Annotated in this window: 45 protein-coding genes (2 of these 45 only partly in view); 24 read left to right on the top strand and 21 right to left on the bottom strand. The window is 73.1% G+C overall.

Annotated elements, in window-relative coordinates:
* The 4 genes from ACIRPK_RS13220 to ACIRPK_RS13235 form a co-directional block, all read right to left on the bottom strand.
* On the bottom strand, window positions 1–797 hold the 5' portion of the coding sequence (locus ACIRPK_RS13220) for a 1,4-dihydroxy-6-naphthoate synthase (RefSeq protein ID WP_403037161.1). Its footprint begins 46 nt before the window's first position; only the first 797 of its 843 coding nucleotides appear in the window; the start codon lies at window positions 795–797; its stop codon lies beyond the left edge, outside the window.
* Window positions 794–1,534, bottom strand: a complete 741-nt coding sequence (locus ACIRPK_RS13225) for a futalosine hydrolase (protein ID WP_403037164.1) — start codon at window positions 1,532–1,534, stop codon at window positions 794–796. Before ACIRPK_RS13225 ends, ACIRPK_RS13220 begins: the two co-directional genes overlap by 4 nt.
* 2 nt (window positions 1,535–1,536) lie before the next feature.
* Window positions 1,537–2,103 (bottom strand): hypothetical protein, encoded by a 567-nt coding sequence (locus tag ACIRPK_RS13230; protein ID WP_403037167.1) that lies wholly within the window; start codon window positions 2,101–2,103, stop codon window positions 1,537–1,539.
* Between the two features lie 92 nt (window positions 2,104–2,195).
* The gene (locus ACIRPK_RS13235; protein WP_403037170.1) at window positions 2,196–3,533 is read right to left on the bottom strand and encodes an MFS transporter; all 1,338 of its coding nucleotides are present in this window, start codon (window positions 3,531–3,533) and stop codon (window positions 2,196–2,198) included.
* 467 nt (window positions 3,534–4,000) lie between these two features.
* Between ACIRPK_RS13235 and ACIRPK_RS13240 the strand changes: the two genes are divergently transcribed.
* Entirely contained in the window at window positions 4,001–4,882 is an 882-nt protein-coding gene (locus tag ACIRPK_RS13240) for a DUF3027 domain-containing protein (protein ID WP_403037173.1), read from the top strand.
* A 395-nt stretch (window positions 4,883–5,277) separates the two neighbouring features.
* The gene (locus ACIRPK_RS13245; RefSeq protein ID WP_403037175.1) at window positions 5,278–8,583 is read left to right on the top strand and encodes a sacsin N-terminal ATP-binding-like domain-containing protein; all 3,306 of its coding nucleotides are present in this window, start codon (window positions 5,278–5,280) and stop codon (window positions 8,581–8,583) included.
* Between the two features lie 56 nt (window positions 8,584–8,639).
* On the opposite strand, the gene ACIRPK_RS13250 is transcribed toward ACIRPK_RS13245, so the two are convergent.
* Window positions 8,640–11,129, bottom strand: coding sequence for an HAD-IC family P-type ATPase (locus tag ACIRPK_RS13250; RefSeq protein ID WP_403037178.1), 2,490 nt, complete (start codon window positions 11,127–11,129; stop codon window positions 8,640–8,642).
* A gap of 52 nt (window positions 11,130–11,181) precedes the next feature.
* Window positions 11,182–11,481, bottom strand: a complete 300-nt coding sequence (locus ACIRPK_RS13255) for a DUF2530 domain-containing protein (protein WP_403037180.1) — start codon at window positions 11,479–11,481, stop codon at window positions 11,182–11,184.
* A gap of 243 nt (window positions 11,482–11,724) precedes the next feature.
* On the opposite strand from ACIRPK_RS13255, the gene ACIRPK_RS13260 reads away from it, so the two are divergent.
* Both ACIRPK_RS13260 and ACIRPK_RS13265 read left to right on the top strand, forming a co-directional pair.
* Window positions 11,725–13,185, top strand: coding sequence for an NCS2 family permease (locus ACIRPK_RS13260; protein ID WP_403037183.1), 1,461 nt, complete (start codon window positions 11,725–11,727; stop codon window positions 13,183–13,185).
* A gap of 215 nt (window positions 13,186–13,400) precedes the next feature.
* Window positions 13,401–15,098: an enoyl-CoA hydratase-related protein gene (locus ACIRPK_RS13265; protein ID WP_403037186.1), complete on the top strand. Its 1,698-nt coding sequence runs from the start codon at window positions 13,401–13,403 to the stop codon at window positions 15,096–15,098.
* A 61-nt stretch (window positions 15,099–15,159) separates the two neighbouring features.
* Here the strand turns inward: ACIRPK_RS13265 and ACIRPK_RS13270 are convergent, their stop codons facing one another.
* A complete protein-coding gene (locus ACIRPK_RS13270) occupies window positions 15,160–15,939 on the bottom strand; it encodes an MHYT domain-containing protein (RefSeq protein WP_403037189.1) in 780 nt (259 codons plus the stop codon).
* 243 nt (window positions 15,940–16,182) lie between these two features.
* On the opposite strand from ACIRPK_RS13270, the gene ACIRPK_RS13275 reads away from it, so the two are divergent.
* The 4 genes from ACIRPK_RS13275 to ACIRPK_RS13290 all read left to right on the top strand — a co-directional run bounded on the left by ACIRPK_RS13275 (window position 16,183) and on the right by ACIRPK_RS13290 (window position 20,022).
* Window positions 16,183–16,617, top strand: coding sequence for a MarR family winged helix-turn-helix transcriptional regulator (locus ACIRPK_RS13275; RefSeq protein WP_403037192.1), 435 nt, complete (start codon window positions 16,183–16,185; stop codon window positions 16,615–16,617).
* A 143-nt stretch (window positions 16,618–16,760) separates the two neighbouring features.
* Window positions 16,761–18,278, top strand: a complete 1,518-nt coding sequence (locus ACIRPK_RS13280) for an MFS transporter (protein WP_403037195.1) — start codon at window positions 16,761–16,763, stop codon at window positions 18,276–18,278.
* A 114-nt stretch (window positions 18,279–18,392) separates the two neighbouring features.
* Window positions 18,393–18,983, top strand: coding sequence for an RNA 2',3'-cyclic phosphodiesterase (gene thpR / locus ACIRPK_RS13285; RefSeq protein ID WP_403037198.1), 591 nt, complete (start codon window positions 18,393–18,395; stop codon window positions 18,981–18,983).
* A gap of 100 nt (window positions 18,984–19,083) precedes the next feature.
* On the top strand, window positions 19,084–20,022 hold the full coding sequence (locus ACIRPK_RS13290) for a LysR family transcriptional regulator (protein WP_403037201.1): 939 nt from the start codon (window positions 19,084–19,086) through the stop codon (window positions 20,020–20,022).
* A 36-nt stretch (window positions 20,023–20,058) separates the two neighbouring features.
* Here the strand turns inward: ACIRPK_RS13290 and fxsT are convergent, their stop codons facing one another.
* From fxsT to pdxH, 6 genes are all read right to left on the bottom strand, one after another.
* Entirely contained in the window at window positions 20,059–24,063 is a 4,005-nt protein-coding gene (gene fxsT / locus ACIRPK_RS13295) for an FxSxx-COOH system tetratricopeptide repeat protein (RefSeq protein ID WP_403037204.1), read from the bottom strand.
* Window positions 24,060–25,472, bottom strand: a complete 1,413-nt coding sequence (locus tag ACIRPK_RS13300) for a TIR-like protein FxsC (RefSeq protein WP_403037207.1) — start codon at window positions 25,470–25,472, stop codon at window positions 24,060–24,062. Before ACIRPK_RS13300 ends, fxsT begins: the two co-directional genes overlap by 4 nt.
* Window positions 25,473–25,589: 117 nt before the next feature.
* Window positions 25,590–26,378 carry an aminoglycoside N(3)-acetyltransferase gene (locus ACIRPK_RS13305; RefSeq protein WP_403037210.1) on the bottom strand — a complete coding sequence of 263 codons (789 nt, stop codon included), beginning with the start codon at window positions 26,376–26,378 and terminating at the stop codon, window positions 25,590–25,592.
* A 163-nt stretch (window positions 26,379–26,541) separates the two neighbouring features.
* Window positions 26,542–28,998, bottom strand: coding sequence for an FxsB family cyclophane-forming radical SAM/SPASM peptide maturase (locus ACIRPK_RS13310; RefSeq protein ID WP_403037213.1), 2,457 nt, complete (start codon window positions 28,996–28,998; stop codon window positions 26,542–26,544).
* Between the two features lie 27 nt (window positions 28,999–29,025).
* The gene (gene fxsA / locus ACIRPK_RS13315; RefSeq protein WP_184915438.1) at window positions 29,026–29,208 is read right to left on the bottom strand and encodes an FxSxx-COOH cyclophane-containing RiPP peptide; all 183 of its coding nucleotides are present in this window, start codon (window positions 29,206–29,208) and stop codon (window positions 29,026–29,028) included.
* Window positions 29,209–29,421: 213 nt separating this feature from the next.
* On the bottom strand, window positions 29,422–30,120 hold the full coding sequence (gene pdxH, locus ACIRPK_RS13320) for a pyridoxamine 5'-phosphate oxidase (RefSeq protein ID WP_403037216.1): 699 nt from the start codon (window positions 30,118–30,120) through the stop codon (window positions 29,422–29,424).
* A gap of 330 nt (window positions 30,121–30,450) precedes the next feature.
* Between pdxH and ACIRPK_RS13325 the strand changes: the two genes are divergently transcribed.
* Together ACIRPK_RS13325 and serC are read left to right on the top strand one after the other, a co-directional pair.
* Window positions 30,451–31,551, top strand: a complete 1,101-nt coding sequence (locus ACIRPK_RS13325; protein ID WP_403037218.1) for a citrate synthase 2 — start codon at window positions 30,451–30,453, stop codon at window positions 31,549–31,551.
* 136 nt (window positions 31,552–31,687) lie between these two features.
* Window positions 31,688–32,806 (top strand): phosphoserine transaminase, encoded by a 1,119-nt coding sequence (serC, locus tag ACIRPK_RS13330; RefSeq protein ID WP_403037221.1) that lies wholly within the window; start codon window positions 31,688–31,690, stop codon window positions 32,804–32,806.
* Between the two features lie 454 nt (window positions 32,807–33,260).
* Here the strand turns inward: serC and ACIRPK_RS13335 are convergent, their stop codons facing one another.
* Window positions 33,261–34,172, bottom strand: a complete 912-nt coding sequence (locus ACIRPK_RS13335; RefSeq protein ID WP_403037224.1) for an AraC family transcriptional regulator — start codon at window positions 34,170–34,172, stop codon at window positions 33,261–33,263.
* Window positions 34,173–34,257: 85 nt separating this feature from the next.
* On the opposite strand from ACIRPK_RS13335, the gene ACIRPK_RS13340 reads away from it, so the two are divergent.
* Window positions 34,258–36,015, top strand: a complete 1,758-nt coding sequence (locus tag ACIRPK_RS13340) for a beta-galactosidase (protein WP_403037227.1) — start codon at window positions 34,258–34,260, stop codon at window positions 36,013–36,015.
* A 37-nt stretch (window positions 36,016–36,052) separates the two neighbouring features.
* The gene (locus ACIRPK_RS13345) at window positions 36,053–37,006 is read left to right on the top strand and encodes a 2-hydroxyacid dehydrogenase (protein WP_403037229.1); all 954 of its coding nucleotides are present in this window, start codon (window positions 36,053–36,055) and stop codon (window positions 37,004–37,006) included.
* 6 nt (window positions 37,007–37,012) lie between these two features.
* Here the strand turns inward: ACIRPK_RS13345 and ACIRPK_RS13350 are convergent, their stop codons facing one another.
* The 3 genes from ACIRPK_RS13350 to ACIRPK_RS13360 form a co-directional block, all read right to left on the bottom strand.
* A complete protein-coding gene (locus ACIRPK_RS13350) occupies window positions 37,013–37,885 on the bottom strand; it encodes an alpha/beta fold hydrolase (protein WP_403037231.1) in 873 nt (290 codons plus the stop codon).
* 32 nt (window positions 37,886–37,917) lie between these two features.
* Window positions 37,918–38,871, bottom strand: a complete 954-nt coding sequence (locus ACIRPK_RS13355; protein ID WP_403037234.1) for a DUF4231 domain-containing protein — start codon at window positions 38,869–38,871, stop codon at window positions 37,918–37,920.
* A gap of 187 nt (window positions 38,872–39,058) precedes the next feature.
* Window positions 39,059–39,808 carry a sugar isomerase domain-containing protein gene (locus ACIRPK_RS13360; protein ID WP_403037236.1) on the bottom strand — a complete coding sequence of 250 codons (750 nt, stop codon included), beginning with the start codon at window positions 39,806–39,808 and terminating at the stop codon, window positions 39,059–39,061.
* Window positions 39,809–40,028: 220 nt separating this feature from the next.
* Here ACIRPK_RS13360 and ACIRPK_RS13365 point away from each other — a divergent pair, with 220 nt between their 5' ends.
* Window positions 40,029–40,727 (top strand): metal-dependent transcriptional regulator, encoded by a 699-nt coding sequence (locus tag ACIRPK_RS13365; RefSeq protein WP_403037238.1) that lies wholly within the window; start codon window positions 40,029–40,031, stop codon window positions 40,725–40,727.
* Window positions 40,728–41,133: 406 nt separating this feature from the next.
* Here ACIRPK_RS13365 and ACIRPK_RS13370 read toward each other — a convergent pair whose 3' ends face one another.
* A complete protein-coding gene (locus tag ACIRPK_RS13370) occupies window positions 41,134–41,829 on the bottom strand; it encodes a bifunctional DNA primase/polymerase (protein ID WP_403037241.1) in 696 nt (231 codons plus the stop codon).
* Between the two features lie 354 nt (window positions 41,830–42,183).
* Between ACIRPK_RS13370 and ACIRPK_RS13375 the strand changes: the two genes are divergently transcribed.
* Window positions 42,184–43,560, top strand: a complete 1,377-nt coding sequence (locus ACIRPK_RS13375) for a transcriptional regulator (RefSeq protein ID WP_403037243.1) — start codon at window positions 42,184–42,186, stop codon at window positions 43,558–43,560.
* 155 nt (window positions 43,561–43,715) lie between these two features.
* Window positions 43,716–44,804, top strand: coding sequence for a hypothetical protein (locus tag ACIRPK_RS13380; protein WP_403037245.1), 1,089 nt, complete (start codon window positions 43,716–43,718; stop codon window positions 44,802–44,804).
* Between the two features lie 72 nt (window positions 44,805–44,876).
* On the opposite strand, the gene ACIRPK_RS13385 is transcribed toward ACIRPK_RS13380, so the two are convergent.
* A complete protein-coding gene (locus ACIRPK_RS13385) occupies window positions 44,877–46,157 on the bottom strand; it encodes an ABC transporter substrate-binding protein (protein WP_403037247.1) in 1,281 nt (426 codons plus the stop codon).
* A 265-nt stretch (window positions 46,158–46,422) separates the two neighbouring features.
* On the opposite strand from ACIRPK_RS13385, the gene ACIRPK_RS13390 reads away from it, so the two are divergent.
* Together ACIRPK_RS13390 and purU are read left to right on the top strand one after the other, a co-directional pair.
* A complete protein-coding gene (locus ACIRPK_RS13390) occupies window positions 46,423–46,860 on the top strand; it encodes a hypothetical protein (protein WP_403037250.1) in 438 nt (145 codons plus the stop codon).
* A gap of 94 nt (window positions 46,861–46,954) precedes the next feature.
* The gene (gene purU / locus ACIRPK_RS13395) at window positions 46,955–47,821 is read left to right on the top strand and encodes a formyltetrahydrofolate deformylase (RefSeq protein ID WP_403037252.1); all 867 of its coding nucleotides are present in this window, start codon (window positions 46,955–46,957) and stop codon (window positions 47,819–47,821) included.
* Window positions 47,822–48,117: 296 nt separating this feature from the next.
* Here purU and ACIRPK_RS13400 read toward each other — a convergent pair whose 3' ends face one another.
* Together ACIRPK_RS13400 and ACIRPK_RS13405 are read right to left on the bottom strand one after the other, a co-directional pair.
* The gene (locus ACIRPK_RS13400; RefSeq protein ID WP_403037255.1) at window positions 48,118–49,251 is read right to left on the bottom strand and encodes a zf-HC2 domain-containing protein; all 1,134 of its coding nucleotides are present in this window, start codon (window positions 49,249–49,251) and stop codon (window positions 48,118–48,120) included.
* Window positions 49,248–49,766, bottom strand: coding sequence for an RNA polymerase sigma factor (locus ACIRPK_RS13405; protein ID WP_403037258.1), 519 nt, complete (start codon window positions 49,764–49,766; stop codon window positions 49,248–49,250). Before ACIRPK_RS13405 ends, ACIRPK_RS13400 begins: the two co-directional genes overlap by 4 nt.
* A gap of 427 nt (window positions 49,767–50,193) precedes the next feature.
* Here ACIRPK_RS13405 and ACIRPK_RS13410 point away from each other — a divergent pair, with 427 nt between their 5' ends.
* From ACIRPK_RS13410 to ACIRPK_RS13440, 7 genes are all read left to right on the top strand, one after another.
* Window positions 50,194–50,664, top strand: a complete 471-nt coding sequence (locus tag ACIRPK_RS13410; protein WP_403037261.1) for an ATP-binding protein — start codon at window positions 50,194–50,196, stop codon at window positions 50,662–50,664.
* Between the two features lie 348 nt (window positions 50,665–51,012).
* Window positions 51,013–52,278 (top strand): MFS transporter, encoded by a 1,266-nt coding sequence (locus tag ACIRPK_RS13415; protein WP_403037264.1) that lies wholly within the window; start codon window positions 51,013–51,015, stop codon window positions 52,276–52,278.
* Between the two features lie 285 nt (window positions 52,279–52,563).
* Window positions 52,564–53,847 (top strand): MFS transporter, encoded by a 1,284-nt coding sequence (locus ACIRPK_RS13420; RefSeq protein WP_403037267.1) that lies wholly within the window; start codon window positions 52,564–52,566, stop codon window positions 53,845–53,847.
* Between the two features lie 11 nt (window positions 53,848–53,858).
* Window positions 53,859–54,383, top strand: a complete 525-nt coding sequence (locus tag ACIRPK_RS13425; protein ID WP_403037270.1) for a GNAT family N-acetyltransferase — start codon at window positions 53,859–53,861, stop codon at window positions 54,381–54,383.
* 335 nt (window positions 54,384–54,718) lie between these two features.
* On the top strand, window positions 54,719–55,042 hold the full coding sequence (locus tag ACIRPK_RS13430) for a DUF4229 domain-containing protein (RefSeq protein ID WP_403037273.1): 324 nt from the start codon (window positions 54,719–54,721) through the stop codon (window positions 55,040–55,042).
* 14 nt (window positions 55,043–55,056) lie between these two features.
* The gene (locus ACIRPK_RS13435; RefSeq protein WP_403037276.1) at window positions 55,057–56,088 is read left to right on the top strand and encodes a LacI family DNA-binding transcriptional regulator; all 1,032 of its coding nucleotides are present in this window, start codon (window positions 55,057–55,059) and stop codon (window positions 56,086–56,088) included.
* Window positions 56,089–56,175: 87 nt separating this feature from the next.
* On the top strand, window positions 56,176–57,671 hold the beginning of the coding sequence (locus tag ACIRPK_RS13440; protein WP_403037279.1) for an SdrD B-like domain-containing protein. Its footprint extends 1,699 nt past the window's final position; only the first 1,496 of its 3,195 coding nucleotides appear in the window; the start codon lies at window positions 56,176–56,178; the stop codon falls past the right edge of the window.

Below are 57,671 nucleotides of genomic sequence, written 5' to 3' on the forward strand. Positions count from 1 at the left end.
GCGGCGGCCCGGGTGAGCAGGCCGCGCACGGCGGCGTAGCCGGCCTCGCCCAGGTCGGCGGTGAACTCGTTGACGTACAGCCCGATGTGCTGGTCCGCCACCGCCGGGTCCATCTCCTGCGCGTGCGCCAGCACGTACGGCCGGGACGCCTCCGGGTCCTCCCAGGCCAGCCGGACCGAGCTGCGGATGGTGGCGGCCAGCTCCGCCAGCCGCTCGCGGCCGAGCGACCTGCGGGCCACGATCGCGCCGAGCGGGATCGGCAGGCCGGTCTCCTGCTCCCAGGCCTCGCCCATGTCGGCGAGCCGGTGCAGGCCGTACTGCTGGTACGTGAAGCGGGCCTCGTGGATCACCAGCCCGGCGTCCACCCGGCCGTCCCGGACGGCGGGCATGATCTCGTGGAACGGCAGCACCACGATCTCGCCGAAACCGCCGGGCACCGCGGTCGCCGCCCAGAGCCGGAACAGCAGGTAGGCGGTGGAGCGCTCGCTCGGCACCGCGACCGTACGGCCTGTCAGGTCGGCCGCCGCGCCGGGCTCCCGGGTCAGCACCAGCGGGCCGCAGCCCCGGCCCAGCGCGCCGCCGCAGGGCAGCAGGGCGTACTCGTCCAGCACCCAGGGCAGCTGGCCGTAGCTGATCTTCAGCAGGTCCAGTTCGCCGCGCTCGGCGAGGCCGTTGGTGACGTCGATGTCCGCGAAGGTCACCTCGGGCGCCTCGGTGCCGGGCACCAGCCCGTGCGCCCAGGCGTGGAAGACGAAGGTGTCGTTCGGGCAGGGGGAGTAGGCGACCCGCAGGGTCATCGGGTGACCTCCTCGATCAGCTCCCGGCAGGGGAGCAGCACGAACGCCCGCTCCAGGGCGCCCAACGCCTCGCCGATCCGCCAGGCCGCCCGGTCCCGGGGGCCCACCGGGTTGGACACGGTGCGCAGCTCCAGCATCGGTACGCCGTACCGCTCGGCCGCCTGCGCCACCCCGTAGCCCTCCATCGCCTCCGCCACCGCGTGCGGGTGGCGGGCCGTCAGCTCGGCCGCCCGCTCGGCGCTGCCGGTCACGGTGGAGACCGTCAGCACGGTGCCGGTCGCGGCGTCCAGCGCGTCGGCGGCCAGCCGGACGGCGCCGGGCGGCGGGGTGTACCTGATCCGGCCGAAGCCGAGCTCGGTCACGTCCTGGAAGCCGTCCGGGGTCTGCGCGCCCAGGTCGGCCACCACCAGCTCCTCGGCCAGCACGATCGCCCCGATCGGCGCCCGGGGGACGAACCCCCCGGCGATCCCGGCCGAGATCACCAGGTCGTACGGGTACTGCGCCAGCACGGCGGCCACCGAGACGGCGGCGGCCGTCGGTCCGACCCCGGCCACCAAGACGTCCACCTCGGTGCCCGAGGCGTGCTCGCTGCGGCGCAGCTCGCCGACGTCCAGCGGCACCATCCGGGCGCCGTCCCGCAGCCCGCGCAGCACCGCCTCGGCCTCGGCGGAGACGGCAACGGCGACGAGCAGCCGGGGGGTACCCGGCTGCTCGTCGCCGTGCTGGGGGTGCGTCACCGTCACTGGGACTGCTGGGCGGCAGGCTGCTGCTCGCCGGCGGCGTCCTTGTTCTTCAGCTGGAAGTACCAGACGCCCAGGATGTCGCCGGTCTTCTCGTTCGCCTCCACCACGGTCACGGTGGTCTTCTCGGTGGCGGCCAGCAGGCCGGAGGCCGGGAGCAGGCCGGAGAAGGTCGAACCGACCCGGGTGGAGGCCAGCGTGGCGCGCTGCTGCTGCCCGCCGTCGGTGAAGGCGAACCAGCCCTTGTCGGCCACCTTCGGGTCGACGCCGACGCCGATCCGGTCGCCGACCTTCACGTCCAGGCTGGGCAGGGTGCCGGCCTCGCGGGCCTTGGCGGCGCTCTCCTGGCACTTCGTCTGGGCCGCCTCGTCCAGCGGCTTGCCGTCGTTGTAGCAGGACACGCCGAACGGGCCGGAGTGGATGGAGGAGCGGCCGACCACCAGGGTGGCCGTCGGCTCCGCCGGCTTGCCCTGGTCGCTGGCGTGCGCGATGGAGAGGCCGACCGTGCCGGCGCCGATCACGACAACGGCGCCGACGGCGGCGATGACACGGGTGCTGAGGCTCATGGGCTAGAGGCTACCGGCCCGGCCCGATCACCGAACTCCGGGGTGGCCCCGTCCGGTCGCGTGCCGGAGGGGCTTCACCCGAACGGTCACTCCTACGCGGTCCGGGGCGCCCGGTGCGGTCCCAGCCGGTGCAGCGCCCAGACCGTCCAGACCAGGGGGACCGAGAGCAGTCCGGTGGCCGTCCAGAGCCCGAGCGAGCCGTCCAGCGGCAGGGTGATCCCCAGCGCGCCGCCGGCCACCCAGCAGAGCTGGAGCAGCGTCTCGGACCGGGCGAAGGCGGAGGTCCGGACCGCCTCCGGCACGTCCCGCTGGATCAGCGCGTCCAGGGCCAGCTTCCCCAGCGAGGCGGCCGCTCCGGCCGCCGCCGCGACCAGACCCACCGTCAGCAGGCCGTACCAGAGCGCGGCCGCCGCGGCCGCCGTGGTGGCGACCAGCAACCCGGCGGTGACGATCAGCTCGGAGCTCCGGGTCCGCAGCCAGGAGCCGAGCACCGAACCGAGTGCGTTGCCGCCGCCCGCACAGGCCGCCACCACCCCGATGGTGACCGTCGGCCGCAGGCCGCCGACCGGGTCCTCCCGGAGCAGGAAGGCCAGGAACATCACCAGGAAGCCGACCAGCGCCCGCAGCGAGGCCACCGCCCGGAGCGCGAGGATCACCGAGGGGCCGACCGTCCGCAGCCGGGCCCGGTCCGGCCTGCGCCGGTGCTCCTCCCCGCTCAGGTGCTCCTCGGAGTGCAGGACGGCCCGCTGCTCGCCCTTGGCCGAGTCGACCTGGTGCGGCAGGTGAAACGCCATCAGGGTGCCCGCCACGAAGACCAGGAAGGCACCGCGCAGCGGCCAGGCCGGCCCGATCAGATGGAGCAGGCCGCCCACCCCGGCCGCCACCATGCCGGCCAGCAGCCCGGCCAGCGTCACCCGCGAGTTGGCCTTCACCAGCGAGAGCCGGGGCGGCAGCAGCCGTGGCACCACCACGCTGCGCACCACTCCGTACGCCTTGGAGGCGACCAGCACCCCGAGCGCGGCGGGGTAGAGCGCGAGGCCGCCGTCCACCACCGGGCCGGCCATCATCCAGGCCAGCATCGCCCGGGCCAGCATGGAGACCGCCACCGCGGACCGGCGGCCGTGCGGCATCCGGTCCAGCAGCGGGCCGATCACCGGGGCGAGCAGGGCGAACGGTGCCATCGTGACCAGCAGGTAGAGCGCGACCCGGCCCCGGGCCTCGCCGGTGGGCACCGAGAAGAAGACGGTGGAGGCCAGCGCGATCCCGATCAGCATGTCGCCGAAGGAGTTCAGCGCGTGCAGTTCGATCAACTTGGCCAGGCCGGATTCACCGGCACCCTCGGCGGCCGTGGCCCGGCGGATCCGGCGGCCGGTGCCGTGCACCACCCGTCCGGTCCGCAGGCCCGCCGAGGAGGCACCGCGTACCAACATGTTCCGGCGGGGCGGCGTCGGTCCACCCTCCGGCGGCGGCCCGCTGTCGCTCGCCGAGGGGACGGGTTCTGGCTGCCGCGGTACCGGCACCGGCGGGCCTGGTTGCTTTCGGCCGTCCGGGTCGGGCCGCGGCGGGATCTCGTCCGCCACGTAGCCAATCCTGCCCGAGATTTGCCCGGACAACGCGGCGGATCACCATGATCACCGGTACTCTGCCGGACCCGCCTCCAAGCCGGACTGTCCCGGGTGGCCGACCGACGGGTAGCCTGCACTACGCGCGTGCACTGCCCAGCGGGCGGCGCGGCCGGTCAGCGGACGGGCGCAGGTCGCGCAGAATGATACGAGAGACGGTGCCCACCGGACCGGAGCTCCGGACAGGACCGCGCGAGTCCAGCAGCTGACGGACCGTGGGCAAATGGGCCGCAGGCTACAGAACTTGGGAGAGAATCGACGCCGTGAGTGCTGCGATGCGAAGCCGTACCCCCGACCGGCTCTGTGCCGAGGCCGTCGAGATCGCTTGTCAGGCCGCCGTCGAGGCGGTCGGCCCGGAGGCCGTAGGGGCGCACCTCGGTGTCCGCGCCGACGGCGAACGGGTCGTCACCCACACGTTCGAGTGCCTGGACGCGGCGTACCGCGGCTGGCACTGGGCCGTGACGGTGGCCCGGGCGCCCCGGGCGAAGAACGTCACACTGGACGAGACGGTGCTGCTGCCCGGCCCCGACGCGGTGCTCGCACCGCAGTGGGTGCCGTGGAGCGAGCGTCTGCGTCCCGGTGACATGGGTCCCGGCGACCTGCTCCCCACCGACGCGGACGACCTCCGGCTGGAGCCCGGCTGGTCCGGCGAGGACGAGCCCGCCCCGAACTCGGTGGCGGCCCTCGACGAGACCGAGGACCTGGTCGTCCCCGAGGGCGACGTCCAGCCCACCCCGGTCCGGGCCCAGATCAGCGCCATCGCGGGGGAGCTCGGTCTCGGCCGCCCCCGGGTGCTGTCCCGGCTCGGCCTGCACCTGGCCGCCGACCGCTGGGAGACCGCCCACGGTTCGCAGACGCCGATGGCCCAGGCGGCCCCGGCCAACTGCGACACCTGCGGCTTCCTGATCCCGATCGGCGGCTCGCTCGGGCAGGCCTTCGGCATCTGCGGCAACGAGTTCGGTCCGGCCGACGGCCAGGTCGTCTCCTTCGCCTACGGCTGCGGCGGCCACTCCGAGGCAGCCGTCATCCCCGCCCCGCCCGCCCCCTCCGAGCTGATCCTCGACGAGCTCGAACTCGAACCGATGCAGCTCCACCCCGACCGCACCAGCGGCTCGGTCGAACCCGACGCCCCCACCGAGGAGCTCGGCCACTCCTGACGCGCGGCTCCGCCGCGTCGGCGACGCTGGCTTTTTGGCAGGTGGTCAGCCCGCTACGGAGTCAGGGGCTCGGGGAACTGCGACGCCTGCCCTTGCAAGGTGATCCGTGCGTAGGTGGTCAGGCGCTTTCGCAGTGACCCGAGCGCCAGATCTCCTCGCAGTTCCCCGAGCCCCTGGACCGTAGATGCTCGGGGGCCTGCCTACAGTGCAGCCCCGAGCCCCTGGGCCGTAGTTGCTCGGGGGCCTGCCTACAGCGCGGCCCCGAGCCCCCTGGACCGTGGACCTGGCGTGCCTGCAAAAGGTGCTGCCCCGAGCCCCTGCGCGGAGTCGTTGCTGCGGCAGGGGAGAATGCCCCGTACGGCAGGGCCAGGGTGGCGGCGGAAGGCGGCAGTGCAGTGGAGCCTCGGATCATCGGTGGCAGCAGTGACGAGCAGGTGGCCGACCCCTTCGACACGGCGGGCCTGCGGCGCCGGGTGCTGGATGCCTGGACGGCCGCCCCGGCCCGGTTCCGGGAGGATGCCAACGCGGAGGAGGAGCTCGCCCTCGGCGGCTACCGCGACCGCCTGATCGTCGAGTTGGCGCAGAACGCCGCCGACGCGGCGGCCCGCACCGGCACCGGCCCCGGCCGCCTCCGGCTGACCCTGCGGGACGGCGTGCTGGCCGCCGCCAACACCGGCGCCGCGCTGGACGAGGCGGCGGTCGAGTCGCTGGCCACCCTGCGGGCCTCCTCCAAGCGGGCCGACGAGGGCCGCACCGAGGAGACCCGCACGGTCGGCCGGTTTGGTGTCGGCTTCGCCGCCGTGCTCGCGGTCACCGACGAGCCGGCCGTGCTCTCGGCCCACGGCGGGGTGCGCTGGTCGCTGGCCGAGGCGCAGGCGCTCACCGAGGAGCGGCCCCAGCTGGTCGAGGAGCTGCGCCGCCGGGAGGGCCACGTGCCGCTGCTGCGGCTGCCGTTCCCGGCCGAGGGCGCGGCGCCGACCGGCTACGACACCGTGGTGGTGCTCCCGCTCCGGGACGCCGCCGCCGAGGATCTGACCCGCCGTCTGCTGGCCGGGATCGACGACGCGCTGCTGCTCACCCTGCCGGGCCTGGCCGAGGTCACCGTCGAGACGCCGGACGGCGTCCGGACGTTGACCCGTTCGGCTGATCCGGAGCCCGCCGAGGGGATCACCACGGTGGTCCTCACCGACGGGGACCGCAGCACCAGCTGGCAGACCGTCACACGGAGCGGCGGCACCGCACCCGAGCTGCTGGCCGACCGGCCGACCGAGGAGCGCGCCCGCCCGTACTGGTCGGTGACCTGGGCGGTGCCGGTCTCCCCGGACGGGACCCCGCAGCCGCTGCGGACCGACCCGGTGGTGCACGCGCCGACCCCGAGCGACGAACCGCTGGGCGTACCGGCGCTGTTGATCGCCGGGTACCCGCTGGACCCGACCCGCAGGCACGTCGCGCCGGGCCCGCTCACCGACTTCCTGACCGAGCGCGCGGCGGACGCGTACGCCGACCTGCTGCGGGCCAGGGGCGGCGACCTCGGGTCGCTCGGCCTGGTGCCGGGGCCGCTCGGCGAGGGCGCGTTGGACAACGCGCTGCGGTCGGCGATCCTGCACCGGCTGCCCGGTACGCCGTTCCTGCCGCATCCGGCCCCGGTGGAGGAGGGCACCCCGGCGCTCCGGCCCCGGGACGCCACGCTGCTGGAAGGCGCCGACCGGGACGTGGTGGAGGCGCTGGCGCCGATCTTCCCCGGCCTGCTGCCGGCCGGGCTGGAGCGCCGCACCGAGCTGCGGGTGCTCGCGGTCCGCCGGGTGCCGCTGGCCGAGGTGGTCGACCAACTCGGCGGCCTGGAGCGGGAGCCGGCCTGGTGGCGGAACCTGTACGCGGCGCTGGCCGGGGCCGACCCGGAGTCGCTCGGCGCACTGCCGGTGCCGCTCGCGGACGGCCGGACGGTCCGCGGCCCGCGCCGGGTGCTGCTGCCCTCGGACCCGGCCGACTGGGCAGGCTTCGAGGGCTACCCCGAGTCGCTGGCCGAGGCACTCGGCCTGCTCGACCTGCGACTGGCCCACCCGGAGGCGGCGCACCCGCTGCTGGCCAAGCTCGGCGCCGGCACCGCCACCCCCGCCGGGGTGCTGGACACCCCCGAGGTCCGGGCCGCGGTGGCCCGTTCGCTGGAGCTCGGCGAGGACGACTTCGACGCCGCCGTCGACCTGGCGGACGCGGTGCTGGCGCTGGTCAAGGCCGCCGGGGCGACCCCCGGCGAGCACCGCTGGCTGGCCCGGCTGGCGCTGCCGGACGACGAGGGCGAGCTGTCCCGGGCCGGCGAGCTGATCCTGCCCGACTCCCCGCTCTCCGCCCTGGCCCGGGAGGACGACGCCGGGTACGTGGACGACGACCTGCTGGACCGCTGGGGCCCCGAAGTGCTCTCGGCCGTCGGCGCGTTGAGCAACTTCGTGCTGGTCAGGGCCGAGGACGTGGTGCTCGACCCGGACGACCTGGAGCGGCTCGACCCGACCGCTCCCGCCGACCGGGCGGCCGGCGGCCGGCCGACCGGTCTGCTGGACGAGGCCCCGGACGGCCTGGCCGACTGGTGCGAGGACGTCCTGGAGAGCCTGCACACCGACGACAGCGGCGAGTTGGGCGTCCCGCCGGTGGCCGCAGAGCTGCTCGCGGTGCGCGACCTGGACCTGGTGGACGAGGACGCCTGGCCCGAGGCGCTGGCCCTGCTGTCCCGTCCGCCGTACCGGGAGGCGGTGGTCAACCCGGTGCGGACCCTGCTGCCGAACGGGAGTTACGTCGACCTCCCGCCGTACACCGCCTGGTGGCTGCGCGACCACCCCGTGCTGGCGGGCCGGGAGCCCGCGGGTCTGCGCGCCGCCGGGGCCGACCCGCTGCTGCGCGGCCTCTACGACGAGGCCAGGACCACTCTGGACGAGACTTTCCTGCACGCGCTGGGGGTGCGCACCACGCTGGCCGCACTGCTCGCCGAGCCGCACGGTCCGGACGAGCTGCTGGACCGGCTGACCGATCCGGCCTCAACCGTGTCGCACCGTCAACTGCACGGCATCCACAGCGCGTTGGCCGGTGTTCCGGCCGACCGGGTGGAGCCGCTGGACACCGTCAGGGCGGTTCCGCCGATGGACCCGGAGACCGGCCGCCGCCCGGACGGCACCGTCCTGGTGGACGCCACCGAGGCGGTGGTCGCGGACGCCCCCGACCTGGTCGAGCTGCTGCACCCGTACCCGCTGCTGCCGGTGGCCCCGGAGCTGGCACCCGAGCTGGCCGAGCGCCTGCACGTCTCGCTGGCCAGCGAGGTGGCCGGCGGCCGGGTGCTCTCCGAGGGGACCCTGCACCGGACCCCCGCCGTGGTGCGGGAGTTGCTGCCCGGCTGCCCCGCCGTCTACGAGGAGCACGATGAGCTGCTGGTGGTCGGCCCGGACGGCGGCGAGGCGGCGATCGGCTGGCGCTGGGACACCTCCGCCGCCGCCCCCGAGCTGCCGTACGACCCGGAGGACGCCGAAGCCGCCGACGAGGACGACGAGTTCGAGGTGCCGCCGGTGCCCGGCCTGCTGCATGCGGCCACCCCCGAGGGCCTGGCCGCCGGGCTGGCCTGGTCGGTCGGCCAGTGGCACCGCCGGTTCGAGATCCTGGCCGCGCTGGCCGAGCCGGACCGGGCCTACGAGCTGCTGGCGGCCCGGGACTTCGAGTAGTCGCCGCAGGACAGCGGCCCGCCCCCGGCGACGCGGGGGCGGGCCACTGCGGTGGCTCAGGGCTCGCCGTTGCGGCGGACGATGACCCGCCAGACCACCTCCAGCAGCACCCCCGCGACCGCGGCGATGCCCACCCCGGCCCACGGGTCCCGGGTGCCCGCCAGCGAGAGCTGGAAGAAGTCCGACAGCCAGGGCACCAGCAGCACCAGCGTGAAGGCCCCGCCCATGGTGGCGATCAGCGCGATCCGCAGCCAGTTGTACGGCCGGGCCACGATCGCCAGCACCCAGATCGCCACCAGGAACAGCGTCAGCGTCGCGACACTGGTGTCCGCCTTCAGGTCGGTCGCGTGGTCGGCCCTGGCCAGCATGTACGCCGTGAAGGTGGCGGCGCCCGCGATCGCGCCGCCGGGCACCGCGAGCCGCAGCACCCGGCGGACGAAGCCCGTCCTGGCCCGCTCGTTGTTCGGCGCCAGGGCCAGGAAGAACGCCGGGATGCCGATGGTCAGCGAGCTCAGCAGGGTGGAGTGCCGGGGCAGGAACGGGTACGGCACCTGGGTGATCACCACCAGCAGGGCGAGCAGCACCGAGTAGACCGTCTTCACCAGGAAGAGGTTGGCCACCCGCTCGATGTTGCCGATCACCCGGCGGCCCTCGGCCACCACCGAGGGCAGGGTGGCGAAGCTGTCGTTCAGCAGCACGATCTGGGCCACCGCCCGGGTCGCCTCGCTGCCGGAGCCCATCGCCACCCCGATGTCGGCGTCCTTGAGCGCGAGCACGTCGTTGACGCCGTCGCCGGTCATCGCCACGGTGTGCCCGCGGGACTGCATCGCGCCGACCAGCTCGCGCTTCTGCTGCGGCGTCACCCGTCCGAAGACGGTGGTCCGTTCGGCGACCTCGGCCAGCTCCTCGGCGTCGGTGGGCAGCGTCCGGGCGTCCAACGGGCGCTCCGCGCCGGGCAGTCCGAGGTGCGCGGCGACCGCGCCGACCGAGACCGCGCTGTCGCCGGAGATCACCTTGGCCTCGACCTGCTGGCTCTCGAAGTACCGCAGGGTGTCGGCGGCGTCCTCGCGCAGCCGCTGCTGGAGCACCAGCAGGGCCAGCGGCTGGAGGTCGGCGGCCGGGTCGGGGGCGTCCAGCGCCTGGGTGGTCCGGCCGAGCAGCAGCACCCGCAGGCCGCGCGAGCCGAGCTCGTCCACCTCGGCCAGCGCCGGGTGGCCGGCCGGCAGCAGGACGTCCGGGGCGCCGAGCAGCCAGCTGGCCTCGGTGCCGGCCGGCTCCAGCAACTGGACCCCGCTCCACTTCCGGGCCGAGGAGAACGGCGTCGCCTCCAGCACCCGCCAGCGCTCGCCGTCGCCGGCGCTGTCCCCGTAGGCGTCGATCACCGCCTGCATGCTGGGGTTGGGCCGGGAGTCCGCGCCGCCCATCGCGCCGAGTGCCTGCTGCAGCACCGTCCGGTCGGCGAGCACGTGGTTGGCCAGCGGGGCGTCCGGCCGCAGGTGGCCGTCGACCCCGCCGTCCGGCGCGGCCAGCGGGCGCAGCTCGACCAGGTCCATGCCGCCCTCGGTGAGGGTGCCGGTCTTGTCCAGGCAGACGGTGTCCACCCGGGCCAGTCCCTCGATCGCCGGCAGCTCCTGCACCAGGCACTGCTTGCGGCCGAGCCGGACCACCCCGATCGCGAACGCCACCGAGGTGAGCAGCACCAGCCCCTCGGGCACCATCGGCACGATGCCGGCCACCATCCGGCGGACCGCCTCCCGCCAGTCGTTCCGCTCCACCGCGAGCTGACTGATGATCAGGCCGATCGCGGTCGGGATCAGCAGCCAGGTGATGAACTTCAGGATCGCGTCGATACCGCTCCGCAGCTCCGACCTGACCAGGGTGAACCGGCTGGCCTCCTCGGCCAGCTGCGCGGCGTACGCCTCCCGGCCGACCTTGGTGGCGGTGAACGCCCCGCTCCCGGCGACCACGAAGCTGCCGGACATCACCTGGTCGCCGGGCTGCTTGAGCACCGGGTCCGGCTCGCCGGTGAGCAGCGACTCGTCGATCTCCAGGCCGTCCGCCTCGGTGACCAGGCCGTCCACGATCACCTTGTCGCCGATGCCGAGCAGCACGGTGTCGTCGAGCACGATGCCGGCCACCGCGACCTGCTGGGTGGCGCCGTCCCGGCGGACCTGCGGCTTGGCCTCGCCGATCACCGCCAGCCCGTCCAGGGTCTTCTTGGCGCGCAGTTCCTGGATGATGCCGATCGCCGTGTTGGCGACGATGACCAGGCCGAACAGCCCGTCCTGGAGCGGCCCGACCACCAGGATGATGCCGAACATGACGCCGATGATGGCGTTGAACCGGGTGAACACGTTGGCCCGGACGATCTCCCGGGTCGACCGGCTGGACCGGACCGGTACGTCGTTCACCTCGCCGCGGGCCACCCGTTCGGCGACCTCCGCGGCGGTCAGGCCGCCCGGGCGCTCGCGGTCCTCCTGCCGCGGACGGCGGGCGGGCGGGTCGTCGCCGGGCTCGGTCGCCGTGTGCTCCGCAGGATGAGTCATGGGACCGACTCTAGGTGGGCGATTTGCGCGGTGCGCCCTACCTTGGGCCGATTCAGTCCAACCGAGTGGCGGGGCCCTCGGTCGCGCTCTCGCCCGCGCCCTCGACCGGGCTCGTCCTGCTGCGACGGATCGCGTCCCGGCGGGCCCGGCAGTACCAGAGGCCGATCAGGCCGAGACCGGCCCCGGTCAGGCAGATCCACGGCCAGCTGCCGTGCCCGTGCTGCTCCAGGCTGCCCTTGAACGGGATCAGCACCAGGAAGCCGACGAACCAGAGCACCGTGCCGCCGCCGACGATCGCAACGTCGTTCGCTTCCAGCGGCGGGGGAGAGGGGCGCAGCGCGGTCTTGGCCATGGGGCCCAGCCTACGGGGCGGGTTGGGTGGGGCCGTAGTGGTGGGAGCGAGCTGTGATTGATTCTGACCGTAATGGGCTCTTTCTACGCGCGAAGATGGCGCGTGCACGATCGAGGAACTCATACTGAGAATCCGCTACGGCCCTGGTGCGATCCCCCGACTGCCCGGCCGTCGCCCGGTAGCCCCGGCCAGTGACGCTCGGGTCTCCGCCCTCCTCACCTCCCCCACCTGACGAGGACGCGAATGTCTCCGCTGGCCCAGCCGACCGCAACGTCGCCCGAGCCCTCCCCGGCCGCCCCGCAGCCGTCCAGCCCGCTGGACCGGTTCTTCCGGATCTCCGAGCGCGGCTCCACGCTCGCCCGTGAGGTCCGTGGCGGGGTCGCCACCTTCTTCACCATGGCGTACATCCTGGTGCTCAACCCGATCATCCTGGCCAGCGCGGCCGACATGAACGGCACCCACCTGAGCAGCGCCCAGCTGGTCACCGCGACCGCCCTGACGGCGGGTCTGACCACGCTGCTGATGGGCGTGATCGGCAACGTGCCGATCGGTCTGGCGGCCGGGCTCGGCGTCAACACGATCGTGGCGCTCCAGCTCGCCCCCCGGATGACCTGGCCGGACGCGATGGGCATGGTGGTGCTGGCCGGCTTCGCGATCATGATCCTGGTGGCCACCGGGCTGCGCGAGCGGGTGATGAACGCGGTGCCGCTCGGCCTGCGGAAGGCCATCGCGATCGGCATCGGCCTCTTCATCTGCCTGGTCGGCCTGGTGGACGCGGGCTTCGTCAGCCGCATCCCGGACGCCGCGCACACCACCGTCCCGCTCCAGCTCGGCTCGGACGGCCACCTGAACGGCTGGCCGGTGCTGATCTTCATCCTGGGCCTGCTGCTCACCCTGGTCCTGATGATCCGTAAGGTCCCCGGCGCGATCCTGATCAGCATCGCCACCATGACCGCCGTCGCGGTCCTGATCGACCAGGCCGCCAGCATCCCGGCGTCCTCCTGGGGCCTGACCGTGCCGGAGTGGCCGGGCAACCCGGTGGCCGCCCCCGACTTCGGCCTGGTCGGTCAGGTCAGCCTGTTCGGCGGCTTCGGCAAGGTCGGCCTGCTGACCGGCTGCCTGTTCGTCTTCACCGTGCTGATGTCCTGCTTCTTCGACGCGATGGGCACCATCCTCGGCGTCGCGGACGAGGCGCACCTGCTGGACGAGAAGGGCGACCTGCCCGGCATCAACAAGATCCTGATGGTGGACGGCATCGCCACCGCGGCGGGCGGCGCGACCTCCTCCTCCGCCAACACCTGCTTCGTCGAGTCCACCGCCGGTGTCGGCGAGGGAGCCCGGACCGGCTTCGCCTCGATCGTCACCGGCGCGCTGTTCCTGGTCGCGCTCTTCCTCACCCCGCTCGCCACCATGGTCCCGGCCCAGGCCGCCACCCCGGCCCTGGTCACCGTCGGCTTCCTGATCCTGGCCAACTCGATCCGGGACATCGACTGGTCCGACTACACGATCGCCGTCCCGGCCTTCCTCACCATGGTCCTGATGCCGTTCAGCTACAGCATCACCAACGGCATCGGCTTCGGCTTCATCGCCTTCTGCGTGCTGCGCCTCGCGGCCGGCCGCGGCCGCACCGTCCCGGTCGCGCTCTACGCGGTCGCCGCGGTCTTCGCCTTCTACTACCTGATGCCGGCCCTCGGCCTCGGCTGATCCGAGCGTCACCACCGAGCCCTCCCGAGTACTGCTTGGGAGGGCTCGGTGCGTTCCCGGCGGGTGTTTGGGAGGGGTGTTGTAGAGGTCCCCGGGGTGGCGGTTCGACTGGGCATGAACATGTTTGGATGAGCTCGCCCGGAGCTCGGGGGAGGGGCTGAGCAGGGCGTGAACGGGGGAGTTCGCGGTACTGCTGACCTGCCGTCGGAGGGCAAATGCGCATTCTGCTGATCGCCAGTGCTTTCAACAGCCTGACCCAGCGTGTCCATGTGGAGTTGCGGGAGCGTGGTCACACGGTGGGGGTCGAACTCGCGTTGGGGGACGAGGCGGTGCGGGCCGGGGTGGCCCGGTTCCGGCCGGATCTGATCGTGGCGCCGATGCTGACCCGGGCGGTGCCGGAGGATGTCTGGCAGCGGTATCGGGTGTTGATCGTGCATCCGGGGCCGAAGGGGGACCGGGGGCCGTCGTCGTTGGACTGGGCGATCCACCAGGGTGCGCGGGAGTGGGGTGTGACGGTGCTTCAGGCGGTGGCGGAGATGGATGCGGGGCCGGTCTGGGCGTCGGTGCCGTTCGCCGTCCGGGCGGGCGGGAAGAGCGAGGTGTACCGCAACGAGGTGGCGGACGCGGCGGTGGAGGCGGTGCTGCTGGCGGTCGAGCGGTTCGCGGGCGGCTGGTACGGGCCCGAGCCGCTGGACTACTCCCGGTGGGACGTCACCGGGCAGCTCCGGCCGTATCACGCGCAGGAGTTCCGGCGGATCGACTGGTTGGTGGACGACACCGCGACGGTGCTGCGCAAGCTGCGGGCGGCGGACAGCCAGCCCGGGGTGCTGGACACCCTGCTGGGCCGGGAGTACTTCCTGCACGGCGGTTGCGCGGAGGACGAACTGCGCGGCGGGCCCGGCGATTTGATCGCCACCAGGGACGGCGCGGTCTGCCGGGCCACCGTCGACGGCGCGGTGTGGATACCGCAGCTGCGCCCGCGCCGGGAGGCCGGCGGGCCACCCACCTTCAAACTGCCCGCCGCCCGGGTGCTGGGCCCCGCGCTGGTGCTGGCGGGCGTACCGGAGGTGCCGGTCACGCCGTCGGAGGCGGCGCGGCGGGACACCTGGTCGGAGATCCGCTACCGCGAGGAACAGGGCGTCGGGTATCTGGAGTTCGGGTTCCCCGGTGGGGCGATGAGTACGGGTCAGTGCCGGCGGTTGTCGGCGGCGTACCGGGAGGCGGTGGCGCGGCCGACGTCGGTGCTGGTGCTGGGGGCGGCGCGGGACTTCTTCTCCAACGGTATCCACCTGAACGTGATCGAGGCGGCGGCCGATCCGGCGGCGGAGTCCTGGGCGAACATCAACGCGATGGACGACCTGGTCGAGGCGGTTCTCACCAGCACCGACAAGTACGTGGTGGCGGCGCTGGCGGGGAACGCGGCGGCGGGCGGCCTGATGCTGTCGCTGGCCGCCGACGAGGTGTGGTGCCGGGCCTCCGCCGTGCTCAACCCGCACTACCGGCTGATGGGGTTGTACGGCTCCGAGTACTGGACCTACACCCTGCCCCGCCGGGTCGGCCCCGACCAGGCACGGCGCCTCACCGACGCCGCACTGCCCGTCGGCGCCAAGGAGGCACTCGCCCTCGGCCTGGTCGACCGCATCGGCGACGGCGACTCGACGGCGTTCGGGGGCTGGGTGCAGGAGCAGGCCGCACTACTGGCCGGATCGGGCGAGCTGACCACCAGGCTGACGACCAAGAAGCAGCGCCGCGCCGACGACGAGGCGCTCAAGCCGCTGGCGGCGTACCGGACCGAGGAGTTGGCCCGGATGCGGCACAACTTCCTCGACCCCGGCGAGAGCTACCACCAGCTGCGCCGGGCGTTCGTGCACAAGAGCTGCCCGCCCGAGACCCCCGCCCACCTGCGCGGCTGAACCCGGGCCGGACACAGGACGGGCCCCCGCCGGGCAGCGGCGGGGGCCCGTCTCGTCCGGGCTACCGAGCCCGGACGGTGAGGGGCGCGGCCGGGCCGAGGAAGACCGAGGAGGGCCCGTTCTGCTTGCTCGGGGCGACGGCGAACGCGAGGGCGCTGGAGAAGACGTAGGTGCCGAGACCGACGGCGAGCGGGAAGACGAACTGCAGGCCGATCACCCCGGGCGGGGTGGTGCGGACCTCCGACAGCCGGACGCTGATCGCGGCCATGCCGGTGTAGTGCATCGCGCAGACCGCGATCCCCATCACCGGCGCGGCGGACAGCACGGCCGCGGTGCCCTGGATGTTCAGCGCGGCCCAGAGGGCGGCGGTCGCCGCGAGGACCGCGATGCCGACCGAGGCCGCCACCGTGGCGGTGTCGTACGCGATGGTGCCGGAGACCCGCATCGCGGCCATCCCGAGGTAGTGCATCGCGGCGACGCCGAGCCCGGTGGCGATCCCGCCGGCCAGCAGCGAGCCGACCGGGCGGCTGCTGTAGCCGACCGTGAAGATGCCCGCGCCGACCACCAGGATGGCGACCAGCAGGCTGAGCACGGTGAGCGGGACGTTGTAGCGGATCTCGGCGCCGCGGACCGCGAAGCCGAGCATCGCGATGAAGTGCATGCTCCAGATGCCGACGCCGAGCGAGACCGAGGCGAAGGTGAGCCAGTTCCGCCTGGTCCGGCCCTCGGTGAGCAGGGCCCACCGAGTGCTGCGGAGGGCGAGCAGGGCCCCGAGGCAGGCGGCCAAGTACGAGATCGCCGGGGTGACCCAGCCGTGGACAGCGTGGTCGATGTGACCCAAGAAGACTCCCTGGACGGGGGTGGGGTGCACTGTGCCGGCGTGCTGTGTTCCTGACAATCTGGAGGCTATCGGCGGGCCGGAGGCTGGGCAACCCTGGGGGATTTGGTGAACTCCCAGGTCAGAGTGGGTTCTTCACGAGTACGCCAAGAGCTGGGCACGAAGTCCTGACGGTACGTCCAGTCTTCCTGCGACCCGACCGATATGAATTTTTATTAGCGAGAGTAATGAGATAGGCTAAGGACTATGCCCGAGATGTCCGAGGAGGACCTCGCAGCGGTCAGTCAGCTGCGTTCCTCCGCCATGCGCCTTTCCCGCCGACTGCGACACCAGCGGGTCGAGGAGTCGTTGAGCCCCACCGAGATCGGGGTGCTCGGCACCCTCGGCCGGTGCGGCAAGGCCACCCCTGGCGAGCTCGCCAGGAAGGAACACGTCCAGCCGCCGTCGATGACCCGGATCATCGCGATGCTGGAGGAGAAGGGCCTGGTGCGGCGCGAGCCGCACCCGGACGACCGCCGTCAGGTGGTGGTCAGTGCGACCGAGCAGGCGGAGGCGATCCTCGCGGAGAGCCGCCGCCGGCGGAACGCCTGGCTGGCCGAGCTGGCCCAGGGGCTGACCGAGGAGGAGTGGGCGGTACTCAAGGAGGCCGCACCCGTCCTCTACAAGTTGGCCCACCTCTAGACCACCTCTGGACCACCTCTGGACCACCGCCAGGACGTCGTCGGGACCGGAAGAAGGAGTACCGCATCACCGCACCACACCACCGATCAACCAGCAGTGCGACCACCGCCACCGCCGTGGTCGCGCTTCGAGGGGAGAGCACCGTGACACCGCCGGCCGCCGCCAGCGCCATCCGCACCGACGACTCCACATCCGAATCGGCAGCCACCACCGCTGCCCCCGCCGACAGCCTGGCGCCGACCCCCGTGGGTCTGCCGGGCAGCGGCGACGACGACCCCGACGAACGCACCGCGGCGGCACCGACCGCCGCGTCCACCCCGCTCCGGCAGGCACCGGGCGGGGACGGCCCGACGGGGGCCCGCTTCTCCCGGCCCGGCGGGATGTTCTCCTCGCTGCGGATCCGCAACTACCGCTACTACTTCGCCGGTCAGGTGGTCTCCAACACCGGCACCTGGATGCAGCGGATCGCCCAGGACTGGCTGGTGCTCAGCCTGACCGGCAGCCCGCTCGCGGTCGGCATCACCACCGCGATGCAGTTCCTCCCGATGCTGCTGCTCGGCCTCTGGGGCGGCGTGCTCGCCGACCGGCTGCCCAAGCGGCGGCTGCTGGTCGCCACCCAGGGCGCGATGGGCCTGCTGGCCGTCGGCCTCGCGGTGCTCACCATCTCCGGGACGGTCACCGCCGGGTACGTCTACGTCTTCGCGCTGCTGCTCGGCCTGGTCACGGTGGTGGACAACCCCACCCGGCAGGCCTTCGTCAGCGAGATGGTGCCCGCCAAGGACCTGGCCAACGCGGTCAGCCTGAACGCCGCCAACTTCCAGACCGCCCGGCTGATCGGTCCGGCGGTGGCCGGTCTGCTGATCGCCGCGGTCGGCAGCGGCTGGGCCTTCGCGGTCAACGCGGTCTCCTTCGCCGCCGTGATCGGCGGCCTGCTGGCGATGCGGACCGGCGAGCTGCGCCCGACCGAACGGGTGGCCCGCCAGGGCGGTCAACTCCGGGAAGGGCTCCGGTACGTGAAGGAGCGTCCGGAGCTGCTCTGGCCGATGGTGCTGGCCGGCTTCATCGGCACCTTCGGGTTCAACTTCCCGACCCTGCTGTCGGGTTTCGCCTACGACACCTTCCACGTGGGTGCCGGGCAGTACGGTCTGCTGAACACCGCGATGGCGGTCGGTTCGCTGGCCGGCGCGCTGCTCGCCGCCCGGCGCGGGGTGCCCAGGCTGCGCCGGCTGGTCGGTGCCGCGCTGGTGTTCGGCGCGCTGGAGGTGCTGGCCGCCTTCGCCCCCGGGTACTGGTCCTTCGCCCTGCTGCTCACCGTGATCGGGGTCTTCGGCCTGACCTTCAACACCTCGGTCAACTCGATGATCCAGCTGTCCACCGACCCGGAGATGCGCGGCCGGGTGAGCGGACTGCTGGTGCTGGTCTTCACCGGCGGCACGCCGATCGGTGCCCCGGTGGTCGGCTGGGTGACCGACGTGTACGGGCCCCGGCTCGGCCTGCTGGCCTGCGGCGCGGTCTCCGCGCTGGCCGCCCTGGTGGTCGGCCTGGTGCTGGCCCGGGCGGCCGACCTCAAGGTGCGGGTCGACCTGCACCGGGGCTCCCGGGTGGTGGCCTTCGTGCCGCGCGGCCCGGTCCGCACCCGCGAGCTGGCCACCGCCTGCTGACGGCGGCCCGGCGGTCCGGTCCCGGAGCCTGGTCGCCAGGACCGGCCGGGCCACCGGTACGGATCCGCACCGACATCGTTCCCCCGGACGGCCCCGGTGGACGATCATGGGGGCATGAGGCTCTTCGTGGCGGTGAACCCGCCGGTCGACGCGGTACAGGAACTGGCCGACGCGGTGGCCCCGTTGCGCGAGCTGCCGGGCGCGGAACGGCTGCGCTGGACCGAGGTGGCGGGCTGGCACCTGACGCTGGCCTTCCTGGGCGAGCTGCCGGTGACCGAGCTGCCCGCGCTGACCGGGCTGCTGGCCCGGTCGGCGGGGGAGCACGGTGCGCACCGGCTGCGGCTGGCCGGCAGCGGCTGCTTCGGCGACCGGGCGCTCTGGGCCGGGGTGGACGGGGAGGTCCGGGCGCTCCGCCGACTGGCCGAAACGGTCCGGGCCGGGGTCACCGAACTGGGCGTCGAGAGCGACCGGCTCGGCTTCCAGCCGCATCTCACCCTGGCCCGGTCGGGCGCCGCGCGGGGCAGCCGCCGGGCCGACCGGCGGACCGCCGCGGGCGGCCTGCAGGGGCTGGCCGGGGCGCTGGAGGGCTTCCGGGGCGCCGAGTGGCGGGCCGGTGAACTCTGCCTGATGCGCAGTGAGACGGGCCTCGGCGGGTCCCGCTACACGGTGCTGGAGCGGTTCCCGCTGGCCGGCCTGAGCACCTGACCCCGGTGGCCGGGTGGCCCCGGGTGGCCGGATGGTGCCAGTCGCGCTGCCGGGCGACGGCTCCCTTGTCCGGGCGAGCCGTCGCCCGTACGTTCGTCGGATGGAGCTGGAGCTGCGCCACCTGCGAACCATCCGGGCGATCGCCGAGGCGGGCAGCCTGACCAAGGCGTCGGTCTCGCTGGGCCTGGCCCAGCCTGCCCTGAGCACCCAACTCAAGCGGATCGAGCGGTTGTTGGGCGGGGACCTGTTCGAGCGCAGCCGGGAGGGCGTGCAGCCGACCCCGCTCGGCGAGCTGGTGCTGGACCGGGCCAGGGTGCTGCTGCCCGCCGCCCGGGAGCTCCAGGAGGAGGCGGCCCGGTTCGCCAACGCACTCGACGGGCCGCCCCGGTTCCGGCTCGGCGCCACCCACGGGCCGCTGCTCGGTGCCCTGGTGGACCGGCTGATGGCCGAGTACCCCGGGGCCGCCGTGACCACCGCCACCTCCTGGTCCACCCGCCAGCTGGTCGGCCAAGTGGCCTCCGGGCGGCTGGACTTCGCACTGGTCGGGGTCTGCGGGGAGAGTCGGCCGCAGGGCGACGAACAGCTGGCCTGGCGGGAGATCGGCACCGACCCGATCTTCGTGATGCTGGCGGCCGACCACCCGCTGGCCGGCGAGCAGGAACTGATCCTGCGTCAACTCGCGGCCGAGCAGTGGACCCTGGCGCCGGGGGAGGGCTGCTTCGCGGACTGCTTCGCGGCGGCCTGCAGCCGGGCCGGCTTCACCCCGCTGTCGATGTACGAGACCGACACCGCCTCCTGCGTGCACCTGGTGCAGGTCGGCCGGGCGGTCGGGCTGTGCCGGGCCACCTTCCCGCCGACCGCCGGGCTGGTCACCGTCCCGCTGGCCGGCTCCCCGCTGACCTGGCGGCACCTGCTCGGCTGGCACCCGGCCGCCGCGGCGGCCGGGACCGCCGGCGAGGTCACCGGCTACGCCCGCACCGCGCACGTCGAGGCGGCCGGGCGCAGCCCCTCGTACGCGGGCTGGCTGGCCGCCCGGTAGGCACCCGAGGGGTGTCGACCGGGCGGCGGAGCGGGATCAGACCGGCTGCGGCTCCAGATCGCGGTTGATCCGGCGCCAGCCCCGGGTGGAGACGGTGTTCGGGTGCTCCTCGCCGAACAGCCGGAGCAGCTCGGACAGGGCGTGCTCGCGGAGTTCGGCGGCCTGGGCCGGGTTGGACTTGCGCAGGGTGACCGCGAGGTTGGACTCGCAGGCGATCGCGTCCGGGTGGGCGGGGCCGTACCGGTTGCACAGCCCGGCGTAGGCAGCCCGCTCCAACTCCTCGGCCTTGGCGCGCTGTCCGCCGTCGCCGTAGGCGTTGGCCAGGTTGATCATCGCGTTCAGGGTGAACGGGTGGTCGGGGCCGAGCACCGAGCGGAGGGTCCCGACGGTGTGCGTGCCGCGCCGGATCGCCGCCTCGACGTCCCCGCTGCCGCGCAGGTAGATCCCGAGGTTGTTCTCGCAGGCCAGGGTGAACGGGTGCTCGTCGCCGAACAGCCGCTGGTGCCCCTCGTAGACGGTGGTGGCCAGGTCCCGGGCGGCCTCCTTGTCGCCGGAGGCACTGTGGTCGGCGGCCAGGTTGAGCGCGCAGGCCAGGGTGTCCGCCGCCTCCGCGCCGAACCGGTCCAGGTAGCGCTCGTAGGTCTGCATGGTGAGCTGCCTGGCCTCCCGCAGGTGGCCGTCCCGACGGAGCGACACCGCAAGGGACTTGGCGTTGCGCAGGTTCTCCGGCAGGTCGGCCTGGAGCACGTCGGCGAGCTCCTCGGTGACCTCCCTGAGCAGCTCGATCGACCCCTTGTAGTCGCCGATCTCGCGCAGGTCGCGGGCCAGGTTGGACTTGCTGGACAGGGTGTACGGGTGCCGCGGGCCGAGCACCGCGGCCCGTCGGTCGTAGGTGTCCTGGTCCAGGTCGCGGGCCGCCTCGCTGTCGCCGACCAGCCGGTAGTCGATGGCCAGGTTGTTGGCGATCGACAGGGTGCGGGCGTTCTCCTCGCCGAACAGCTCGCGGAACTGGCCGTAGGTCTCCAGGTCGAGGTCCAGCGCCTCCTGGAACCGGCCGAGCGCGCGCAGGTCGGCGCCGAGCGATCCGGCGGTCATCAGGGTGTACGGGTTGTGCTCGCCGAGCAGGGTCTTCTGCCCGGCCAGGGTGCGCTCGTCGAGCGAGCGCGCGTCCGCGAAGTTGCCCTGGGAGCGGACCACGTTGGCCAGTTGGAAGTTGAGGCTGAGCACCTGGCGCCGTAGGTGCCGGGCCTCCACCTCGTCCTGCTCGCCGCCGAGCCGGCTGGTCCAGGTGGCGTCGAGCTGCTCGGCCAGGGTGCGGGCCTTGTCCAGGTCGGTGCGCTTCCACAGGTAGCGGACCCGGTCGATCAGCAGCTCGCGGGTCTCCCGCTCGTCGCAGTCCTGCGCGCGGGAGGGAGCCAGGTGCGGCCAGATCTTCTCGAACCTCGGCCAGTTGGCCGGGTTGTCGGTGTCGCCGAGGGCCGGCCTGGCACCGACCAGGATGCGGTGCACCTCGTGCATCGCGGCCTCGCGGGCGCTGTCGTCCATCTCGGACCGGACCACGGCCTGCACCAGCCGGTGCACCTGGAAGCTGTTGCTGCCCGCGTCCACCTTGGCCAGCGCGTACCGGCCGACCGCCTGGATCACCTTGCCCAGCATGAAGACGTCGCTGAGGTCCTCGTCGTACTTCACCAGCGACTTGATCATCTGGTCGCTGTAGAACAGGTCCATCGAGATCGGCTCCGGCGCGAAGAACGCGCAGAGCTGCAACAGTCGCACGGCGGCCGGGGACTGCTCGCGCAGCCGGGCGATCGAGACGTTCCAGGTGGCGCCGACCGGGGTCGGGTAGTCGGCCGGGCGGCCGACCGCGAGGGCCCGGGTGGCCTCCTGCTGGAGCTGGCGGACGTAGGTGTCGACGGGGGTGCGGGTGGTGTCCAGCCAGGCGGCCGCCACCTCGACCGCCAGCGGCAGGTCGCCGACCGCCTCGGCCACCCGGTCGGCGTCGGCCCGGGACAGGCCCCGGGTGCGCCGGGTCAGGTGCTCCACGCTCTCGCCACGGGTGAAGACGTCCACCCCGAGCACCCCGGCCTGGCCGGACCACGCCTGGTTCCGCGAGGTGACCAGGATGTGCCCGGAGCCGCCGGGGAAGAACCGGCGGATCTCGCTGGGCTCGTCGGCGTTGTCGAAGATCAGCAGCCAGCGCGAGGTCGGGTTGCCCCGGCGGAGCGCCTCCCGGGCCGCCTCGGCGGCCTCGTTGACGCTGTCGCCGACCCGCAGCCCGAGCCGGCCGGCCAGGTCGGACAGCGCGGTGGGGATCAGGTCGGTCTGCTCGGCGTCGATCCACCAGACCAGGTCGTAGTGCGACATGTAGCGGTGCGCGTACTCCAGCGCCAGCTGCGACTTGCCGACACCGCCGAGCCCGTAGAGCGTCTGCGGGGTCGGCAGCACCACCATCGGGCCGCCGACCAGCTGCTCGCGCAGCTCCTCCAGCACCTTGGCCCGGCCGGTGAAGGACGGGTTGCGCTGCGGCACCGACCAGTACGAGGGCCGGGTGCCGGGGAACCGCGGGATCTGCACCTCGGCGTCGATGTCGGCGTCCGCCCGGCCGAGCGCGCGGAGCAGGATGGCGGCGGCCTGGCTCTCGTCCCGGCCGACCAGGTCGACCGGGTTGCGGCTGACGAACGGCGCGTTCAGCCGGACGTCGCTGACCCGGACCGGGACGATCTGGCGACGGCTGCCCGACGGGTCGAAACCGCCCATCGAGTCCCACAGCGCCCGGGCCTGAGGGGCCCTCAGGTATGCGGCGGAGAGCACCGCGACCGTCCGGTTGGCGGCGTCGATGCCGCGCTCGGTCTCCTGCCGGGTGTCCGCTCCGGCGCCGATGTCCCGGGGCACCACCCGGAAGCCGGCGCTCTCCAGCACGGCGGCGATCCAGTCCGCCCAGATCCGGTCCTCGGGCACGAAGGAGAGGTAGAGGTCGGCGGGCACGGTCGGCCGCCGCCGGGTGTACGCCTCCACCCAGTGCAGCCGGACGTCCTCGTCGAGCGGCGGCAGCGCGGTGACCCGGCCCTTGGTCAGCACCGAGGTGAGCCGCTCGCAGGCGGCCAGCATCGAGGTCGGGGTGCCGGTCTGGTCGCCGAAGGTGGCGAGGATCTCCTCGTAGGCGTAGAACGGCCGGTACGGGATCTCCACCGAGCCCCAGTAGTGGGCGAGTTCCTCCTCGACCAGGCCCTCGGGCAGCCCGGAGAACCGCAGCCGGGCCAGCGCCCGGCCGGCGTCCGCCTTCTCCTTCTCGCCCTCGTCGATCCGCATCGGCACCGGCAGGATGCGGATCGCCCGTTCCCGGTACCGGTCGTTGATGTGCTGGGCGATCTTCGAGGCGCCCTCGATGCTCTGGTCGCTCAGGGTGAAGCAGACCACCAGGTCGTCCGGCATCTGCACGGTGCAGATCTCGGCGATGTCGGACAGGCCCGTCCGGCTGTCGATCAGGATGTAGTCGTAGCGGCGGCTCATGTCCCGCTTGAGGGCGTCGAAGAACTGCCCGCCGTCGAAGCGGTCGTAGAACAGGTCCCAGTCGAGGCGGCCGACCACCTCGGAGTAGTCCCGGTTGAGCTGACCGGCCGAGAGGAAGTCCAGGCTGCCACCGGGTGGGAAGCCGGGCCAGGAGAGCGACAGCGCGTGCGGGTGCACCCGGGCGAAGTCCTGGTGCCAGCCCGGCGGGTGCTCGACCTCGCGGAGCGCCTCCTCCCGGTAGTCGGTGATCAGGTCCATCATCCCGGTGGTGCCCGCGAGGGCGCCCTGGTCGAGGAACGGCCGGAAGAACTTGGCCAGGCCCGGCGCCTCCAGGTCCCAGTCCACGGTGAGCACCCGGAAGCCGTTGGCGGCCAGGATCCAGGCGGTGTTGGCCAGCGCCATGGTGCGGCCGGTGCCGCCCTTGTAGGAGTAGAAGGTCACCACCCGGCCCTGGCGGTCCTCGCTGGCCTGCGGCTCGGTGTCCTCCACCGGATCGGCCATCCGGAGCTTCCTGGTCGGCTTGTCGGTCATAACTCTCCTCCCCCGAAGGCGATCCCCGGGGGAGAATCGTCCTCCTCGTGATAGCGCGACTGGTCGCTGTCCCGGTCGTCCCGACTCCAGGGCCGTCGTGGTGGCGGCTCCTCCCTGGCGCTCGACGGACTCTCGAAGGCCCGGCGCAGGCTCGGCCTGGCACTGCCCGGACCGCCGGTCCCGTCGGGCTGGTTGCCCTGACCGCTCGGTGGCCTCGAACTCTCCTCGAAGGCGTACTTGGCCCGCATCACCGCGCGCGGCAGCGCCGCCTCGAACTCCTCCAGCGAGCCCAGCTCGGCCGGGCTGCCGTGGAAGCTCGGCCGACTGTCGCGGTGCTGGGAGCGCAGGGTACGGGCGCTCAGCTCGGTGAGCGCCTCGCCGTCGGCGACGCAGTCCGGATCGGTGCTGTTCCACGGCTCCAGCACGCTCACCCAGGACGGGTTGCGGCGGTCGAAGTCCACCACCGCCGCCCGCCGGGTCTCGTCCCGCAGCGCCCAGCGGTCCAGCAGCAGCAGCCCGGGCGCGGTCGGCGGGCCCTCGGCGAGGATCGCCTCCGCCTCGTCCTCGTACGCGTGCACGCTCGGCTCGAAGCCCAACTGCCGGGCCACCCTGGCCGCGTGGTCGGCGAGTGGCCGGGAGGAGGCGGGTTGGTACGGGCGCCAGTCGGTCGGCTGCGGCCCGTAGTAGTCCGGGTTCCGGCCCTCCGGCACCTCGGCCTGCGGGTAGGAGAGCACCGAGATCCGTAACTGCCGGGTGCGCGGGGTCGGGAAGGCGCTCGGCTGGGCCTGGAAGTCCAGCGGCCGGCCGGGTGGGATCACGGTGCTGGCCGCCACGTCCACGATCCGCTCGGCCAGCCGGTGCACGGCCAGCTCGTAGGCTCGGCGGAAGTAGCCGAGCCGCATCAGCGCGTACAGTCCCTCGGCCTCGTAGTCGGGGCCGAACCCCCGGTGGTTGAACTGGAGTTGCCGGGCCACCTCGGGCAGCTGGTGGTCGCTCATCGGGATCCACAGCACCGGCACGATGCCGGTCGGCCGCTCGGTGCTCTGCCGCTCCGGGAAGACCGGCCGCTGGACGAAGGAGTGCCACTCCTGGCCGCAGGCCACGCTGGTGAAGTAGCGCGGCGAGTAGAGCGGTACGAACACCCGGCAGCTGGCCAGCTCCTGGGAGAGCCGCTCGGCCCACAACTGACCCTGGTGCATGGACTGGTCCATGAAACCGACCGGCGCTCCGCCGCGCAGGTCGGTCAGGTGCAGCACTTCGTCGCAGAGGTCGTTGAAGAGGCGGTTCACCCACTGGTTGGGATCACCGGCCCCGCCGGTGCGGGACCTGGGGACGTGCGCGTAGCTGAGAAAGAAGTACGGACGCTCCGCGTTCTCGTCCCACCCGCCAGGGTCGTCGTCGCCGTACACACGCGCCTCCCCCGAGACCATCCGGTGTGTTGGTGGTGCACCGTCTCAGACGTAGCCGGGGTGTCCACAGTTCCCAACCGCGTCGTTCCCTCACAGAGGGCCTTCAGTGTAGGAAGGTCAGGTTCGCGAATGGAATAGGGCGTTGTCCCGGAGGAACTTGTCGGCCACGTCCACCCCGTCCGCGATGTCCATCACGAAGCAGTCCGCCGCACCGAGCCGCCCCCGGCGCAGACTGGCCATCTCGCCGAGCACGCCGGTCATCGGTTCGAAGTGTTCGTCCCGCAGGTGCACGGCGTCGAACGACTGCCAGACACCGCTCGGCAGCACGCAGCTGTAGGTCTGGATCGGCGGATCGGGCTGCCGGTACTCGGCCAGGTGCAGCGCGGTGCAGCACCAGACCGGTACCCCGATCAGCAGCGCCCGGGCCCGCGCGGCGTACAGCCGGCCGACCGGCGAGTCCTCGCCGAGGTGGGAGTCGAGCGGGTGATCGTCCGTCAGTTCGGCGGCGCGGTGGCCGATCGCGGCGAACGAGGTCTGCGGGTGGTGGCTGCGGCGGGCCCCCGGGGTCTGCCGGAGCACCTCGGAGAAGTGGCCGAGAATGCGCGAGGTCGGGGTGGTGTCAGGGTCGAAGGGGGGGCGCGAATCCCAGTACGCCTGCTTCTGTTGCTCCGTCATCCCGTCGGTGGGGGCGAGGGAGAGGCGGGAGGTGTTCGAGTTCTCGGGAGTCGCGGTGTAGGCCAGCACCGTGCCCCGCTCGCCGAGGACGCGGCGCAGCGCCGCCAGCAGGGTGGCCGGGCCGCCGTCGATCGGGCCGACGGCACGGAGCGAGGACTGCACCAGCAGGGTCTCGCCCGGCTGGATGCCGAGGGACCGCAGGTCGTGCTCCAGTTCGTCGATGCCGATCATCTGACGCTGTCTCCTTGTGGCGCGGTCCGGGGGGATCGGGGGCTGTGCCTATGGCAGGGCGCTCAGTTGCACTACCCAGGGGCTACGGGGCTGCGCTCTAGGCAGGCGCCCGAGCATCTACGGTCAGGGGCTCGGGGAACTGCGAGGAGATCTGGCGTGCGGGTCACTGCGAAAGTGCCTGCCCATCTACGCGACGATCACCTTGTTCGAGGTCGGCGTCGCAGTTCCCCGAGCCCCTGGCGCCGTAGGCGGCTGAGCAGTTCCCCGAGCCCCTGGCGCCGTAGGCGGCTGAGCGGGGACCCGGGCCGCTGGGGGGTGTCTGGCGGAGTGCCGTGCTCGACTGCATGCCCTGTACGAAGCGGGTGCCCACGGGGGTGAGGGAACCGGAGGAGAGGAGGGTTTCGACGGCGGTGGTGGTGTGGGCGTGCCAGGTGGTGTGCTGGGTGTGGGCGTGGGCGGCGGCGGGGCTGTCGAGACCGGCGTAGGCGCGGACCCGGGTGGCCCAGAACTCGGTGACCGCGAGGTGGGCGTAGGTGCCCTGGAGCAGGCCCTCCAGCGGGCGGGGGTCGGGGCGCCAGGGGGCGTGGAAGAGGCGGTCGTCCGCCGGGTCGTGGAGGTCGTGGAAGTCCAGCACGGCGCCGAGCTTGACGTGGTTGAACTCGTGCGCGAGCAGCAGCGCCAGGATCGGTGCGGTGCCGGGCCGGGCGATGCCGACCGCGCCGAACGCCTGCCGGGCCGCCGCGCTGACGTCCCGTCCGGCGGGGCCGGGACGGAGCGGGGTCAGGGTGCCGAGCCCGGCCCGCAGGCCGGCCGCGTGCTCGGGCAGGTCGCGGCCGAGCAGCTCCCAGGCCTCCCGCAGGCCGCCCGTCCAGGCGAGCAGCTCGTCCTCGGTCAGCCGGTCGGTGACCGGCCACTGGTGGCTGTCCCGCTGCGGGTCGGTGTCCTCCAGGGCGAGCGTCCAGCCGCCGGGCAGCGCGACCCGGCGGACGGGCTGCCAGGGGCCGCCGTCCGGGTCGTCCCAGCCCACCTCGACGTCCCGGACGGTGAAGCCGTCCTTGCCACCGCGCAGCACCGCCTCGCCCGCTCCGCCGACCTCGACCCGGCCCAGCGTCGGCAGGTGCACCGCGCCGCTCCGGACCGGGACCGGCAGCTCGAACTCGCGGCCGGCCCGGAGCGCGGCGGCGGCGGCCAGCTCGGCGAAGCCGCCGAGGTCGGCCCCGGGATCACGGTCCAGGCAGCGCACCGCCCAGGCCCGGACGTACGGGTGGCCGAGGGTGGCGTCCAGCGCGTCCGGCGCGGTGCCGTCCAGCTCGGTCAGCAGCGACCAGGGCTCCGGGGCGCCGGCCGAGAGGGCGGCCAGCAGCCGTCTGGTCAGCCCGAGCTGGGCGGTGGCCAGGGCCAGGACGGTGCCGGCGCTGCCGTGCCCGGCGGCCAGCTCGGCCAACTGGGCCTCGCTGAGCGCGCCTTCGGCCGGGCCCGGCTGGGCCGGGACGGTGCTGACCGGGGCGACCCGGTCCCGGACGGTGGTGATCAGTTTCATCAGATCCCCGCAGAAGACGGAGGGGTTGTCGAAGCCGCGGCCGCTCCGGTACCGGTGCGCGTACAGACCGCCGCCGCAGGAGCGGACCACCGGGCAGGACCGGCAGTCCGCGCTCAGCCCGGCCAGCCCGGACTGACGTTCCATCATGCCCGGGTGCCCGGCCACCTGGTCCAGGGTGTGCGCGAAGACGTCGAAGCCGGTCTCGGGTGCGCCGTCGTACGCCGTCTTGAGGCTGTCCGCCTGCTCCAGGGTGCCGTCGGTCTCGATCACCACCAGGTCGGCCGGGTCCAGGCCGAGCGACTCGGTCAGGCTGGAGCGGCCGCGCAGGGTGCGGTGCACCGAGTCGAAGATCCGGACCGGCACCGGGCGGCCCTGCGCCGTCCAGCGCCGGTGGATCGTCAGCAGCCAGTCGGCGTACGGCGCGGGCCCCGCACCGGCGGGACGTTTCGGCGGATCGTCCCAGGTCGCGTGGGGGAGCAGGAAGTCGATCCGGGGCGGGGCGAGCGCGACCAGCGCGTCGTAGACGGCGACCGGGTCGTTCTCGACGTCGATGGTGCACAGCAGGCCGGCGTACAGGTGGCGGTAGGCCGGACGGCGGAGCAGCTCGACGGCGGCCAGCACCTTGGCGTGGCTGCTGCGTCCGTCGGCGTACCTGCGGTGCCGGTCGTTGGCGGCCCGGTCACCGTCCAGCGAGATGCCGACCTTGACGTCCAGCTCGGCGAACAGGTCGAGGAACCGCTCGGACAGCTGGACGCCGTTGGTGTGGATGCGCAGGTCGAGCGCGCAGCCCGGAGGGAGGGCGGCGCGCAGCAGCTCGGCGGCCCGGCGCAGCACGACGGGGCCCGCGAGCAGCGGCTCCCCGCCGTGCAGCACCACGTGGACGGCCGTCAGCCGGTGGGCCAGGGCATGCTCCGCGATGCGGTCGGCGGTCGCCGCGAGCACGCGCTCCGAGACGGTGCGCGGCTTGCCACGCCAACTGGTGTCGGCGTGCTCGTACACGTAGCAGTGATCACAGGAAAGGTCACAGCGGCTGTGCACCTTGAGGACGAACTGCGAGAACGGCGCGGGGGGACGGGACATGACGAGGCGTCGGCTGTGCGGCGACCGTCAGATGGAGGAGTTGAAGGCCGCCACGGCGACCTGGCCGCTCTCCTGGCCGGGCAGCGCCCGGTGCAGCTCGGCGGTGAGGTGGTCGGTGCCCAGAGCGGCGAGGGCGGCGAGCGAGGCCCGAGGGGCGGGCTGCTCGACGGAGTCGCGGTCAGCAGGCCGGGTGGCGAGTGCGGTGACCATTGCAGTCTCGTTTCTGCGGTTGAAGCGCGGGGAAACGGGGTAACCCAGAGTCGCTTGCTCCGGCTCCGGGCCCGCCCGACTACCGCCGAGTGTCCCGGACGCGCCTACGTACCGCCCGCCAAATGGCCATAAATCCATCAGTTCGTGCGAGGGGTCACTACTGCGATTGACGTAGGGTCAGTCGCGCGCGCCCGCGTGGCCGCACACGCCCGGCTACGGGCAGAGCCGCTCGACCCGCCAGCCGCCGTCCTCGGCCAGGTAGCGCAGCCGGTCGTGCAGCCGGTTCTCCCGGCCCTGCCAGAACTCCACGGTCTCCGGCACCACCCGGTAGCCGCCCCAGAACGGCGGCACCGGCACGCCCTCGCCCTCCGGGTAGCGCCGCTCCAGCTCCGCGTACCGCTGCTCCAGCACCTCCCGGCGGCTCACCGGGCTGGACTGCTCGCTGGCCCAGGCGCCCAGCTGGGAGCCGTGCGGGCGGGTCCGGAAGTAGGCGGCGGTCTCGTCCCGGCCGACCTTCTCGACCCGGCCGGTGACCACCACCTGGCGGGAGAGCGAGATCCACGGGAAGAGCAGCGAGGCCCAGGGATTGACGGCCAGTTCGCCGCCCTTGCGGGAGCCGTAGTTGGTGAAGAACACGAAGCCGCGCCGGTCGTAGCCCTTCAGCAGCACCGTCCGCGAACTCGGCCGGCCCTGCGCGTCGGCGGTGCTCAGCACCATCGCGTTGGCCTCGGTCACCCCGGCCTCCACCGCCTGGTGGAACCACTCGGTGAACTGGGCGACCGGCTCGGCCGTGAGCTGCTTCTCGGTCAGGCCCTCGTGCTGGTAATGCTTGCGCATCACGCTCGGGTCCGGGCTGGGCCGGGCCTCGGTGGGCGTGGCCGGAGGGGTCGGGTGACGATCCGCGGTAGGCACGGCAACATCATCCCGTACGACAAGCGTCGGATACCGCTACGTCCAGGCAAACCCGGGTGGGAGATAAGGTGTCTCGCCACCGCTCCACACCTCGCCACGCAGGGGATTGCCCGGGTTCGTCCGGTACGTCCCGCCACGGTCCGCCACTGTCGCCGGACCTGTGACTGTCCGGGCCGGGGCGGTCTTTCGGGAAACATCACCGTAGTGGTGTCTGGCGCAATGCACTCCGTGCCTGTCAGGCTGACACCGAGTGCCAACACACCATCGGTCACCGGCGTCGCCCGCCCCACCAACGGCGGCCCGCCGGATCGGATCACTGAAGGAGCCGTCATGTCCGACTTCGTACCCGGACTCGAGGGAGTCGTCGCGTTCGAGAGCGAGATCGCCGAACCCGACCGGGAAGGCGGCGCGCTCCGCTACCGCGGCGTGGACATCGACGACCTGGTCGGGCACGTCTCGTTCGGGCACGTCTGGGGCCTGCTGGTGGACGGCAAGTTCAACCCGGGCCTGCCCGCCGCCGAGCCGTTCCCGATCCCGGTGCACTCCGGTGACATCCGGGTCGACGTGCAGTCCGCGCTCGCCATGCTGGCCCCGGTCTGGGGCCTCAAGCCGCTGCTCGACATCTCCGCCGAGGAGGCCCGGGACAACCTGGCCAGGGCGGCCGTGATGGCGCTCTCCTACGTGGCGCAGTCGGCCCGTGGCCAGGGCCGCCCGATGGTCCCGCAGAGCGAGATCGACAAGGCCGAGACCGTGGTCGAGCGGTTCATGATCCGCTGGCGCGGCGAGCCGGACCCGAAGCACGTCAAGGCGATCGACGCGTACTGGACCTCGGCCGCCGAGCACGGCATGAACGCCTCCACCTTCACCGCCCGGGTGATCGCCTCCACCGGTGCCGACGTGGCCGCCGCGCTCTCCGGCGCGGTCGGCGCGATGTCCGGCCCGCTGCACGGCGGCGCCCCGTCCCGGGTGCTCGGCATGATCGAGGAGATCGAGCGGACCGGCGACGCCGCCGCGTACGTCCGCAAGGCCCTCGACAACGGCGAGCGGCTGATGGGCTTCGGCCACCGGGTCTACCGCGCCGAGGACCCGCGCGCCCGCGTGCTGCGCCGCACCGCCAAGGAGCTCGGCGCCCCGCGCTTCGAGATCGCCGAGGCGCTGGAGAAGGCCGCGCTGGAGGAGCTGCACAACCGCCGCCCCGACCGCGTGCTGGCCACCAACGTGGAGTTCTGGGCGGCCATCATGCTGGACTTCGCCGAGGTCCCGGCGCACATGTTCACCTCGATGTTCACCTGCGCCCGGACGGCCGGCTGGTCGGCCCACATCCTGGAGCAGAAGCGCACCGGCCGGCTGGTCCGCCCGGCCGCCCGCTACATCGGCCCGGCCGCGCGCGGGCCGCAGGACATCGACGGTTACGAGTCCATCGCGCGCTGACGCCGCGTCACCCTTTCGAGCGGGTCCGGGGCGGCCGTCCCGGACCCGCTGCACACCTGCGCCGAGCGGGCAAGATCACATCTCAGCGGGCGGACGGCCGTTCCGAGTTCACAATCCCGGGCAGTAGGCTGCCGCCGTGGCTAAGATCCAGATCCCCGCTGACATCAAGCCCGCAGACGGCCGTTTCGGCTGCGGTCCGTCCAAGGTGCGCCCCGAGGCACTGAGTGCCCTCGCCGCCACCGGCACCTCACTGCTGGGCACCTCGCACCGGCAGGCCCCGGTCAAGAACGTGGTGAAGCGCGTCCGTGAGGGCGTCGCCGACCTGTTCTCGCTGCCCGAGGGCTACCAGGTGGTGCTCGGCAACGGTGGCTCCACCGCGTTCTGGGACATCGCGGCCTTCGGGCTGGTGCGCGAGAAGTCCCAGCACCTCAACTTCGGTGAGTTCTCCTCCAAGTTCGCGTCCTCGGTCAAGGCCGCGCCGTGGCTGGGCGAGCCCTCGGTGATCAAGTCGGAGCCGGGCACCCACCCGCTCCCGGTCGCCGAGGCCGGCGTGGACGTCTACGCCCTCACCCACAACGAGACCTCCACCGGTGTCGCGATGCCGATCCGCCGTCCGGCGGGCGGCGACGCGGGCTCGCTGGTGCTGGTCGACGCCACCTCGGGCGCCGGCGGCCTGCCGGTCGACATCACCGAGACCGACGTCTACTACTTCGCGCCGCAGAAGTCCTTCGCCTCCGAGGGTGGCCTCTGGCTCGCGACCTTCTCGCCCGCCGCGCTGGAGCGTGCCGCCGAGATCGCCGCGTCGGGCCGGTACATCCCGCCGTTCTTCGACCTGCCGACCGCGATCGACAACTCCTCGAAGGACCAGACCTACAACACCCCGGCGATCTCCACCCTCTTCCTGCTCGCCGAGCAGCTGGAGTGGCTGAACGGCCAGGGCGGCCTGGACTGGGCCGTGGCGCGGACCGCCGACTCCTCGGCGCGGCTGTACGGCTGGGCCGAGAAGTCCTCCTACGCCCGCCCGTTCGTGGCCAGGGCCGAGGAGCGCTCGCAGGTCGTCGGCACGATCGACTTCGACGACTCGATCGACGCCGCGGAGATCGCCAAGGCGCTGCGCGCCAACGGCATCGTGGACACCGAGCCCTACCGCAAGCTCGGCCGCAACCAGCTCCGGGTCGCGATGTTCCCGGCCATCGACCCGTCCGACGTCGAGGCCCTCACGGCCTGCATCGACTACGTCGTCGAGCAGCTCTAGGCATCCTGCCCGGGCATCTACGGTCCAGGGGCTCGGAGCTGCGCTTTTGGCAGGCGCTCGGGGTCTACGGTCCAGGGGCTCGGGGCTGCGCTGTAGGCAGGTGCTCAGCGGTCTACTACCCAGGGGCTCGGGGAACTGCGAGGAGATCTGGCGTGCGGGTCACTGCGAAAGTGCCTGACCGCCTACGCACGCGTGACCTTTTCCGAGGTCGGCGTCGCAGTTCCCCGAGCCCCTGACTCTTCCGAAGCACCTGCCTAAAAGTCGGCGGCGCCCACGCGGCGGAGCCGCACGTCAGCAGAGCCCCGAGCCCCTGACCGTAGATGCTGGAGCATCTGCCAGAAGGGCAGCGGCGCTCAGCGGTGCGTCAGGGCGCTGATGATCACGACGGCCAGCAGCAGCGCCAGTGCGCCGCTCACGATTCGCATTCGGGTCTTGGGGTCCACGGTGAACGAGGTTACCCGCTGGCGCGGTGGGCCTCGTCGGAGGCCCGTTCGGGGCCGTAGAGGCCGGTGAGTTCCTCGGCCAGTTCGTCGTGGGGCACCGCGCGGAGGCGGCCGTCGCCCCGGTACTGCTGGGTGCGGAAGGCGGACGGGGCGAGGCCGACCCGGCGGGTGAAGATCCGGGTGAAGTAGGCCGGGTCCTGGTAGCCGACCCGGCGGGCCACCGCGGCGACCGGGAGCTCGCTGGCCGCCAGCAGGGTCTTGGCCTCGTTCAGCCGGACGGTCAGCAGGTACTCCTTGGGGCCGACCGCCCCCACCGAGCGGACGGCACGGCGCAGTTCCGCCACCGTCAGCCCGGCCCGGCGGGCGTGCTGGGCCACCGAGAGCGGCAGGCAGGCGTCCCGGCGGAGCACTTCGAGCACCGGCTCGCCCGCCAGGTCGAGGTCGGCCCGGTGGCGGCGCAGCTCGACCAGCAGCTCGTGCACCCCGGCCGAGGACTCCAGGTCCACCAGCGGGCCGCCCCGGCGGCAGGCGCCGGCGATCCGGGCCACCACCCGCTCGGCCGGGTCGGCGGTGGTGAGCGGGGTCACGTCCACGGCGGGCAGCAGGCCGAGCTCGGCGTAGCCCGCCGTGCCCGGGCCGGTGAAGTCGACGAAGGACTCCGCCCAGCCGCCCTGGTCCGGTGCGTAGTGGTGCGGCTCCCCGGGGCGCAGCCAGAGCACGGCGGGGGCGGTCACCGGCTGCCGCACGCCGCCCGACCCGGTGAACCAGCCGCGTCCGGTGATCACCACCACGGCGACCCAGTGGTCCAGGGTGCGCGGTCCGACGGTGGGCAGCCGACCGCGCTGCATCCCGACCCCGAGGCAGGCCAGCCCGGTGGCCAGCTGGGCCGGACCAGGCGTCAGGTAGTGCCACCAGCGCTCCACGACGTACCTCCTCCGGACCGACAATCCAACACCCGCCGGGGCTTTGTCCATGGCCCTGACCTGCCGATTGCCGCAGGCTGGGGCCATGCTCACCTACGACTCCAGCGGTTTCCGGCTCGACGGCGGCCCCCTGCGCATCCTGTCCGGTGCCGTGCACTACTTCCGCACCCGCCCCGAGCAGTGGCCCGCCCGGCTGGCCGCGCTGCGGGCGATGGGACTGAACACCGTCGAGACGTACGTCCCGTGGAACCTGCACGAACCCCGCCCCGGTGACTTCCGGCGGCTGGCGGAACTGCCCGCGTTCCTGGACGAGGCCGCCCGGCAGGGCCTGTGGGCGATCGTCCGCCCCGGCCCGTACATCTGCGCCGAGTGGGACAACGGCGGGCTGCCCGGCTGGCTGACCGCGCGGGTGGGCCGCCGGGCCCGGACCTCGGACCCGGAGTACCTGGCCGCCGTGGACGCGTTCTTCGACCGGCTGCTGCCCTCGGTGGTGGAGCGTCAGACCACCCGGGGCGGCAACGTGCTGATGGTCCAGGTGGAGAACGAGTACGGCTCCTACGGCAGCGACCGGGCGTACCTGCGGCACCTGGCGGACGGGCTGCTCCGGCGCGGGGTGGAGGTCCCGCTGTTCACCTCGGACGGTCCGGAGGACCACATGCTCACCGGCGGCACCCTGCCCGGGGTGCTGGCCACGGTGAACTTCGGCTCCGAGCCGGAGGCCGCGTTCGAGACGCTGCGCCGCCACCGGCCGGAGGACGCGCCGTTCTGCATGGAGTACTGGAACGGCTGGTTCGACCACTGGGGCAAGCCGCACCACGCCCGGGACGCGGCCGACGCCGCCGACACGCTGCGCCGGATGCTGGCGGCCGGCGGCTCGGTCAACCTCTACATGGCGCACGGCGGCAGCAACTTCGGCACCGGCGCGGGCGCCAACCACGCCGACCCGCCGTTCAACTCGACGGACTGGGAGGAGTCCCCGTACCAGCCGGTGACCACCTCCTACGACTACGACGCCCCGCTGGACGAGCGCGGCGCGGTGACCGAGAAGTACGAGCTGTTCCGGGCGGTGCTGGCCGAGTTCGCCGCCGAGCACCCCGAGCAGGCCCGTTACCTGGACGACCGGACGCCCGCACTGCCGCAGCTGCCGCCGGTACTGGCCGCCCGGTCGGTGCCGTTGACCGGATCGGCGCCGATCCCGTTCGGGCCGGAGACCGAGCACCCGGTGCCGCCCACCTTCGAGGAGCTGGGGATCGAGCACGGGGTGGTCAGCTACCGGTTCCGGGTCCCGGCCGACCGGCCGGAACTGCCGCTGACCGTCGAGGGGCTGCACGACCGGGCGGTGCTGTCGGTGGACGGCAAGCGGGTGGCCGAGCTGGCCCGGGGGGTGGCCGGTGACGCGCTCACCGTCCCCGGCGGGGTGTCGCTGGAGCTGCTGGTGGACTCGCTCGGCCGGGTCAACTACGGCCCCGGCACCGGCGATCGGAAGGGCATCAGGGGCGGGGTCCGGCACGAGCGGCAGTACCTGCACGGCTGCCGGACGGCCGTGCTCGACCTCGGCGCGGAGCTGCCGCCGCTCGACCTCGGGACCGAAGGGCCGGTGCGCCGGGGCGAGTTCACTCTGGAGGCGACCGGTGACACCTTCCTGGCGGTGGCCGGTGGGCGGCGCGGCCGGATCTGGGTGAACGGCTTCCTGCTCGGCAGCTACGACGGGCGTGGCCCGCAGGTCACGCTGTTCTGCCCGCAGCCGCTGCTCCGGGTCGGCGCGAACGAGCTGGTGGTGCTGGAGCTGGGCGACGCCACCCCGGCGGCGGTGGAGCTGCGGGAGGCGCCCGACCTGGGCTGACGCCCCGTCCGGCGGCCGGCCCGACTAGGGTCGGGGGATGGATTCGGTACTGGTGACGCGGCGGCTGGCGCCCGGTGTGGTGGAACGGCTGGCCCCGTACGTCGAGGTGACCTCGCACGACGAGGAGCGGCCGATGGCGCGGGCCGAGCTGCTCGCGGCGGTGCGCGGCAAGGCCGGGGTGATCACCACGCTGGACGACGTGGTGGACGCCGAGTTCCTGGCGGCGGCCGGGCCCGGGCTGCGGATCGTGGCCAACCACGCGGTCGGCACCCACAACATCGACCACGCCGCCTGCGCCGCCCGGGGCGTGCTGGTCAGCAACACCCCGGGGGTGCTGACCGCCGCCACCGCCGACTTCACCTGGGCGCTGCTGCTCGCCGCCACCCGCCGGCTGGGGGAGGGCGAGCGGCTGCTCCGCTCCGGTGAGCCGTGGGCCTGGGCGCCGACCTTCCTGCTCGGCATGGAGCTGACCGGTGCTCAGCTGGGCATCCTCGGAATGGGCCGGATCGGCCGGGCGGTGGCCCGGCGGGCGGTCGGCTTCGAGATGCCGGTGGCCTACCACAATCGGAACCGGCTGCCGGCGGCGGACGAGGCCGGGGCCGAGTGGCTGCCGCTGGACGACCTGCTGGCCCGCTCGCAGGTGCTGGTGGTGACCTGCCCGCTCAGCGCCGCCACCCGGCACCTGGTGGACCGGGAGCGGCTGGCCCGGCTCCCGGCCGGGGCGGTGGTGGTGAGCGTGGTCGCCGGGGTGGTGAACGAGCAGGATCTGGCCGAATCCCTCGCCTCCGGGCACCTCGCGGCCGCCGCCGTGGACAACTTCGAGCGGGAACCGGCCGTCCCGGCTGCGCTGCTGGCGCAGCCGAACGCGGTGCTGGCCCCGCACCTGGGCAGCGCGACCGTGCAGACCCGGCAGGCGATGGGCGACCTGGCGGTGGCCAACCTGCTCGCGGTGCTGACGGGTGGTCAGCCGCCTACTCTGGTCCGGCCGTAGCGCCGGTCAGTCCGCGGCGCCCGCCCAGCGCATCGCCTCGGCCATCACCTGGAGGGCGCCGAAGTGGGCCGCGCCGGGCTCCAGGTAGAGCTCCGCTCCGGGGATGTGGTCGGCCAGCCAGCGGGAGTGGTCGACCGGGGAGAACTGGTCGTCCGCGCCGTGCCAGAACCGGGTCGGGACGGCGATGTCCTCGACCTTGAAGCCCCAGTCGGTGGTGAAGGCCAGCACATCGTCGATCCAGCCGTCGGCGCTGTTCCGGAACGCCTGCCGGTAGGTGGAGATCAGCCGCTGCCTGATGCCCGAGTCGGTCACCAACGCCCGGTCGGTGGGACCGAGTTCGGGCACCAGCCCCTCGATCACGCTGGCCGGGTCGGCCCTGATCCGGCGGGACCTGGCCTGGAACGAGGCGGCGAACCGGTGCTGCCCGCGCTCGACCTCCTGGTACGCGTGCACGTTGGACGCGGTCATCCCGGAGTACCAGTCCAGGCCCTCGGCGTTCCGCGGCGCCAGGCTGACCAGCGCGGCCACCCGGCTGACCCGGTCCGGCAGCAGGGCGGCGCAGGCCAGCGCGTGCGGCCCGCCGCCGGAGCGGCCGAGCACGGCGATCTCGTCCAGCCCCAGCGCGTCCGCGATCGCCGCCACGTCGGCCGCCGCCGAGGCCACCCGGCGGCCCGGCAGCCGGGTGGAGTCCCCGTAGCCGGGCCGGTCGAAGGCGATCAGGTGCACGCCGAGCCGGTAGAGCACGGACGTCCGGGGGTAGGGGCCGACCCGGCTGCCGGGGGTGCCGTGCAGGACGAACACCGGCCGCCCGTGCGGATCGCCGAAGGTCTCGACCGCGAGCGAGCGGGAGTCCCCCACCTCGACCAGTTGCAACACCACGTGGCTACCTCCGAGAAGTGGTCCGACCGGGCCTAGAGCGGTGCGTCGGTGGTGCGCACCTCGCGTCGGGCCTGCCAGGTGGTGTGCTCCCGCGAGATGGCGTCCTCGGCGTCCCGGGCCAGCCGGGCCCAGTTCTCCTCGGCGTCCGGGGCGTCCACCGCGAGCTGGGTCAACTGGGTCTCGATCACCGCGAGTTCGGAGGAGGCGATGGAGTAGGCGGCGGCCTGCGGCCGGTACTGGCGGAGCTGGGCCCAGGCGGACACCGAGGCGGCCACCGCGGAGACCGCGCCGAGCGCGTCGAAGGTGAACTCGCCGAGTGCCCGCAGGATCGCCAGCACCAGGCCGGTGAACGGGAGCACCACGCCGAGCAGGTCGGCCCACCGGGTCGCGTTGGTGCAGTACCTGGCCTTGTTCCGGTACCACTCCCGCTGGGTCCTGACCCGCTCCCGCAGGTAGACCTCGCGCCGGACGGTCAGCGGCTGGTCGCGCAACTGCCGCATGGAGTCGGTGATCTGCGGGTGGGTCGGCGGCCGCCCGGCCAGCGGGCCGCGCCAGGACTGCAGCTCGGCCTGCACCCGGCCGAGCTGCGGGATCGCCCGGCTGGTGCCGAACTGGTTGATCACGCCGCCGAGTTGGACGTCGTAGAGCCGCTCGGCGTCCGGCAGGGTCTTCGGCGGCGGTTGGTAGGCGTCGGCCCGGACCGCGTACTTCCAGGACAGCGTCTTGACCGACTCGGCGGCGGCCCGGCCCTCGTACCAGAGGCCCTGCGGGTTCTGCCGTCCGGTGATGGTGGCCAGGCCGACCGTGAGCAGGTAGGCGAGCGCCGCCGACCAGGCCCACAGGCTGCCGTCGGCCGAGCCGGCGAAGGCCGCCAGCACCAGCAGCAGCAGCTCCCAGCGGGACAGCGCGACCGCGCGCCGCTGGCCCTGGAGCGAGGAGGAGTCCGCCGTCCAGAACAGCTCGGGCAGCAGTTCGTCCTCGCGCACCCATCCCATCGAACGCCCGCCACCGGCCGCCACCATCTGGACCCCCGCCCCTCGCCGTCCGCGTCAGCAGGTACCTACTGCCCCCGACGGAGCGGCGGTACGCTCGGTGTCCGGCCAGTATGCGTGTCAACTGGCCATGATCGCCGGGGAACTGACGATCGGTCCGGTCGGCGGGCGGGCGCCGGGGTCAGAACGTGTAGTAGATCCGTTCGGCGTTGTCCGCCATCACCTTGACGTTCCACTCGGTGCCACCGTCCACGTTCCCGGAGCGGAACAGCGGGGGAGTGACGCCCCGGTCGGCCAGCCGGCCGACCGCGGCGGCCACCACGGCCTGCATCAGCGCGCTGGTGACGATGGTGGAGACCGAGCCGAACGAGGTCCCGGCCGCGGGGTGGCTCAGCTCGCCGTCGCCGACCGCGATCTTGCTGTCCAGCACCACGTCGCAGTGGTCCTTGAGGTACGTCCCCGAGGAGTGCTGGGAGCTGACCTCGCCCGGGTACGCCAGCGAGGTGACGCCGATCACGGTCAGGCCGCGGGCCCGGGCGTGCTGGGCCAGCTCGACCGGCATGGTCTGGCGGCCGGAGAGCGAGATCACGAACAGCAGGTCGCCCGCGCCCGCCGGGGTGAGGTCCAGGGTGGTGGTGGCCAGCCCGGAGACCCGCTCCAGGGCGCTGCCGAGCGGCGCGGGCATCACGTTCACCCCGGTCATGCCGGGCACGTTCAGCAGGTTGATCACCACCAGGCCACCGGCCCGGTAGACCACGTCCTGGGCGGCCAGCGAGGAGTGCCCGGCGCCGAAGGTGAAGATCCGGCGGCCGTCCGCGACCGCCTCGGCCAGCAGCTCGGCCGCCCGTTCGATCGAGCCGGCCTCCTCGGTCCTGATCCGGTGCAGGTGCTCCACGGCGGCGTCGAAGTACCGCCCGACCAGGTCGCTCATCAGATCTCCGTACCGTGGGGGCGGTCCGGTGGTCCAGACCGCAGCTGTGGGAGAAAGCTACGGCCAGCACCGTGCGGCCTCGGGGGCACCGCTGTCAACAGTGACGAAAAAGCTCCCGAGCTGACGGAAAGGCCGGGGAAGAAGGGGTCGGGGGCCACCGGTTGCTTCCCCCGTACGTCAGAATTGGCGGTGAGGATACCGAGGAACGGAGCCAGCGGCGATGTCTGGGCTGATCGACACCACAGAGATGTACCTCCGCACCATTCTGGAGCTGGAGGAGGAGGGCATCGTCCCGATGCGTGCCCGGATCGCGGAACGGCTCGAACAGAGTGGCCCCACGGTCAGCCAGACGGTTGGCCGGATGGAGCGGGACGGCCTGCTCCAGGTGGCCGGTGACCGGCACCTGGAGCTGACCGAGGAGGGCCGGCGGCTCGCCGTCCGGGTGATGCGCAAGCACCGGATCGCGGAGTGCCTGCTGGTCGACGTGATCGGCCTGGAGTGGGAGCAGGTGCACGAGGAGGCCTGTCGCTGGGAGCACGTGATGAGCGAGACGGTCGAGCGCAAGGTGCTCGCCATGCTCGGCCACCCGACCCAGTCCCCCTACGGCAACCCGATCCCCGGCCTGGAGGAGCTCGGCGACACCCGGGCCGAGGGCGAGGGCTTCGACGCCGCGCTGACCACGCTGGACTCGGTGCGGGTCGGTACGGACGGGGTCAACGTGGTGGTCCGCCGGATCGGCGAGCCGATCCAGACCGACGAGGGCCTGATGCTCACGCTGCGCCGGGCCGGCATCCGCCCCGGCCACACCGTCCGGGTCGGCGCGGGGGTGGACGGCGGCGTGCTGGTCGGCTCCGGCGAGAGCGCGGCCGAGCTCCCGAAGGACATCGCCGCGCACCTGTTCGTGGCCGAGGTCCAGTAGCCCCGGCAGTGGTGCGGCGGAGCCCGGTGCCTCCCCTGGCACCGGGCTCCGCCGTCCCCCACCGATCCCCCTCCGGTCCCCCGCCTTCCCCCGAGAGCCCCCCCGATCCGCCTCGCTCGGCTTCCCCGTCCGAGTGCCCCTCCTGCGGTCCCTCTCGGAGCAATTCCTCCCCTCGGCAGATCTTGGCAATCCTTGAGCGCTGTCACTCGTACGAGCGGCTTCCACCCCCGCCGACCGGGTACGTCGGTGTCTTATCCGGGCAAACGTGTGACGGGCCCCGACTCCGGTGGGAGCCAGGGCCCGTCAGTCGCGCGCGTGGTCCCGCGCGGTGCGCGCCCTCACCCGATAGGCGTAGGACGGCAGTTCGAAGGGGCGGCTGAGTCGCCGTCGACTCCCCGGTCCTGGCTCAGTGCACGCCGGCCGGCTGGTTCGCCGGCGGCCGCAGCGGCGGGGCCTCCCGGCCGCAGGCGTACGCCAGCGGGCTGATCAGGTCCTCGGCGTCCGGCAGCCAGCGGTTCAGCTCGGACGGCGGCCTGGCCCACCGGGTCGGGCCGAACTGGCCGACCCGGGAGGGCGGTGCGACGATCCAGTCGCCCTCGCCGCGCGCCACCAGGTCCAGCCGGCCGGGGCCCCAGCCGAGCCGGCGGAGCATCTCCGGCAGCTTGGCCACCACCCCGGGCAGCACCAGGAAGAGCAGCCGGCGCCCGGACTGGCCGGCCGAGGCGGGGGCCGCCACCACCGGGCCCAGCTGGAGGTTCAGCCGCTCCATCCGGGCCAGCGCCAGGCAGCCCGCCACCTCCGGGACGTCCAGCACGTCGAAGAACCGACCGGTGGGCAGCAGGATCGACGCCGCCGGGTGCTCCGACCACCAGCGGCGGACCACGCCGGGACCGGCGCTGGCCTTGCCGCGCCACTCCGGGTGGGTCGGGTGCGCGCCGGGCAGCGGGCAGCGCGGCTCGCCGCAGGAGCAGCGGGCCGGGCCGTCGTCGTCGAGCAGCCAAGTCCCGGGAGCGACCTCCCAGTGGCGGTCCTCGACGTAGCTGAGGGCCGCGCTGAGCGGCTTGGGCAGGCCCGACTCGGGGGCTTCCGGGGTGTCTTCCACGTGCTGCTCAACTACCATCCGTGAGTGGGGTTACGGTCCGTGGCCCGGCGGGTTCCGGCCGACGGGCTCTGTCACCCGTACCGGTGACGGCGGCCGGCCGCGGAGGGCAACTGCCGGACGGGTTCCGGAGCATCGGCGGCGGGTAGAAGACGAAGGGGCCCAGACGGCGTAACAGGGGGCGCACAGGGGCATTTGGCAGGGCGCGTGGGGGGTGGGCCCGTCACCGTGGGTATCCCGCTGGTGTTGCTGATCGCTAACCTGAAGTCAGATGTCCCAACCGGTCGGCACGTCGGCAGTTCGAGCAGCAAATCGTCGCCCGCCGGTCAGGGCCGGGGGCGTGGGGAGGCGAAGCCCATGGCCGCAAGAGCACTCGTCGCACGGCAGCCCAACGAGCGTCTGCAGCAGCTGATCCAGGAAGCGAGCTGCTCCAACGCGGGCCTCGCCCGCCGGGTGAATCTCTGTGGCGCCGAGCACGGCCTCGACCTGCGCTACGACAAGACCTCGGTGGCCCGCTGGCTACGCGGCCAACAGCCGCGCGGCCAAGCCCCGGCGGTGATCGCCGAGGCGCTCGGCCGCAAACTCGGCCGTGGTGTCACGGTCGACGAGATCGGCATGGCGGACGGCAAGAACCTGAGCTCGGGGGTCGGCCTGCAGTTCGCCGCCACCCTCAGCGGCGCACTGGACCAGGTCTGCGAGCTGTGGCGCAGCGACGTCGGCCGCCGGGAGTTCCTGTCCGGCGCCACGGTGGCGGCCTCCGCGCTGGTCGAGCCCAGCCGGGACTGGCTGATCACCCCGCCGGATCCGGTGGTGGCCCGCACCGGCGGCCCCCGGGTCGGCCTGGCGGACGTTGCGGCGATCCGCGCCACCACCCAGATGCTGGTCGACCTGGACCACCGGTTCGGCAGCGGGCACGTCCGCCCCGTGGTGGTGCACTACCTGAACAGCGTGGTCTCCGGCCTGCTCAGTGGTGCGTACCGGGAGGAGACCGGCCGTCAACTCTTCGGCGCGGTGGCCCGGCTGACCGAGCTGGCCGGCTACATGGCGGTGGACACCGGGCAGCCCGGCCTGGCCCAGCGCTACTACATCCAGGCGCTCCGGCTGGCCCAGGCCGCCGACGACCGGGGCTACGGCGGCTACGTGCTGGCCGCCTCGATGAGCCACCTGGCGGCCGCGCTGGGCAATCCGCGCGAGATCGCCCAACTCGCCCGCGCCGCCCAGGAGGGCGCCCGCTCGGTGGCCACCCCCACGGCGATGGCGATGTTCTACGCCGCCGAGGCCCGGGGCCACGCCCTGCTCGGCGACGTCCGGTCCTGCGAGGCGGTGGCCGCCAAGGCGCTGGCCGCGATGGAGCAGCGCAACCCGGAGGACGACCCGGACTGGATCGTGCACTTCGACGAGGCTTACCTGGCCGACGAGTTGGCACACTGCCACCGGGATCTGGAGCAGGCCGTGCAGGCCGAGAAGTACGCCCGCACCGCGCTCGAACTGCACCCGCCGACCAGGGTCCGCCGCCGCGCGGTGGACTTGGTGCTGCTGGCCACCGCCCAGCTCCAGCTGCGCGACCTGGAGCGGGCCTGCGAGACCGGCACCCAGGCGGTCCGGCTGCTGAGCGGGCTGCGGTCCAACCGGGGCGTGGAGTACCTGGACGAGTTCCGCCGCCGGCTGGAGCCGTACCGCAGTCACCGGGCGGTGCGGGAGTTCCAGGCCCGGATGGAGTTGGAGGCCGCGTGACGGACTTCCAGGGCGCGTAGTCACCTTCGGGAACGACGGGGTAGGTTGGGCGTGATAGTCGGCGTCCCCTGCGTGGTAGAGGCAGCGAGCGCGCGGAAGAACCGAGGAAGGCCCCCGCGGTGCGGTCGTGGGCCGTGCACAGGTGAGGAATCGCGTTGAGCCAGCGCCGCTCGTACTCCCACTCCAACTCAGGTGACTTCAACCTGGACGACCTCTTCAGACCGGAGCCGGACGCCAACGCGCAGCCGCCGGTCCAGCAGGGGGTGCCGACCGAGCAGTTCCAGGGCGGCGGCCCGGAGTACCTGGGCGGTCAGGCGTACCCCGGGGGCCCCGGCGTGCCGCAGCAGCAGGCGGCCCCCGAGGCCGCGCCGGCCACCCAGTTCCTGCCGCCGTACCCGACCAGCGATCCGACGGGTGGTCAGCAGCCCGGCTACGGGCAGCCGCCGCAGCCCATGGGTGGTCAGCAGTCCTTCGGTGGCCAGTCGTTCGGGGACCAGCAGCAGTCGTACGGCGGCCAGGGCTTCGGCGGTCAGCAGCCCTCGTACGGGGGGCAGCAGTTCCCGCCCGCGCCCCCGGCGTACCCCGCCCCGATGTCCTCCGCCCCGGAGCCCCGGCGGGCCAACAACCGGCTGATCATCGGCGGTGTGGTGGCGGGGTGCGCGGCAGCGGGCATCCTGGTCGCGGTGCTGCTCAGCGGCGGCGGGGAGACGCCCGACCAGGGCGCCGCCCCGGTGGCCAAGTCCCCCTCGGCCGGGTCGGCCGCCGCCGGTGCCGGTACGGCGGGCACGATCAGCCCGGAGGCCAAGGCCCAGGCCCAGGCGCTCGCCACCGTGCTCGGCACCGCGAACGCCAGCCGGACGAGCGTGGTGAACGCGGTCCAGGCGGTGGGCAGGTGCGAGAAGCTGCCCGAGTCCCAGCAGGCCCTCACCGACGCGGCGGCCCAGCGCGACCAGCTGCTCGGCAGTCTGGCGGCGCTGAAGACCGACCAGCTGACCGGTGGCCCCCAGCTGGCCGAGCAGCTCAAGAAGGCGTGGGAGGCCTCGGCCAAGGCCGACCGCGAGTACGCGCTCTGGGCGGCCGACTCGGTCGCGGCCTGCGACCCGGCGAAGAAGGACAACCCGCACTACAAGCTCGGCAACACCGCCAGCGGCGATGCCACCGTGGCCAAGAAGCAGGCCAGCACCCTGTGGAACGCGATCGCCGCCCTGGCCGGCCTGCCGACCAAGGCCGACACCGACCTCTGAGTCCGGCCGATCCCCTGAACAGCCGTCAGGCCCGGCCCCCACGGGGGAGCCGGGCCTGCGCCGTCCACGGGCTCAGCCCGCCAGGACCTTCCGGACGTCCACGAAACCCGCCCGCTGCTCGACCAGCCGGCCGCCCTGCACCCGCTGGAAGGTCACCGCGGTGTTCACCAACCGGGGCGAGTCCGCGCTGGGCAGCATGTTGGTGAGGCCCCAGCTCAGCGGGGGAGTGGCGCCGGCGGTCTCGATCGGCTCGCCGCCGTCCAGTACGCCGCGGAGCGCCTTGGTGGTGATCTGCTTGCCGTTCCCGGTCCGCTCCACCGCCTGCCGGAACACCTCGTACGCGACCCAGGTGGTCTGCACCCCGGGGTCCGAGACGTCGATCGGCACCCCGCCGCCGTGCAGGCGCACGGTGGACCGCAGCACGTCCCAGACCTGGGAACTCTCCGGCGGGTACCAGCCGGTGGCGAGCGCGCCGCTGAGCGGGCCCGCGTCGCCGCCGGTGGCGTCGACCACCGACTGCTGGAAGCTGCCGATCACCGAGGCGAGCTGGGTCCGCCGCGGCTGCAGCCGCCGGTACGGGTCCAGCAGGTTGGCGGTCGGCTCGAAGCCGAGCGCCACGATCACGCAGCTGCCGACCCGGTCGTCGCCGATCGCCTTCTTGGCGATCTCGGTGTAGTCGTTCGAGCGCTCGGGGGCCTTGACGTCCTTGAGCGTGATCCCGGCGGGCTTCAGCGCCCCGGCCAGGAAGCCGAGCAGGGTGTCGCCGGCCCTGGTGTCCGGCCGGACCACCGCGACGCTCCTGCAGCCGGCCTCGACCAGCTGCTGCCCGCTGCCCGCGATCAGCGCGGGGGTGCCGCCGGAGACCGGGTAGGAGAACGGGCTGCTGAACTCGGGCGTGGAGAGGCCGTAGCCGCCGACGTAGGGGATGCCGGCCGCCTCCAGGGTGGGCATGAACGCATCGCCGTACTGGCTGTACGAGCCGACCACGGCGAGCGCGTGCGCGGCCACCGCCTGCCGGGCGCACTCGGTGGCCCCCTCGGCGGTGTTGTGCTCGTTGCAGGTGAGCACCTTGACCCGGTGGCCGGCCAGCCCGCCCCCGGCGTTCAGCTCGTGGCCGACCGCCCCGGCCAGCGCGGTCATCCCGGGCCGGTCGGCGGAGCCGGTGCCGGACGGCGCCCAGGTCATCACGGTGATCTCGTCCGGCGGGGCGGCGTCGGCGGGCCCCCCGCAGGCGGACAGCAGGGCGGGGAGCAGCAGCGCGGCGGCCACCGCTCCGGCGGTGCGGCGGCATCGGCCGGTCCGGCCCGGAGTGCCGGTCGGCTCTGCGTGCTCGGGCGATCCGCTCCGCCTCATGATGGGGTGCTCCTCCTGGGATCGAACTGCTCCGGCCTGGTCGGCCAGGGTCAGCCTTGACCTGGCGGAGTGCGCCGAGAGGGACGAAAAGCGAACGACGGGCCAACGGGGGCGGAACTCCGGGTGGGATGACCGGATGACGCGAGTAGAACGTGTGAAGTCCGGGCACGTAGCATCGCTCTCCATGTCCGCGAGTACAGATTCTTCGTATCGGTCTGCCCGAAACCCTTCTCGTAGCGGGCACCGCTCAAGCACGATGGGCGGCATGCCGCTCAACGACCTGCCCTGGTGGCGCTGGCGAGCCCGACTCCGCTCGGCGCTGCACATGCTGTCCGACCCCGCGTTCCAGCAGCGGACCTGGCTGACCGGCCAGGGCGGCTTCGGCGACGTCACCGACGCCGTCTACCGGCTGGTCGAGGACACCTGGCTGGACCGCTGGCCCGCCGAGAAGTACGTCGGCACCATCCTCCGGGACGCCGAGGAGGCGGCCCTGGTGGACGCCGCCGTGCTCCGGGTGCTCCGGGTGCTGCACGAGATCGGTGCGGACGCCCCGGCCGCCGCCTACCTGGGCCACCCCGGCTGGCCCGAGGCGGTCGACGCGGCGCTGGCCGCCCACACCCGGCTCTCGCTGGCCGACGGCGAGGACCCGGCGGGGCCGCCGCACTCGCTGGAGACGCTGCGGTCGCTGACCCGGGTCGGCTGAGCGCGTCCGCACTGCGGTCGGTCCGGCGGCGCCCGTCCGGTATGTGACACCCTGGGCGGTCCGCCACCAGCGCCCGCAGAACGGAACGACACCCGTGGACCAGCCGACGGCCAGCGCCCAGTACGTCCTCACGCTGTCCTGCCCGGACAAGCAGGGGATCGTGCACGCGGTCTCCAGCTACCTCTTCATGACCGGCTGCAACATCATCGACAGTCAGCAGTTCGGCGACGGTGACAGCGGACTGTTCTTCATGCGGGTGCACTTCTCGGCCGAACAACCCGTCAGCACCGAGAAGCTCCGGGCCAGCTTCGCCGCGATCGGCGCCTCGTTCCGGATGGACTGGCGGATCACCCCGAGCGCGGAGCGGATGCGGGTGGTCCTGATGGTCAGCAAGTTCGGGCACTGCCTGAACGACCTGCTGTTCCGGACCCGGATCGGCGCCCTGCCGGTGGAGATCGCGGCGGTGGTCTCCAACCACACCGACTTCCGCGAGCTGACCGAGTCCTACGGCATCCCGTTCCACCACCTGCCGGTGACCCGCGACAACAAGGCCGAGGCCGAGCAGCAGCTGCTCGACCTGGTGGCGGCCGAGCAGGTCGACCTGGTGGTGCTGGCCCGCTACATGCAGGTGCTCTCCGACGACCTGTGCAAGGCCCTGACCGGACGCATCATCAACATCCACCACTCCTTCCTGCCGAGCTTCAAGGGCGCCAAGCCCTACCACCAGGCGCACACCCGGGGCGTGAAGCTGATCGGCGCCACCGCCCACTACGTCACCGCGGACCTCGACGAGGGTCCGATCATCGAGCAGGAAGTCGCCCGCGTCACCCACGACGTGACGCCCGACCAGCTGGTCGCGGTCGGCCGCGACGTCGAGTGCCAGGCGCTGGCCCGCGCGGTCAAGTGGCACAGCGAACACCGCGTCCTCCTCAACGGCACCCGCACGGTCGTCTTCGCCTAGCCCCTCCACAGGTGCTCAGCCCGCTACGGCGCCAGGGGCTTGGGCACCCGGTTCGGTAGACAGGGGCTCGGGGAACTGCGACGCCGGCCCTTGCAAGGTGATCCGTTCAGGGGTGGTCAGGAACCTTCGCAGTGACCCGATCGCCAGATCTCCTCGCAGTTCCCCGAGCCCCTGGGTGGTAGATGGTCGAGCGCCTGCCTAGAGCGCAGCCCTGAAGTCCTGGGTAGTTGACGGCTGAGGACCTGGCCAGAGCGCAGCCCCCGAGCCTCTGGACCGTAGTCCCGGAGCGCCTGCCTCTAGGGCCGGGAGAGCAGCGGGGCCGCCCGGAGGAGTTCGCGGATGGCGGCGCGGTCGCCGTACTCGCCCGCCGGGATCCGGTCGGGGTCGCGGTGGGCGGCCACCAGGTTGCAGAACTCCAGCCCGTCCAGCACGAGTTCCGCCACCGGCGGCCCCTCGGCGGCGAAGCCGTCCAGCGGGATCAGCCACTCACCGGCTGCCGGGCCCTCGATGACCAGCCGGAGCGCCCGCCCGGGCCCGGGCGTCGGCGGCCGGGTGGCGGCCAGCGCGATCGGGAGCATCCGGACCGCCAGGTCGACCATCAGCCGCAGGTGCCGGGGCAGCGGCGGCGGGTAGGGGTAGTCGACCGCACGGGCGATGTCGTCGCCGTGCACCCAGCACTCGAAGGCGCGGTCCACGAAGGCGTCCCGGAGCGGGAGCCGGGCGAAACCGAAGTCCACCGTGGCGCCGCCCTGCGGCCGGAGCGCGGCGCTGCGCACCAGCGCGTGGCCCTGCCGTCGCCACTGCGCCCGGACGGTGCCCGGGGCCAGGTCGGTCTGGACGGCGAGCAGCCGGGCCGTGCGGTCCAGCACCCCGGCGGCGGGGCTGCCCTGGGCCGGGACCCGGGTGGCCGGGCCGTGCTGGGCGGGGACCCGGACCGGTGCGGTGGTGGCGGCGCCGGGGACCGGGTCGGGCAGGCCGAGGCCGGGGGCCAGGTAGCCGTCCACGGCGGTCAGATGACCCAGCACCTCGGCCGGACGCCACCGCTGCACCCCGCCGTACCAGGGGAGTTCGGCCACCTCCTGCCACTCCTCGGGGCCGAGGTCACGGAGCAGCGCGTCCAGCTTGGCGGTCTCGGTCGCGTACGGGGCGGCCCAGTCCGGGACGGGCAGCTGAGCCGGGCGGCGGGCCAGGCACCAGTCCAGCACCTGCTGGCGGAGCGAGCCCGACGGGTCGAGCGGCTCGTCGGGGGAGAGCCGGCCGGCCGCGTTCCGCAGCCGGGTGGCCTCCTCGGCGCAGTCCGGGCAGACCGCCAGGTGCTGGTTCAGCTCGGCCGCCTCGCGGCGCGGGCAGGCGTCCAGCGCCCAGGCGCCGAGCAGCGAACGGTACGCCTCGTGCCGCAGCTCGGCCGCGTGGTCCTCCTGAAGCGTCACGACTCGCCCTCCTCGTCGGCCAGTTCGGTGGCGAGCAGCTGGAGGGCGAGCCGGAGCCGCTGCTTGGCGGCCTGCTCGGTGATCCCCAACTGGCGGGCGGTCTCCTGGTAACTGCGGCCGTCGAACCAGGCCAGCGCGATCGTCTCGCGCAACGGGTCGGGCAGCGAGTCGACCACGTACTGGGCCCGGGCGGCACCGGCGCGCTCGCGCAGCTGCCGGTCATCGGCGTGGTCCAGCCGGAGCCGGTCCAGGGCGCGCCGCCGGGTCAGCGAGCCGAGCCAGGCCCGCAGCGAACCCTGCCGGGGGTCGAAGGACTCGGGGTGCTCCCAGAGTTGGCCGAAAACCTCCCGGGTGAGCTGTTCGGCGGCGGCCTGATCGGTCAGGATCCGGCCGGCCAGGCCGTGCACCAGGGGCGCCAACCGGTCGTAGAGCTCGGCGAGCGCGGTCTCCTCGCCCCGGGCCAGCCGCCAGTGGATCTGCTCGTCCCAGCTCGGGACCGGTCCGGCGGTCTCCATCGCCCCTCCCCCTGCTCGGCTCCACGGTAACCGGCCGGGAATCGTCGGCGAAGGGAATCGTATGAAGAAGTTTCGAATCGTCAGCTGGTGGTGACGGTACGGACTTTCGTCGTTCGATCCGTGGTGGACAGATGTAGCAAGGGTGGTTCGCTCGTGGCGGCGGTCGGATCGGCGTCGTCGCGCGGTACGTTTCGTTACGCTCGCGCCGTCCCCTCCCAAGGCCAGGTCGGAGCGGGTGGCCGGACGATCGCCGGTGCGACGCTCGCCAGAGTGAGCGGGACAGTATGCACTGCGCTGTCCCCCGATCGCTGGAATATGCCCGAAGCGCTTGCTGCGACCGTCCTGCCGGATCATTCTGAGGCGTATTCGTGACGGAGCCATGGCCGGTCCGACCGGGCCTCGAACTGCGAGTGCGGGTGGTGGAGCGGTGCAGGTACTTCAGGTCCAGTTGGCGGTCCAGGCGGACCCGGCCGAGGTCGGTCGGGCGCGTCGCTGGGTTCGCTCGCGGCTCCAGGGCCACGGCTTCGACCCGGACGCGGCGATCGCCGAGACCCTGGTGCTGGTGGTCTCCGAGCTGGTCACCAACGCCGTGGTGCACACCGGATCGCCGGCCGTGCTCCGGCTCTCGGTCCCGCTGCCGGAGGGCGGCGGCCGGTCGGCCCCGACCCTGGTCCGGGTCGAGGTGTCGGACGGCAGCTGTATCGCCCCCGCCCCCCGGTGCGCGGCGGGTGACGCGACCAACGGGCGGGGTCTGGAGCTGGTGGAACTGCTGTGCGAGCGCTGGGGCTGGTACCCGGACGGCTCCGGCAAGCGGGTCTGGTGCGAGATCGGCGACGGTGCGATGGTGGCTCCGGCCATGGAGCGGACCAGCGGCGCAGGGGGCGCACTGATCGCCTAGGTCTCCGCCGCGTGCTCCCGTGAGTGCCAAATGCGCCGCAACCATTCCGAATTTCCGACAACCCATTGACGTGACGTATCCAACTGATCACTCTTGGGTGCAGTTCTCCGTTGTGAGGGGACGTCGAGGGAGTGCCGGTGCGGTCAGCATGGGGGTCGTATGCCGCCGGGCGCGTCGGTGGAGCCTTCCTTGACGAGTACGGAGCGCTCGGTGCGCGGGTCAGGGGCCCCGGGTACCCGGATCGGACGGTGGCCGTCGTGCCGTGCTCGGGGCGCGCATGCCGCGCCGCCGTCCGATCGTGACCATAAACCACTGGAATTCCGAGTGGTCTACACCAAAACTGCTGGGGTGACGCTCCCCGAACTCCAGGACCAGTCCGTCGAGGTCCGATCGGTCGTGGACCGATCGGCCGAGGCACCGGCGATCTGGTCCCGCAACTTCCGGTACTACTTCACCGCCCGCAGCGCGGGTCTGCTGGGTGACGCGATGCTTCCGGTCGCGGTCTCGGCCGGCCTGATCGGTGCCGGCCACGGACTGGGCACCGTCGGCTTCGCGCTCGCCTTCCTGATGGGCCCGTTCGCCGGCCTGGTGCTGTTCGGTGGCGTGCTCGCCGACCGGTTCACCGCCCGCCGGATGATGATCGGCGCGGACCTGGCCAACCTGACCACCCGGATCCTGCTGGCGGTCCTCTTCTTCCGCGGCATCGACCAACTCTGGCAGCTCTACGCCCTGCTGGCGGTGGCCGGCACCGCCGCCGCGATGTTCCAGCCCGGCGCCGCCTCCACCGTCCCGCTGGTGGCCCGCGACGTCCAGGGCGCCAACGGCGTGCTGCGCACCGCCGAGGCGTTCACCGGCCTGCTCGGACCGGCCCTGGCCGGCCTGCTGGTCGGTTCGGCCGCCACCGGCTGGGTGATGCTGATCGCCGCCGTCACCTTCGGCATCAGCGCCGCCTGCCTGCTCGCCCTCCGGCTCGGCACCGTGCCCGCCCCGCCGCCGGGCGACAGCCTCTGGCGCAACCTGGTGGTCGGCTGGCACGAGTTCCGCGCCCGCAGCTGGCTCTGGGGCGTGATCGTGATCTGGCTGTTCTTCACCGTGCTCAGCTGGGGCCCGCAGATGCCGATCGCGGCCGGCCTGATCGTGCCCGAGTACGGTCCCACCGTGTACGGCCTGCTCAACTGCGCGTTCGGCGCGGGCACCGTGCTCGGTGGCCTGCTGGCGATCCGCTACAAGCCCGAACGTCCGCTCGCCGCCGGTGCGGTGGCGATGCTGGTCTTCCCGCTCTACCCCATCGGCATCGTGGCCGGCTGGCCGGTCTGGCTGCTCGCCGCAGCCCAGCTCGTGGTCGGCGTCGGCCTCACCTTCTGGGGCGTCATGTGGGCCACCAACGTGCAGACCCAGGTCCCCGGCGAGGTCCTCAACCGCATCCACGCCTACGAGGTGGCCGGCTCGGTCTGCATGTTCCCCATCGGCAGCGCCCTGGCCGGCCCCGCAGTGGAAGCCTTCGGCGCCACCCGGGTCCTCCAAGTAGGCATCGTGGTCTCCTTCCTGGTGGTCGCCGCGCTCCTCCTCACCCGCCCCATCCGCACCCTCCGCCGCGTCCCGGACCGCCCCTGAGGCGCTTTCGGCAGGTGCTCAGCTTTTGGCAGGTGCTTCGGAAGAGTCAGGGGCTCGGGGAACTGCGACGCCGACCTGTGCAAGGTGATCCGTTCAGGGGTGGTCAGGCAATTTCGCAGTGACCCGAACGCCAGATCTCCTCGCAGTTCCCCGAGCCCCTGGATAGTGCAACTGAGCGCCCTGCCAAAAGCAGAGCTCCGAGCTCCGGGGCAGTGCAACTGACGGCGCAGCCCCACCAGGTGCCCTGCCGGAGAGTGCTCGGGTGTCGTACAAGAGGATCAGCGCGTGAACGAAACCCTCAGCACCGTGAAGTCCCGCCGCCCGCAATACGCCTGGGTGGTGGCCGGGGTGGCCGTGCTGGTGCTGCTCGGGTCGGCCGGCTTCCGGTCCACGCCCGGGCTGATGATGGACGCGCTGCACACCGAGTTCGGCTGGTCGCACGCCACCATCTCCGCCGCCGTCTCGGTCAACCTCACCCTCTACGGCCTGACCGCGCCGTTCGCCGCCGCCCTGATGGACCGCTTCGGCGTCCGGCTGATCGTGGTCAGCGCCCTGCTGACGATATCCACCGGCGCCGGGCTCACCATGCTGATGACGCAGAGCTGGCAACTGGTGCTCTGCTGGGGCGTCCTGGTCGGCCTCGGTTCGGGCTCGATGGCGGGGGCGTTCGCCACCACCGTCTCCGGCCGTTGGTTCGCCGCCCGCCAGGGCCTGGTCACCGGCGTGCTCACCGCCGCCGGCGCGGCGGGCAACCTGGTCTTCATGCCGCTGCTCGCCTGGCTGGTCGAGGAACACGGCTGGCGCACCGCCGTGGTGGTGGTCTCGGTCTCCGCCACCGTGGTCGCCCTCCCGGTGCTGCTGCTGATGCGCGAACGCCCGGCCGACCTCGGCCTGCTCCCGTACGGGGCGACCGAGCAGCCGCCCGCGCCGAGCACCGACGGCAGTGCGATCCTGCGCAGTCTGCGGATCCTCCGCGGGGTGAGCCGCAGCCGCGCCTTCTGGCTGCTGGCCGGCTCGTTCGCGATCTGCGGTGCCACCACGGCGGGTCTGGTCGGCACCCACTTCATCCCGGCCGCGCACGACCACGGCATGGCGGTCACCACGGCCGCGGGCCTGCTCGCCCTGGTCGGCGTCTTCGACGTGGTCGGCACCATCGCCAGCGGCTGGTTCACCGACCGGTTCGACTCCCGCTCGCTGCTGATCACCTACTACGCGCTGCGCGGGCTCTCGCTGCTCTTCCTGCCGCAGCTGTTCGCCGGTTCGCCGGAGCCGCCCATCCTGGCCTTCGTGATCTTCTACGGCCTGGACTGGGTGGCCACCGTGCCGCCGACCATCGCCCTCTGCCGCCGCCACTTCGGCGCCGACGCCCCGGTGGTGTTCGGCTGGGTGCTGGCCTGCCACCAGCTCGGCGCCGCCCTGGTGGCAGGGCTGGCCGGCCTGAGCCGGGACCGGTTCGGCGACTACGACCTGGCCTGGTACGGCGCCGGCGCGCTCTGCGCGGTGGCCGTGCTGCTCTGCCTCGGCCTCGGCCGCAGCACCCCCGCCCGGCCTGTCACGGCCGCCGCCTAGGCTTGGTGCCCATGACGCTCACCTTCACCCTGGCCCCCGAGCCGACCCCGGAGCTGCGGGCCTCGATCATCACCCTCTGGACGGACGCGACCAACGCGGGCGGCGCCGTCGGGTTCGTCCCGCCGGTGACGGAGGATCAGGTCTGGGTGGCGGCCGAGAAGCAGTTCGCGGGCCTCGGCCCGGGGCAGCCTGACATGCTGCTGGTCGGCCACGAGCCGGGCGGCCGGCTGGTGGCGGCGCTGTTCTTCGAGGACATGCGGTTCGACCTGATGGACCACTGGCGGCTGCTCAAGCGGGTCATGGTGCACCCCGACTTCCAGGGCAGCGGCTACGGCGTCGAGCTGATGGCCGAGGCAGCCCGGGTCGCCCGCGACGCCGGCTGGGCCGGCCTCCGGCTCACCCTCCGCGGCGGGCTCGGCCTGGAGCACTTCTACACCCGCTGCGGCTACACCGAGGTCGGTCGCGTCCCCGGGGCCATCCGGGTGGCCCCGGGCGACGACCGCGACGACGTCACCATGTGGCTCGACCTCCGCTGAGGTGCGACTCCGCCGGCCTGTTGCAAGCGGCCCGGCATCTACGGTCGGGGGCTCGGGGAACTGCTCAGCCGCCTACGGCCCAGGGGCTCGGGGAACTGCGACGCCGGCCTCGTACAAGGTGACCGTTGCGTGGGTGGTCAGGCACTTTCGCAGTGACCCGCACGCCAGATCTCCTCGCAGTTCCCCGAGCCCCTGGGCAGTAGCACCGGAGCACCTGCAAAAAGTTGAGCGCCTGCAAAAAGGTGCAGTCCCGAGCCCCTGCCAAGGGCCGGTCGGGCGGTCGTGCTTCACTGGATAGCCGCGTCAGCCGTACCCCCGCAGTGAAGGACGTCCCCGTGAGCAGCAAGAAGCACGCCACGCTCCGCTACACCTCGATGCGCCTGAGCATCTTCCTGTCGTGCCTGCTCCTCGCCGTGCTGCTCGGCCATTTCGGGGTCATCCCGGTGACCGGCAGCACCGGGGTGGTCTTCCTGGTGCTGATCGCCGGCCTGGTCTCCGCCCCGCTCAGCTACGTCCTGCTGAGCAGGCAGCGCGACGAGATGTCCGCGCAGCTGGCCGAGAAGGTCGCCAACCGCAGGTCCCGTTCGGCCGAGGTCGCCGCCGAGGAGGACGCCGCCGACGACGCCGCCCGTGCGGCGGCCGCCCAGGCGCAGGGCTGAGCCGTCCCCGCGCGATGACCGAGCCCTCCGCACCGAACCCGGCGTCCCGGCGCCCGACCGGCCGCGACGTGGCCCGGTTGGCCGGGGTCTCGCAGGCGACGGTCTCGTTGGTGTTCTCCGGGGCGGAGGCCGGGCAGCGGGTCTCCGAGGCGACCCGGGAGCGGGTCAGGGAGGTGGCCAGGACGCTCGGCTACCGCCCGCAGGCGGCGGGCCGCCAACTGCGGCTGGGCCGGAGCGGGATGATCCTGCTCGCGGTGCCGAACATCCTCGGGCCGTTCTTCGGCCGGGTGCTGGTGGGGGTGCACGAGGAGGCCGGCCGGCACGGCCTGGCCGTGGTGGTGAGCTCGGGCTGGGGCAGCGCGACGCTGGCCGAGGCGGCCACCACCAGCCGGTTCGACGGACTGCTGGTCTGCTCGCCGGACGACAGTCAGCTCGGCGCACTGCCCGCCGACACCCCGGCGGTGTTCCTGGACGCCGACCCCGCGCTCGCCGACCCGGGCACCGGCCGGCCCCGGCCGACCGTCGAGCTGGACGTCGCGGGTGGCATGCGGGCCGCCGTCGAGCACCTGACCGGGCTCGGCCACCGGCGGATCGGGCACCTGCGGTCCACCCACTCCGCGTACACCTTCCGGGTCCGGCAGGCCGCCTTCGAGGCGGCCACCGAGGGGCTCGAAGTGCTGGAGCTGGGCGTCACCCTGAACGAGGGTCAGCGCGCCGCCAGGTCCGCCGCGCACCGGCTGCTCAGCCGGCCGGACCGCCCGCACGCGGTGGTCTGCGACGACGACGTGGTCGCCTCGGGGCTGTACCAGGCCGCCGCCGAACTCGGGCTGCGGATTCCGGCCGACGTCTCGGTGGTCGGCATCGACAACATCCCGGTGGCCGATCTGCTGGCGCCGCCGCTGACCACCGTCGACCTGCCGGGGGAGCAGCTCGGCCGGGCCGGGGTCGCCGCCCTGGCGGCCCTGCTGCGCGGCGAACCGGCCCCGCCGGTCGCCCCGTTGGCCACCGCGCTGGTGCTCCGGAGCTCCACCGGCCGCTCCGCGTAGCCCATCTGACGACCTTTTGGTCCTATCGGTTGACGAGCCCGCCGCGTCATACCGGACAAATCATTACCAATAGCATCAGATAGGGGAATGTGGAAGAGATCCCGGGTCCCCCGGTTGCTGACGGCCTGCGGGCTGCTCTCCGCCAGCCTGCTCGCCGGCACGATGTCCGGCACCCCGAACGCGCTGGCGGCGATCACGTTCACCAAGACGGTGGACAAGGCGAATCCGGCGCCCGGGGAGAACGTCACCTACACCCTGAGCTACACCTGTTCGCTGAACGACTGCGAGCACGGGAAGATCAGCGACGCCCTGCCGGCCGGCATGGAGTTCGTCGGCTGGACCCCGGACGCCAGCACCGTTGACGTCGACGGATCCACCGTGCCGGCCGCCGGGGCGAAGGGGGGCACGCTGGACATCGCGCTCAACCCCCTCACCCCCGGCACCACCGCCACCGTCAAGGTCACCCTCAAGTACCCCAACTTCACCACCGCCAACGGCACCCAGGCGGTCAACACCGCCACCTTCACCGCCGACGGCGAGACCCCGCAGACCGGCACCGCCACCACCACGGCGGTGGTGCAGCCGCAGTACAAGGTCACCAAGGGCGTCCAGACCAGCAGCCAGGACGGCCGCACGGTGACGTACCAGTTCGGCACCTGCTCCACCGACGGGGTGCCGAACGTCGACCTGGACCTGGCCAAGCTGGTGGACACGCTGCCGGCCGGCGCCGTGGTGGACACCTCGCGCTCACCGGGCTGGAGCCAGGTGGGAGCGGGGAACACCTGGGAGTACGACATCGGTGCCTTCACCGCGGGCAACGGGCAGGCGGGCTGCCGCTACCCCGGGGTGCTGGTGGTCAACTTCCCCGCCCCGACCTTCCCGACCGGCAGCACCGCCACCAACTCGGTCACCCTGAACGGCGACCCGCTCGGCCCGGACCCCGCCCGGGACCTGGACACCGCGACCGCCGTCAGCCCGACCTTCCAGGACCCCAGCACCGGGGTGCACGTCTCCTCCTCCAAGGTCTGGCAGTCGAGCTTCGTCTCCGGTGACATCGGCTCGTTCAGCCTGTTCCCGAACAACGTCTCGGTCCCGGTCACCAGCCTGGTGATGACCGACCCGGGCACCGGGACCACCACCGACCTCTACAACTGGCTCGCCCCGCAGAGCATCCAGCTGGAGGCATGGAACCCGACCAGCATCGCGCTGACCCTGGAGTACCGCCTGAACGGCGACCCGGCCTGGCAGACCTTCACTCCGGGCACCCCCTTCAACGGAGCCGGTGCCCGCCGGGTCAAGATCGAGACCGGGGCGGGCGACCCGGCCAACGACGTGCTCGGCATCCCGGCCGGCCGCTGGCTGCACGGACTGCGGTTCAGCTGGGCCGGTCCGATCCCGACCGGCTGGAGCCCGGGCAACTCGGTCCAGGTGCTGGCCCAGGTGCTGTACACCGGCCACGACGGCGCCACCGCACCGACCCCGCTGCACAACTGCGTGGACGTGGTCGGCACCGACGGCACCACCACGGACACCGCCACCGCCTGTGCCGACGCCACGGTCACCGCCGCCACCAACCTCGGCGC

The sequence above is a fragment of the Kitasatospora sp. NPDC101801 genome (assembly GCF_044766665.1).
Classification (GTDB): domain Bacteria; phylum Actinomycetota; class Actinomycetes; order Streptomycetales; family Streptomycetaceae; genus Kitasatospora.

Excerpts from the sequence above, each read along its gene's own strand:
- ACIRPK_RS13230 (WP_403037167.1), bottom strand. The coding sequence starts at position 2,103 with ATGAGCCTCAGCACCCGTGTCATCGCCGCCGTCGGCGCCGTTGTCGTG.
- ACIRPK_RS13235 (WP_403037170.1), bottom strand. The coding sequence starts at position 3,533 with ATGTTGGTACGCGGTGCCTCCTCGGCGGGCCTGCGGACCGGACGGGTG.
- ACIRPK_RS13240 (WP_403037173.1), top strand. The coding sequence starts at position 4,001 with ATGCGAAGCCGTACCCCCGACCGGCTCTGTGCCGAGGCCGTCGAGATC.
- ACIRPK_RS13250 (WP_403037178.1), bottom strand. The coding sequence starts at position 11,129 with ATGACTCATCCTGCGGAGCACACGGCGACCGAGCCCGGCGACGACCCG.
- ACIRPK_RS13255 (WP_403037180.1), bottom strand. The coding sequence starts at position 11,481 with ATGGCCAAGACCGCGCTGCGCCCCTCTCCCCCGCCGCTGGAAGCGAAC.
- ACIRPK_RS13260 (WP_403037183.1), top strand. The coding sequence starts at position 11,725 with ATGTCTCCGCTGGCCCAGCCGACCGCAACGTCGCCCGAGCCCTCCCCG.
- ACIRPK_RS13265 (WP_403037186.1), top strand. The coding sequence starts at position 13,401 with ATGCGCATTCTGCTGATCGCCAGTGCTTTCAACAGCCTGACCCAGCGT.
- ACIRPK_RS13275 (WP_403037192.1), top strand. The coding sequence starts at position 16,183 with ATGCCCGAGATGTCCGAGGAGGACCTCGCAGCGGTCAGTCAGCTGCGT.
- thpR (WP_403037198.1), top strand. The coding sequence starts at position 18,393 with ATGAGGCTCTTCGTGGCGGTGAACCCGCCGGTCGACGCGGTACAGGAA.
- ACIRPK_RS13290 (WP_403037201.1), top strand. The coding sequence starts at position 19,084 with ATGGAGCTGGAGCTGCGCCACCTGCGAACCATCCGGGCGATCGCCGAG.
- fxsT (WP_403037204.1), bottom strand. The coding sequence starts at position 24,063 with ATGACCGACAAGCCGACCAGGAAGCTCCGGATGGCCGATCCGGTGGAG.
- ACIRPK_RS13305 (WP_403037210.1), bottom strand. The coding sequence starts at position 26,378 with ATGATCGGCATCGACGAACTGGAGCACGACCTGCGGTCCCTCGGCATC.
- ACIRPK_RS13310 (WP_403037213.1), bottom strand. The coding sequence starts at position 28,998 with ATGTCCCGTCCCCCCGCGCCGTTCTCGCAGTTCGTCCTCAAGGTGCAC.
- fxsA (WP_184915438.1), bottom strand. The coding sequence starts at position 29,208 with ATGGTCACCGCACTCGCCACCCGGCCTGCTGACCGCGACTCCGTCGAG.
- ACIRPK_RS13325 (WP_403037218.1), top strand. The coding sequence starts at position 30,451 with ATGTCCGACTTCGTACCCGGACTCGAGGGAGTCGTCGCGTTCGAGAGC.
- ACIRPK_RS13340 (WP_403037227.1), top strand. The coding sequence starts at position 34,258 with ATGCTCACCTACGACTCCAGCGGTTTCCGGCTCGACGGCGGCCCCCTG.
- ACIRPK_RS13345 (WP_403037229.1), top strand. The coding sequence starts at position 36,053 with ATGGATTCGGTACTGGTGACGCGGCGGCTGGCGCCCGGTGTGGTGGAA.
- ACIRPK_RS13360 (WP_403037236.1), bottom strand. The coding sequence starts at position 39,808 with ATGAGCGACCTGGTCGGGCGGTACTTCGACGCCGCCGTGGAGCACCTG.
- ACIRPK_RS13365 (WP_403037238.1), top strand. The coding sequence starts at position 40,029 with ATGTCTGGGCTGATCGACACCACAGAGATGTACCTCCGCACCATTCTG.
- ACIRPK_RS13375 (WP_403037243.1), top strand. The coding sequence starts at position 42,184 with ATGGCCGCAAGAGCACTCGTCGCACGGCAGCCCAACGAGCGTCTGCAG.
- ACIRPK_RS13385 (WP_403037247.1), bottom strand. The coding sequence starts at position 46,157 with ATGAGGCGGAGCGGATCGCCCGAGCACGCAGAGCCGACCGGCACTCCG.
- ACIRPK_RS13390 (WP_403037250.1), top strand. The coding sequence starts at position 46,423 with ATGCCGCTCAACGACCTGCCCTGGTGGCGCTGGCGAGCCCGACTCCGC.
- ACIRPK_RS13405 (WP_403037258.1), bottom strand. The coding sequence starts at position 49,766 with ATGGAGACCGCCGGACCGGTCCCGAGCTGGGACGAGCAGATCCACTGG.
- ACIRPK_RS13425 (WP_403037270.1), top strand. The coding sequence starts at position 53,859 with ATGACGCTCACCTTCACCCTGGCCCCCGAGCCGACCCCGGAGCTGCGG.
- ACIRPK_RS13435 (WP_403037276.1), top strand. The coding sequence starts at position 55,057 with ATGACCGAGCCCTCCGCACCGAACCCGGCGTCCCGGCGCCCGACCGGC.